37 protein-coding genes and 2 pseudogenes (2 of these 39 running past the window's edge) are annotated in these 57,671 nt (G+C 74.3%); 18 read left to right on the forward strand and 21 right to left on the reverse strand.

Translation table 11 applies throughout. From position 1 onward, the window contains the following. Both DCW30_RS03115 and DCW30_RS03120 read left to right on the forward strand, forming a co-directional pair. Positions 1–376, forward strand: the 3' portion of a protein-coding gene (locus DCW30_RS03115; protein ID WP_076682311.1) for a TetR/AcrR family transcriptional regulator. The gene continues 224 nt to the left of window position 1, outside the view; only the last 376 of its 600 coding nucleotides appear in the window; its start codon lies beyond the left edge, outside the window; the stop codon is at positions 374–376. 236 nt (positions 377–612) lie between these two features. After that, on the forward strand, positions 613–1,797 hold the full coding sequence (locus tag DCW30_RS03120; RefSeq protein WP_373569144.1) for an alanine--tRNA ligase-related protein: 1,185 nt from the start codon (positions 613–615) through the stop codon (positions 1,795–1,797). A 33-nt stretch (positions 1,798–1,830) separates the two neighbouring features. Here DCW30_RS03120 and DCW30_RS03125 read toward each other — a convergent pair whose 3' ends face one another. From DCW30_RS03125 to DCW30_RS38055, 3 genes and pseudogenes are all read right to left on the reverse strand, one after another. Next, a complete protein-coding gene (locus DCW30_RS03125) occupies positions 1,831–2,481 on the reverse strand; it encodes an FMN-dependent NADH-azoreductase (RefSeq protein WP_076682313.1) in 651 nt (216 codons plus the stop codon). A gap of 134 nt (positions 2,482–2,615) precedes the next feature. Further along, the gene (locus DCW30_RS38050) at positions 2,616–2,903 is read right to left on the reverse strand and encodes a hypothetical protein (protein ID WP_335755799.1); all 288 of its coding nucleotides are present in this window, start codon (positions 2,901–2,903) and stop codon (positions 2,616–2,618) included. Positions 2,904–3,264: 361 nt separating this feature from the next. Beyond that, a pseudogene (locus DCW30_RS38055) lies at positions 3,265–3,420 on the reverse strand (nucleotidyltransferase domain-containing protein); the annotation flags it as partial. A 427-nt stretch (positions 3,421–3,847) separates the two neighbouring features. On the opposite strand from DCW30_RS38055, the gene DCW30_RS03135 reads away from it, so the two are divergent. The 6 genes from DCW30_RS03135 to DCW30_RS03160 all read left to right on the forward strand — a co-directional run bounded on the left by DCW30_RS03135 (position 3,848) and on the right by DCW30_RS03160 (position 8,829). Then, entirely contained in the window at positions 3,848–4,030 is a 183-nt protein-coding gene (locus DCW30_RS03135) for a hypothetical protein (RefSeq protein WP_062778018.1), read from the forward strand. After that, positions 4,027–4,803 carry a hypothetical protein gene (locus tag DCW30_RS03140; protein ID WP_079249836.1) on the forward strand — a complete coding sequence of 259 codons (777 nt, stop codon included), beginning with the start codon at positions 4,027–4,029 and terminating at the stop codon, positions 4,801–4,803. The genes DCW30_RS03135 and DCW30_RS03140 overlap by 4 nt, the downstream gene beginning before the upstream one ends. Positions 4,804–4,841: 38 nt before the next feature. Further along, complete coding sequence (locus tag DCW30_RS03145; RefSeq protein WP_076682315.1) at positions 4,842–5,765, forward strand: DUF6895 family protein; 924 nt, start codon at positions 4,842–4,844, stop codon at positions 5,763–5,765. Beyond that, positions 5,762–6,937, forward strand: coding sequence for a serine hydrolase domain-containing protein (locus tag DCW30_RS03150; protein WP_079249837.1), 1,176 nt, complete (start codon positions 5,762–5,764; stop codon positions 6,935–6,937). The genes DCW30_RS03145 and DCW30_RS03150 overlap by 4 nt, the downstream gene beginning before the upstream one ends. A 275-nt stretch (positions 6,938–7,212) precedes the next feature. Continuing rightward, on the forward strand, positions 7,213–8,430 hold the full coding sequence (locus DCW30_RS03155) for a phospholipase D-like domain-containing protein (protein ID WP_076682317.1): 1,218 nt from the start codon (positions 7,213–7,215) through the stop codon (positions 8,428–8,430). 105 nt (positions 8,431–8,535) lie between these two features. Continuing rightward, entirely contained in the window at positions 8,536–8,829 is a 294-nt protein-coding gene (locus DCW30_RS03160) for a hypothetical protein (RefSeq protein WP_076682319.1), read from the forward strand. An 85-nt stretch (positions 8,830–8,914) separates the two neighbouring features. Here the strand turns inward: DCW30_RS03160 and DCW30_RS03165 are convergent, their stop codons facing one another. After that, complete coding sequence (locus DCW30_RS03165) at positions 8,915–9,340, reverse strand: pyridoxamine 5'-phosphate oxidase family protein (protein WP_076682321.1); 426 nt, start codon at positions 9,338–9,340, stop codon at positions 8,915–8,917. Between the two features lie 92 nt (positions 9,341–9,432). Continuing rightward, positions 9,433–9,918, reverse strand: a complete 486-nt coding sequence (locus DCW30_RS03170) for a zinc-ribbon domain-containing protein (protein WP_076682323.1) — start codon at positions 9,916–9,918, stop codon at positions 9,433–9,435. A 123-nt stretch (positions 9,919–10,041) separates the two neighbouring features. Between DCW30_RS03170 and DCW30_RS03175 the strand changes: the two genes are divergently transcribed. Beyond that, entirely contained in the window at positions 10,042–10,896 is an 855-nt protein-coding gene (locus DCW30_RS03175; protein WP_076682326.1) for a LysR family transcriptional regulator, read from the forward strand. Positions 10,897–10,908: 12 nt separating this feature from the next. Here the strand turns inward: DCW30_RS03175 and DCW30_RS03180 are convergent, their stop codons facing one another. Beyond that, positions 10,909–11,526 carry a DinB family protein gene (locus tag DCW30_RS03180; protein ID WP_076682328.1) on the reverse strand — a complete coding sequence of 206 codons (618 nt, stop codon included), beginning with the start codon at positions 11,524–11,526 and terminating at the stop codon, positions 10,909–10,911. A gap of 202 nt (positions 11,527–11,728) precedes the next feature. On the opposite strand from DCW30_RS03180, the gene DCW30_RS03185 reads away from it, so the two are divergent. Genes DCW30_RS03185 through DCW30_RS03195 form a run of 3 tightly spaced genes read left to right on the forward strand, consistent with a single transcriptional unit; the run spans position 11,729 to position 15,400 of the window. Further along, positions 11,729–12,259: a 2Fe-2S iron-sulfur cluster-binding protein gene (locus DCW30_RS03185; RefSeq protein WP_076682330.1), complete on the forward strand. Its 531-nt coding sequence runs from the start codon at positions 11,729–11,731 to the stop codon at positions 12,257–12,259. Then, on the forward strand, positions 12,256–13,251 hold the full coding sequence (locus DCW30_RS03190) for an FAD binding domain-containing protein (RefSeq protein ID WP_076682332.1): 996 nt from the start codon (positions 12,256–12,258) through the stop codon (positions 13,249–13,251). Before DCW30_RS03185 ends, DCW30_RS03190 begins: the two co-directional genes overlap by 4 nt. 46 nt (positions 13,252–13,297) lie before the next feature. After that, positions 13,298–15,400, forward strand: a complete 2,103-nt coding sequence (locus DCW30_RS03195) for a xanthine dehydrogenase family protein molybdopterin-binding subunit (protein ID WP_076682334.1) — start codon at positions 13,298–13,300, stop codon at positions 15,398–15,400. Between the two features lie 28 nt (positions 15,401–15,428). Here DCW30_RS03195 and DCW30_RS03200 read toward each other — a convergent pair whose 3' ends face one another. The 6 genes from DCW30_RS03200 to DCW30_RS03225 all read right to left on the reverse strand — a co-directional run bounded on the left by DCW30_RS03200 (position 15,429) and on the right by DCW30_RS03225 (position 20,360). Further along, the gene (locus DCW30_RS03200; protein WP_076682336.1) at positions 15,429–16,457 is read right to left on the reverse strand and encodes a PHP domain-containing protein; all 1,029 of its coding nucleotides are present in this window, start codon (positions 16,455–16,457) and stop codon (positions 15,429–15,431) included. Between the two features lie 101 nt (positions 16,458–16,558). Further along, the gene (locus DCW30_RS03205) at positions 16,559–16,810 is read right to left on the reverse strand and encodes a hypothetical protein (protein ID WP_076682338.1); all 252 of its coding nucleotides are present in this window, start codon (positions 16,808–16,810) and stop codon (positions 16,559–16,561) included. 120 nt (positions 16,811–16,930) lie between these two features. Beyond that, the gene (locus DCW30_RS03210; protein WP_076682340.1) at positions 16,931–17,779 is read right to left on the reverse strand and encodes a SigB/SigF/SigG family RNA polymerase sigma factor; all 849 of its coding nucleotides are present in this window, start codon (positions 17,777–17,779) and stop codon (positions 16,931–16,933) included. A 405-nt stretch (positions 17,780–18,184) separates the two neighbouring features. Then, entirely contained in the window at positions 18,185–18,850 is a 666-nt protein-coding gene (locus tag DCW30_RS03215; protein ID WP_076682342.1) for an HAD family hydrolase, read from the reverse strand. Between the two features lie 3 nt (positions 18,851–18,853). After that, positions 18,854–19,060, reverse strand: a complete 207-nt coding sequence (locus tag DCW30_RS03220; protein ID WP_062777831.1) for a hypothetical protein — start codon at positions 19,058–19,060, stop codon at positions 18,854–18,856. 58 nt (positions 19,061–19,118) lie between these two features. Continuing rightward, positions 19,119–20,360 carry a cytochrome P450 gene (locus DCW30_RS03225; RefSeq protein WP_076682344.1) on the reverse strand — a complete coding sequence of 414 codons (1,242 nt, stop codon included), beginning with the start codon at positions 20,358–20,360 and terminating at the stop codon, positions 19,119–19,121. Positions 20,361–20,646: 286 nt separating this feature from the next. Between DCW30_RS03225 and DCW30_RS03230 the strand changes: the two genes are divergently transcribed. Beyond that, positions 20,647–23,454, forward strand: coding sequence for an AfsR/SARP family transcriptional regulator (locus tag DCW30_RS03230; RefSeq protein ID WP_076682346.1), 2,808 nt, complete (start codon positions 20,647–20,649; stop codon positions 23,452–23,454). Positions 23,455–23,515: 61 nt separating this feature from the next. Here DCW30_RS03230 and DCW30_RS03235 read toward each other — a convergent pair whose 3' ends face one another. Together DCW30_RS03235 and DCW30_RS36505 are read right to left on the reverse strand one after the other, a co-directional pair. Beyond that, positions 23,516–23,779: a hypothetical protein gene (locus tag DCW30_RS03235; protein WP_076682348.1), complete on the reverse strand. Its 264-nt coding sequence runs from the start codon at positions 23,777–23,779 to the stop codon at positions 23,516–23,518. Positions 23,780–23,847: 68 nt separating this feature from the next. Beyond that, a complete protein-coding gene (locus DCW30_RS36505; protein ID WP_162933532.1) occupies positions 23,848–24,021 on the reverse strand; it encodes a hypothetical protein in 174 nt (57 codons plus the stop codon). 179 nt (positions 24,022–24,200) lie between these two features. On the opposite strand from DCW30_RS36505, the gene DCW30_RS03240 reads away from it, so the two are divergent. Continuing rightward, a complete protein-coding gene (locus DCW30_RS03240) occupies positions 24,201–24,401 on the forward strand; it encodes a DUF4236 domain-containing protein (RefSeq protein WP_062777823.1) in 201 nt (66 codons plus the stop codon). A 173-nt stretch (positions 24,402–24,574) separates the two neighbouring features. Then, a pseudogene (gene thrS / locus DCW30_RS03245) lies at positions 24,575–25,822 on the forward strand (threonine--tRNA ligase); the annotation flags it as partial. A gap of 12 nt (positions 25,823–25,834) precedes the next feature. Here thrS and DCW30_RS03250 read toward each other — a convergent pair. After that, complete coding sequence (locus DCW30_RS03250) at positions 25,835–26,449, reverse strand: LysE/ArgO family amino acid transporter (protein WP_062778016.1); 615 nt, start codon at positions 26,447–26,449, stop codon at positions 25,835–25,837. A 70-nt stretch (positions 26,450–26,519) separates the two neighbouring features. Here DCW30_RS03250 and DCW30_RS03255 point away from each other — a divergent pair, with 70 nt between their 5' ends. The 3 genes from DCW30_RS03255 (at position 26,520) to DCW30_RS03265 (ending at position 28,885) form a co-directional block, all read left to right on the forward strand. Continuing rightward, positions 26,520–27,443, forward strand: coding sequence for a LysR family transcriptional regulator ArgP (locus tag DCW30_RS03255; protein ID WP_076682352.1), 924 nt, complete (start codon positions 26,520–26,522; stop codon positions 27,441–27,443). 159 nt (positions 27,444–27,602) lie between these two features. Beyond that, positions 27,603–28,499 (forward strand): MBL fold metallo-hydrolase, encoded by an 897-nt coding sequence (locus tag DCW30_RS03260; RefSeq protein WP_237283300.1) that lies wholly within the window; start codon positions 27,603–27,605, stop codon positions 28,497–28,499. Between the two features lie 86 nt (positions 28,500–28,585). Further along, positions 28,586–28,885 (forward strand): hypothetical protein, encoded by a 300-nt coding sequence (locus tag DCW30_RS03265; RefSeq protein ID WP_062777818.1) that lies wholly within the window; start codon positions 28,586–28,588, stop codon positions 28,883–28,885. A 33-nt stretch (positions 28,886–28,918) separates the two neighbouring features. Here DCW30_RS03265 and DCW30_RS03270 read toward each other — a convergent pair whose 3' ends face one another. The 6 genes from DCW30_RS03270 to DCW30_RS03295 all read right to left on the reverse strand — a co-directional run. Further along, a complete protein-coding gene (locus tag DCW30_RS03270; RefSeq protein WP_076682354.1) occupies positions 28,919–31,441 on the reverse strand; it encodes a type I polyketide synthase in 2,523 nt (840 codons plus the stop codon). Positions 31,442–31,450: 9 nt separating this feature from the next. Beyond that, a complete protein-coding gene (locus DCW30_RS03275; protein ID WP_232627043.1) occupies positions 31,451–32,599 on the reverse strand; it encodes an adenine nucleotide alpha hydrolase family protein in 1,149 nt (382 codons plus the stop codon). A gap of 45 nt (positions 32,600–32,644) precedes the next feature. Continuing rightward, positions 32,645–36,157 (reverse strand): amino acid adenylation domain-containing protein, encoded by a 3,513-nt coding sequence (locus tag DCW30_RS03280; protein ID WP_076682356.1) that lies wholly within the window; start codon positions 36,155–36,157, stop codon positions 32,645–32,647. Next, the gene (locus DCW30_RS03285) at positions 36,154–51,051 is read right to left on the reverse strand and encodes an SDR family NAD(P)-dependent oxidoreductase (RefSeq protein ID WP_076682358.1); all 14,898 of its coding nucleotides are present in this window, start codon (positions 51,049–51,051) and stop codon (positions 36,154–36,156) included. The genes DCW30_RS03280 and DCW30_RS03285 overlap by 4 nt, the downstream gene beginning before the upstream one ends. Positions 51,052–51,131: 80 nt before the next feature. Then, positions 51,132–54,332 (reverse strand): ACP S-malonyltransferase, encoded by a 3,201-nt coding sequence (gene fabD, locus DCW30_RS03290; protein WP_076682360.1) that lies wholly within the window; start codon positions 54,330–54,332, stop codon positions 51,132–51,134. Beyond that, positions 54,329–57,671: the 3' portion of a non-ribosomal peptide synthetase gene (locus tag DCW30_RS03295; protein WP_076682362.1), read on the reverse strand. The gene runs 2,663 nt beyond the window's last position; 3,343 of the gene's 6,006 nt are visible here — the last part of the coding sequence; the start codon falls outside the window, past its right edge; the stop codon is at positions 54,329–54,331. The genes fabD and DCW30_RS03295 overlap by 4 nt, the downstream gene beginning before the upstream one ends.

Genomic DNA, 57,671 nt, shown 5'->3' on the forward strand with positions numbered 1-57,671 from the left:
CGAACCCGACGACCACGGTGCGCTGCCGGCGGACATGACCGCGTGGGCGGAGCAGTTCATCGACGAGATGTCCTCGCCCGCCGGGCGCGCGTACATCCGGGACGCGCTGCTCGGCGATCCGGACGGCAGCAACGCCGGCCAGTGCTCCACGTACGCGGCCGAGCAGATCGACGTCATCATCGCGCGGGCGGCGGAGCGCGGGGAGACCGTGCCCGAGCTGGAGACCGTCATCGACGCCGTCGTCGCCCCGATCATGTACCGCATCCTCTTCCGGCCGACGGAGCTCGACGCGCCGTACGCGCGACGGCTGGTGGCGTCGGTGCTCGGCGGCCGGCAGTCAGCGGCGAGCCAGCGGCGTCAGCGGTTAATCGGGTGACGGGGCGGGGCGGGCGCGCTATCGTCGGCTGCATGAACGTCATCGGACGAGACACCTTCGCGACCGCGCGAGCGACCAGCTCGCCGGTTGCCGCCGCCTGACGTCCTTCTTCCATCGGCGACCGGAAACGGCCCGCCGATGACTTCCTGGCTCTGGCTCTCCCGCCCCGGCTCCCGGTGATCGTGCGGTCCGTCGTCCGGCCGCCTCCCGCGCCCGTGAGCGAAGGAGCCACTCCCATGGACCACCACCCGAACCTGAGCACCGAACGGATCATCCGGACGTTCGTCGAGTACTTCGAGGAGCGCGGACACCGTCGCACGACGGGCTCGACGCTGCTGCCCCCGTCCGGCGACCCGGTGCTGTTCACCACCTCGGGCATGCATCCGCTCACCCCCTATCTGGAGGGGCGCCCGCACCCTCTCGGCAGGCGGCTGGTCAACGTACAGCGCTGTCTGCGCACCACCGACCTGGAGGAGGTGGGCGACCTCACCCATCTGACGGTCTTCGAGATGCTGGGCACCTGGTCGCTCGGCGACTACGAGGGGCCACAGAGCCTGGAGTGGGGGTACGAGCTGCTCACCGAGGGTTTCGGCGTCGACCCGAAGCTGCTGCACGCCACGGTGTTCGGCGGCGACGGACAGATCGGGGTCGACACCCCCAGCTTGGAGGTGTGGCGGAAGCACGGCGTCCCGGTGGAGCTGGCCGTCGAGGACAACTGGTGGAACAGCGGGCCCACCGGACCCTGCGGCCCCGACTCGGAGATCTTCCTCTGGACCGGTGACACCCCACCGCACTCGACACCCACCAGGGACGACCGGTGGGTGGAGGTGTGGAACCACGTGATGATGCGCCACCGCCGGCTCGACGACGGTTCGCTCGTACCGCTCCCCCAGCGCAACATCGACACGGGTATGGGCCTGGAACGGCTCGCCTCGCTGCTGCAGGGCCGCACGTCGGTGTTCGAGTGCGACGTCTTCGCCCCCTGGCGGCGCCTCGTGCCGGGGCTGTGGGCCCTGGACGAAGCCTCACTGCGGCTGGTCTGCGACCATCTGCGGTCGGCCATGGTGGTCATCGGCGACGGCGTACGCCCGTCCAACACCGGCCGCGGGTACGTGCTGCGCCGCCTGGTGCGGCGCGTGCTCACCACGCTGTGGCGCGACGACAACTCGCGCGAACTCGGTTCCCTGCCGGATGAGTTGTTCCGCCACACCGCCGACCACTTCCGCCAGGAGACGGACGTGGAAGGCGTGCGGGATGTGCTGCGCGAGGAGGAACAGCGCTTCCGCCGCCTCCTGGAGCGCGGCCGGCAGGTCCTCGCCCGCCCCCGCTTCCGGGGCCCGCTCGACGAGGAGGACCTGCACTATCTGCACGACACGCACGGCCTGCCGCGTGACCTCGTGCTGAGCCTGCGCGAGGAGTGAGGCCAACGGGCGCTCGGGACCCGCGCCCAGGGGCTACGCGGCCAGTTCGGCGGCCAGTTCCTTGGCGTGGGACTCGGCGGCGGCGAGGGAATCGGTGCGGGACGCCTCGTAGAGCGGGACGAGGTCGGCCATCGCCGGGACCGTCGGGGCCATGGTCAGCTCGGGGACGATGAAGGTGACGTCGAGGCCGAGTGCGCCGCCGAGCGCCTGCCGCAGGAAGTCCTGCACGTAGTCGCTGCCGTGGTTCGGAGTCCCCTCCCGGTAGGAGCCGCCACGGCTGGTCACGATCACGGCGCGCTTGCCCGCGAGCGTACGGGTTCCCGCGCCGGCGGTGCGGCCCATGGCGAAGACGTGGTCGAGCCAGGCCTTCAGCGTCGAGGGGATCGAGAAGTTGTACATCGGGGCGGCGAGCAGGAGGACGTCCGCCGCCTCGGCCTCCGCGATCACCTCGTCCCGCAGCGCGAAGGCCGCCCGCTCCTCCGCGGTGCGGTCGGCGGGGTCGGTGAACCCCGCGTAGAAGGCGTCGGCCCGCAGATGGGGCAGCGGATCGGCGTCGAGGTCCCGGTAGATCACCGTGCCCTCCGGGTGCTCGCGCTCCCAGGTCGCGCGGAACGCGGCGGTCACCGCGCGGGAGTGGGAGTTGTCACCGTTGATCGAGGTGTCGATGTGCAGCAGCGTGGCCATGGCGGCTCTCCGTATGTCAGAGGTGGGGAGGCGGATCGACTGGACTGGACTGGACTCGGCTTGGTTCGGTTCGGTTCGGCGAGGCGGAGCGCCGCGGCGCTCCCCCTGCACACCGACAGCGTGCTTCCTCAAGTTCACTTAAGGTCCAGCCTGACCCGACCCGTGTGATCCACTTCACTTTCCCGGGCCGCCGGGCCAGTCGAGCGCGTACCCTCCCGCAGCGGCCCGCCGACGAGATCGAGCACCTGGTGGACCGCCGCGGCCAGGGGCCCGGGGTCCGCGGTCTCGGCCACGGCCCGGTGGCCGTCCAGCAGCGCGCCGCCCCGCGCCGCGTCCGCGGCGAGCAGTCGGCGCGGCAGCCACTTGCCGATGCCCGTCCAGGCCCGGTGATGGGCGGTCAGCAGGTGGCTCGCCTCGCGCAACGCGAAGTCGGCCAGGGCCAGTTGCTCGTGGCGGGCTGAGCCCGGGGGCGTCCAGGAGGTCGTCCAGGTAGCAGGTCAGGGTGTAGCGCGCCTGCGACAACTCGGCGGGAGTGAGCGGTGGCGGGCCTACGGCGAGCACCGTCCGGGCACGGTCGCGGGCGCGGGAGAGGTCGCCGTGAGGGTCGAGCAGAGGGAGTCCCTGGGCGTAGACGAACAGGACGGTACCCCTGCGGCGGGCCCTGTCCCACGCGAAGAACTCGGGCAGATCGGCACGGGTGTTGAGGAACAGTTCGGCCAGGCGTCCCTCGTGGCGCAGCACCTCTCGGCGGCTCGCCCCCGTGTCCGGCAGGAGCACGGCGACGTCCAGATCGCTGGCCGGGGCGGCACGACCCTGAGCCGCGGAGCCGCCCAGAACGGCTCCGAGCGCCTGCGGGAAACGGGTGGAGACCAGGCGCAGCGCCTGCGCGGCCGGATCGTCGTGATCAGCCATGGGACCGCATCCTGGCAGGCGCGGCATCACAACGGCCCGCTGTTCCGCCCGTTCGCCTTCTTCCTGCCGGACCGGATCGCCGCCGCCGGCAAGGGTGAGTGCCGCCCGGACAGTGCCGCACCGGACGCCCACCGCCTACGTGAACGCCCCGCCGAAACCACGGAGTTGGGCCCTCGATCCACACGGAGGGGCAGTCGGCGCCCAGCTTGTCGGCGACCGCGCGATGAGGGTCTCCCACCGTCCGGCGGCCCGCCATCACGGCGGCGTACAGCCCCGCGATCAGGGGCGAGCCGGGTCCGGCACGCGGCCACCCTATGTGCTCGCCCGCTTCCACCCCGCTCGGGAAACAGGGCCCCACACGAACTGAACGGACATAACAGGCCAATTGCCCTAAACTAGTCCGAGGGTGGGCGTCACCTGACTGGTGGCGAAGACTTTATTTGAGGAGGCAATGATGCTTGCTCAGGAAACACCACTTCTCGTCAGCTCGACGGACACCGCGACACTCTGCACGGCCATGGTCGAACCCGAGGCCGCTCTGAGTGACGCGCCGGTGTACGCGCCGCAGGCTGCGGGAGTTCTTCTGCTGCTGGCTCTGCTCTCGCCGAAGGAGCCGAAGGAGCCGAAGGACAAGTGAGCCCCGATCAGTCGCAGACCGCTTTTGCCGCATCGGCGGCTGACCTGGCTGTTCGCGCCCTCGACGCCCTCCGTGGCGTCGAGGGCGCGGCCCTGGTCGCCCGGCACGTCGAGGAAGCGGCTGACCCCAAGGCCGCACTGGCCGCGATCCGCCTCGTGGGCGCCGATCTCTTCGCCCCGCACCTGCTCGCCGACGCGGTCCTCCTCCCCGAGGACGCGATGGCCGTCGTGCAGTCCTTCACCGTCTTCCCGCCCCCGGTGAGCGTCCCGGCGGCGCCGCCCGCGGGGCCCGCCGAACCCTGGATCGCCGCCTGGCGGGACTGGGCCACCTCGGCCCTGCTCGCCCGCTTCTCCGGCGGCGAGACACTGGTTCCCGAGCCCGTGGGGGCGCCCGTCGCCGAGGAGCCCGACGCGTCCGACGGGTCCGACGGGTCCGACGGGTCCGGCTCCGACTGGCAGCGCTGGTCCGTCCGCATGGGCCAGCTCTCCCCGCTCGCCCTGCCGGGCCTCGACGGGCCCGTGCACGCCGCCGCGCGGCGCGCCCCGCTGGCCCTGGCACGCGGCGCGAGCCGCGCCGTGCTGCGCCGGGACTTCCCCACCGCCATGCGGATCACGCGCTGGCTCGCCCTGCTCGCCGCCGAAGGCGCGCGGCTGCCCCTCGACCCCGCTCCCCTGGTCGAGCACCTGCGCCTGCTCGGCGGCGGACCACGGCTCGCGCTCGACGCGGCGATCGCCGGGCGGCTGCTCGCACCGGCCCGCCGCGACCGCGCCTGACCCCGCACGGGACATCACGGGAGACCACGGGAGATTCCATGACGGACACCGCGACGCGGACGGCACACCAGGTCAGCTCCCGGGCCATGGCCTGGCTGCACACGCACCACCGGCTCGGCGCGCTGCCCGCCGACACCACCGCCGACCTCGGCGACCCGGACAGCGTCTACAAACCGCTCGGCGAGACCGCCCTCGCCGCCTCCCTCGTGCTGCGCGAAGCCGCCGCCGGAAGCACCCAGCTGCGCATGGCCCGCGAACTCCTCGACTTCTGCTGGCAGCAGCTCGGCGCGGGCGACATGCTGTACGAGCGGCTGCTGCGGTACTCGATGATGACCGACCCGCTGGAGACGTACGCCCCCTTCGCCCGCAGCGGCCTCCGCCACGAAGCCCTGGAGCGGCTGCTCGCCCACACCGGCGGCCTGCGGTCCGTGCGGGGCGTGGAGATCATGCCCAACCGGCGACTCGCGGTCGCCAACGCCGCCCGCGTCGTCGGCCTCGACCGGCCGGACGACTGGTCCGCGCTGGCCCGCGCCACCTGGCTCGGCGGGCTGCCCGAGCCGTGGCTCGTGGACTGGATGTCCGCCTACTGCGCCACCCACACCGTCTTCCATCTCACCGACTGGGGCGCCCGCCCCGCGGGCCTGCCAGCGGACATCACCGCGTACATGACCGCGTGGCTGCCCGTGTGGATCGACATCTGGGCGGAGATCGAGCAGTGGGACCTGGTCGGCGAGCTGATGCTCGTCGGGTGCTGCCTCGACGAGCCCTACTGCGAGACCGCCGACTGGGAGCGGCTGGCCGCCGCCCAGCACGCGGACGGCCTCGTGCCGCGCGACGGCGAACCGGTCTCCGACGACCCCGTGCGGCGGTTCACCGACCACCAGCACACCGCCGTGGTCACCGCCGCCGCCGGCACCCTCGCGGTCTCCCGGGCGCTCGGCGGCGGAACGGCGGCCTCGTGAGCCGCGGTGGTCCGCCGCACGCCGGGGGCGGCGCACGGCCACCGCACGCCGAGGACGACGGACGGTCACCGGACACCCGTGACCAGGACGCGCCGCAGGGCCCTGCCTGGGCCGCCGCCCTCCTCGCCGGGCTCCGCGACGCCGCGCCCGGGGCCAGCGCGGTCGCGCTCGCCGTGCGGCGCGGCCCGGAACGGGCGCTGCTGACGACCGGCGCGACCACGAGGGGTGGCGGGACCCCGGCCGGGCCCGACACCCGGTTCGAGATCGGCTCGCTGACCAAGACGTTCACCGCGCTGCTGCTCGCCGAGATGGTGGCGCGCGGCGAAGTCGCGTACGACGATCCGATCGACCGGTTCCTGCCTCTGGGCGCCGCCCCGCGGCTGCGCGGCTCCCCCATCACGCTCGGCCATCTGGCCACGCACACGTCGGGGCTGCCACGGCTGCCGCGGGGGTTCCTGCTCGGCAGCGCGTCCGCCTATTTCAGCAACCCCTACGCCCACCGCTCCCGCGCCGACCTGTGGCGGGCCCTCGGGCGCACCCGGCCGCACGCCGCCCCCGGCACCCGCGTGCGCTACTCCAACCTCGGGGTCGGGCTGCTCGGCGAGCTGCTCGCCCGCGCCGCGCACGGCCCCGGCGGTGCCTACGCCCCGCTGCTCGACGAGCGCGTCCTGCGCCCGCTCGGCCTGACCCGTACGAGCTGCGACACCGGGCAGCCGCAGGCCACCGGGTACTGGCACGGCCGGGCGCGGCCCGCGTGGCGGATTCCCGCCCTGCCCGGCGCCGGGGCCGGGCGGTCGAGCCCGCGTGACCTGCTGGCGTTCCTGGGCTTTGTGATGGACCCCGCGTCGGCGCCCCCGGACGCTCCCGGCCCGCTCAGGGCCGCGCTGGCGGACGTCACCGGGCCGCGCATCGCCCTGCCGCGCACCGGCCGGCGCATCGCCCTGGTGTGGAACATCCGCCCGCGCCCAGGCCACGACCTCTACCACCACTCCGGGGGCACCCGGGGCTTCACCGCCTTCGCGGGCTTCGATTCCCGGCACCGCATCGCCCTGGCCGCGCTGGCCAACACGCAGCCCGCCGCGACCGGCGCGTTCATCCAGCGGGCGTATCTGGGGCTGTGGGCCCTGGCGCGGGAGGAGTCACTGCGAAAGGAGCCGCTGAGGCCCGGGTGAACACCGGCGAGCCCGGATGGACATGCGTGAGCGGCCGCGTCTCTGTCCCACGAGGACGCGGCCGCCCAGTTCACACCCGGCACCGCCCACTGACCATTCACAACGGCGCCTCACAGGTTGTCACCCCTGTGCTTCTCGACTGCCCCGCTCGCAGGCGCCTACACCCCTCGGCACGGGATCGGTTCCCGGTGGCGTACAGTCTGCTCGCCGCGCCGCCTGTGCCGGACCGGGCTGCGGCGGTTCCTCTTCCCCTCGTGTGCCGGCCAGGTGACGCCATGACCTCAGACCGGCCGAAAACGGGCCCCGACGCTTCGCAGAGACCCGATGCCGAACTCTTCACGCACCGGACCACCCGCATACGCCGCCGCCTGGAGCGGCTGATAGGCATCGCGGCGACCGAGGGGAACGCCCTGGTCCCCCTCCGCAACGGGGACGAGATCTTCACCGCGATGCTCGACGCCATCGAGGGCGCCGAGCACACGGTGGACATGATGACCTTCGTCTACTGGAAGGGCGACATCGCCCACCGGTTCGCCGAGGCGCTCGCCGGCCGTGCGCGCCAAGGGGTGCGCGTGCGGCTGCTCCTGGACGGCTTCGGCAGCCGTCTCATCGAGAAGGACCAGCTGGAGCTGATGGAACGGGCCGGGGTGCACGTGACGTGGTTCCGCAGACCGCTGTCGCTCTCGCCCTTCAAGCAGAACCACCGCTGCCACCGCAAGGTCCTCGTCGTGGACGAGTCCGTGGCGTTCACCGGCGGTGTCGGCATCGCGCAGGAGTGGTGCGGCGACGCCCGCGACGAGAACGAGTGGCGCGACACGCACGTCTCGGTGCGCGGCCCCGCGGTCGACGGGATCGCCGCCGCGTTCGCGCAGAACTGGGCCGAGTGCCACGAGGAGCTGTTCGACGAGAGGGACCGGTTCATCGACCTGCCGCCGCAGGGCGACGCGGTGGTCCAGGTCGTGCGCGGCTCGGCGAGCTTCGGCTGGCAGGACATGCAGACGCTGGTCCGGGTGATGCTGGAGTCGGCCGAGGAGCGCTTCCGGCTGGCCACGGCCTACTTCGCGCCGGACGCCTACTTCGCCGAGCTGCTCTGCGCCGCCGCGCGCCGCGGCGTCGAGGTGGAGATCCTGCTGCCCGGCCCGCACACGGACAAGCGGGTCTGCCAGCTGGCGGGCCAGAACTTCTACGAGGACCTGACCGCCTGCGGCGTACGGATATACCAGTACCAGCCGACGATGATGCACGCGAAGATCATCACGGTGGACCGGGTCGCCGCGCTGGTCGGATCGACCAACTTCAACCGGCGCTCCCTCGACCACGACGAAGAAGTCATGCTCGCCGTCCTCGACCCGGACTTCACCGCCGTGCTCGACGGGCACTTCGACGAGGACCTCACCGTCAGCGAGCGGATGGAGCCCGAGCGCTGGAAGAAGCGCTCACTCGTCCAGCGGTCCAAGGAGTACGCGGTCCTGCCGATCCGCCGCTTCCTGTGACCGCGCGCGCCGCGCGGCCCCGGTTCCGCCCCCCGGATGGCGGAACCGGGCCCCTGATCAGCGGAGCGGACGCATCCTCATCCGGTCCCGGGCGTTGAGAAGGGCATGAACAACCAGAACCGTGTGATCGCCGTCGTCACCCTCGCCGCCGCCACGCTCACCCTGGCCGGGACCGCCCACGCCGCCGCGCCCGCCCCGGACGGCAGGAGCAGCGGGAACGACCTCGGCCGGGCCGTCAGCAGGACGCTCGCCGACCCGTCGGGCACCGTCGGGAGCGTCCTCGACGCCACGGAGGTCGCCCTCTCCGCCGCCCAGAAGGGCCTGGAGACGGCGGGGAGCACCCCGAAGACCGGGCGTGTGAGTGTGCCGCCGCCCCCGAGCGCGGTGAAGGGGGTCTAACCGTCCGGGCCGCCGGCCCGCGCCGTTGTCTCTCCACCTGTGTCCGGGCCGTCCTCTCTCGGGAGGGCGGCCCGGACACAGGTGATCAGACCGTGCCGAGGTCCGCGGCGTACCAGTGCTCGGGGCGCAGGTGGTAGATGGCCTGCTCCCCGTGTTCCTTGGCGGCGGACTCGACGTATCCGTCCACCTTGTCGGCCGGGAGGTAGCGCGCGGAGATCTCCCGCAGCCGCTCGACGGTCGCGTCCTCGATGCGCACCACCGGGCCCTCCACGGAGACGTACCGGACGGTCGGCTCCAGGCGGTCGACCATCAGCGAGAAGCGGCCCGCCGCCTCGATCAGGCGCCCTTTCTTGGAGTGGCGTCCGGTCATCACCCACAGGTCGCCGCCGGGCGCGTACTGGTACCAGATCGGCAGGGTGAGCGGGGCCCGCCCGTCGCCCGCCGCCACGGCGAGCGCCCCGATGTGGGGTTCGGCCAGGAACTGTTCCCGCTCTTCGACACTGAGGGACATGGACTTCTCCTTGGACACTACGGTGCTCTCGGGACTGTGCTGATCCTCAACTCGGCCGCCCCGCGCGGATATTCCGCACGCCCGCCGGGGCCTCAGCGCTCGGCGAGCGGCGTCCCGCAGCGTGCGCAGAAGCGGGCGTCGCGTTCGGTGGCGAGGCGGCCGCACTCGGGGCAGACGCGGTCGAGCAGGCAGGCGGCCTCGCCCTCTTCGGCGGGGCGGGCCGAGCCTATGGCCATGGGCGGCCTGCGGCGGTGGGCGGTCGTGTACGTGAGCCCGTCGGGACCCGCGTGCACGGAGCGGGTCGTGCCGGCGGGCAGCCAGGCGAGGACGCCGGGTTCCAGACCGAACGTCGCGTCCGGCGTGCGCACCTCGCCCGAACCGGCCAGGACGGTGACGAGCACGCCGAGGACGGTCTCGGTGTGCTCGGAGATGTACGCGTCGGGCGCGAGACGCACGACGTTGGCGTCGAGGTCGCGTGCGGGGCCGGTGAGCGACCACGTCACGCTGATCGGGCCCCGGCCCGCCGCTGCGGTCTGCTCCCTGCCGACGTACTCGGCGGCGGACGGCGACGTACTCATGGCAACTCCAGTCGACGGGGCTCGGGTCACCCTAACCAAGCCGCGCTCCCCCTGCCCGCGCGGCCCGTGCCGAGCGGTCGCCCGACCGCCCCGCCACCGCGGGCACGATTATGCTCGGCAGGCATGACCATCGAGCTGCGGCACCTGCGGGCGTTCCTCGCCATCGCCGACGAGGGCAACGTGACCCGGGCCGCCGCACGGCTCCGGCTGAGTCAGCCCGCGCTCTCACGCACCCTGCGGCAACTGGAGGACCAGCTCGGCGCACGGCTCGTCGACCGCTCCACCCACCACCTCGAACTCACCGCACGGGGCCGTGTCTTCCGTGACAAGGCCGCCGCCGCCCTCGCCGCCGTCGAGACCGCCCTCGACCCCGCCGGCCTGGGCGGCTGGCCGCTGCGGCTCGGGCACACCTGGGCGGCGCTCGGCGACCACACCGTGCCGCTGCTGCGCCGCTGGGACGAGACCAGGCCCGACGTCCCGCTCGAACTGCTCCGCGTCGACGACCGCACGGCGGGGCTGACCCGGGGCGAGGTCGACGTGGCGCTGCTGCGCGGCACGGTGACCGCCGCAGGGCTCCGCACGGAGCCGCTGCGGCACGAGGAGCGGGTGGCGGTCATGCCCGCCGACAGCCCGCTGGCGGCCCTCTCCCGGGTCACCCTCGCCGATCTCGCCGCCCATCCCCTCGCGCTGAACAGCGTCTCGGGCACCACGACCCCCGAGCTGTGGCCGCCCTCCACCCGTCCCCGCAGGACCGTCGACGTCTCCAACACCGACGAATGGCTCATGACCATCGCCGCGGGGCGCGCCCTCGGGGTCTCGACGTCGGCCACGCCGAGCAGTCACGCGCACCCCTCGCTGGTCTACCGCCCGCTCGTCGACGCGCCGCCGGTCCCCCTCGTCATCGCCTGGCGCGAGGGGCCGGGGCACCCCGCCGTCCCGGACCTGGTGGCGCTGGCCCACGACATCCTCGCCGAGTGACCGCGGCGTCCCTCAGCCGCGGCGCGCGCGGTACAGGTCCCGGAGCAGGGCGATCTCGGCCCCGTGGTGCAGGACCTCCTGGTTGACCCACCACACGACCTCGATGAACGGCTCCTCGTCATAGCTGCCGTGCGGGTAGGCGCAGTGGCCCTTGGTGTCGAGCGCGGCCTCGTCGGCGGCCTCCAGGGCGGCCCGCCAGGCGGCCGCCGCGGTGTCGAAGGCGGCCAGCGCCTCCGCGGCGTTCCCGCTGATGGCGTAGTCGTCCCGGGTGAGCGTACGGGTGCCGATGGTGTGGTCCGCGGCGACGAACAGCAGCTCGCTGAGGTGGCTCAGCCGCCAGGCGACCGTCGTGAAGGGCGGCGGCCACGGGTGCGGGTACGGGGCGGCGTCGCGGCCCCAGTCACCGGCGCCGGCGAGGGAGGCGGCGCGCGGCCCCGGCCCTTCGGAGCGCCGCCGGACCGACCAGCAGTCGGGCACCGGCTCCCAGAGGTACTCCTCGTCGGTCAGCGGCCCGGTCCTGGTCTCCGCCCCGTCACCGCTGTCCATGACGGGGCCCGCGAGGCGGCCCGAGAGACGTTCGCAGGCGAACGAGAACTGTTCGAGCAGAGGGGCCAGGCGGGGTGGTGTCACGGGACGCTCCTGTCACGGGTTCATCGGCTCGACGGTGCTCACGGCGGGGCAGCCTGCCACGGCGCGGGCGGCGGGCGCACCCGGTTTTCCGGGTTGCGCGACCGCGGTCCCGCCCACTTCCGGCATGCCGGAACGTGTGTCCTGGCCCAGTCTGGATACGCGGTCACCGCACCGACCACGCCCGACGAGGGAGCAGAGTGTCATGGGAGCCGATGTGTTCCACTCGGAAGTGCCCCTGACGGTGAACGGCGAAGCCCGCCGCCCCACCGTCGACCACCGTTCGACGCTGCTGGACGTCCTGCGCGAGCAGCTCGGCCTGACCGGCGCCAAGAAGGGCTGCGACCACGGCCAGTGCGGCGCCTGCACCGTCCTGGTGGACGGGCGCCGTGTCAACAGCTGCCTGCTGCTCGCTGTCTCCCTCGAAGGACGCGAGGTCATCACCGTCGAGGGGCTCGCCCCCGCCGGGGGTGACCTGCACCCGCTGCAGCGGGCCTTCGTCGACCGGGACGCCTTCCAGTGCGGCTACTGCACCCCGGGGCAGATCTGCTCCGCCGTCGGCGCCATCGCGGAGGCCCGCGCGGGCCGCGCCTCCCATGTGACGGACCCGGCGGCCGACGTGGGCGCGCCCGTGGAACTGACCAGGGACGAGATCCGGGAGCGGCTCAGCGGCAACATCTGCCGCTGCGGCGCCTATCCGCACATCGTCGAGGCCGTCGAGGACGTGACGCGATGAAGTCGTTCCGGTATCTGCGCGCCCACAGCGTCGAAGAGGCGACCGCCGCGCACGCGGGCCGCCCGGGCTCCCGCTACCTCGGCGGCGGCACCAACCTCGTGGACCTGATGAAGATGGGGGTGGAGCGGCCCAGGACGCTGATCGACGTCAGCGGGCTGCCGCTGGACGCGGTCGAGGAGCTGCCCGACGGTTCCGTGCGGGCCGGAGCGGCGGTGCGCAACAGCGACCTCGCCGCCCACCCGCTGGTGCGCGACCGCTATCCCGTCCTCGCCCAGGCCCTGCTCTCGGGCGCGTCGGGGCAGCTCCGCAACGCGGCGACGACCGGCGGCAACCTGCTCCAGCGCACCCGCTGCCCCTACTTCCAGGACCTCGCCAAGCCCTGCAACAAGCGGGAGCCGGGCACCGGCTGCGGCGCGCGCGAGGGCGTCCACCGCGACCACGCGGTGCTCGGGCACTCGCCGCAGTGCATCGCCACGCACCCCTCCGACATGGCGGTCGCGCTGGCCGCGCTCGACGCCCAGGTGGAGCTGCACGGGGCGCACGGGCGGCGGACCGTGCCGGCCGCCGACTTCCACCGGCTGCCCGGTGACCGCCCCGACCTGGACACCGAGATCGCGCCGGGCGAACTCATCACCGGCGTCCGCCTCCCGGCCGCCACGGCCGGGCTGCCCTCCGCCTACCGCAAGGCGCGCGACCGTGCCTCGTACGCGTTCGCGCTCGCCTCCGTGGCCGTGGTGCTCGACGTCGACGGCTCCCTCGTACGGGATGTGCGGATCGCGTTCGGCGGCCTCGCCCACCGGCCGTGGCGCGCGCTGCGCGCCGAGCGGGCCCTGGTGGGCGGCCCGGTCACCGAGGAGGCGTTCGGGCGGGCCGTCGACGCCGAACTCGCCGCCGCCGAGCCGCTGCCCGACAACGCGTTCAAGGTGCCTCTCGCCCGCGGCATCGCCTGTGACGTGCTGCGGCGCCTGAGCACGGCGCCCACCGCCGCCTGAACCGCAGCCGCCGCCCGACCTCCGCCACTGAGGGAGACGAAAAACCATGCCGGACACCACCAGCGCTCTCGGGGCGCCCACCGAGCGCAGGGAGGGCCCCGCGAAGGTGACCGGGGCCGCCCGCTACGCCGCCGAGCACCTGCCCGGCGGCCTCGCCCACGCCTGGCCCGTGCCCGCCACGATCGCGCGCGGCGAGGTCGCCTCCGTCGACGACACGGCGGCCCTCGCGGTGCCCGGCGTCGTCGGCGTCCTCACCCATCTGAACGCGCCCCGCCTCGGCGAGGCGGACGACGCGACGCTCGCCGTGCTCCAGGACGCCCGGGTGCCGCACCGCGGCTGGTACGTCGCCCTCGTCGTCGCCGACACGCTGGAAGCGGCCCGCGAGGGTGCCGCCGCCGTCACGGTCACCTACGCCGAGGAACCGCACGACGTCACCCTGGACGCCGCCAGTCCCGCGGCCTACGTGCCCGAGGACCCCGACGGCAACCCGGACGAGCACACGCGGGGGAACCCCGACGAGGCCTTCGCCGCCGCGCCCGTCCGGGTGGACGTGACGTACGAGGTGCCCCCGCTGCACAACCACCCCATGGAGCCGCACGCGGCCACCGCGCGCTGGGAGGAGGGACGGCTGACCGTCCACGACTCCAGCCAGGGCGCCACCGCCGTCCGCCAGACCCTGGCGAGCCTGTTCAAGCTGCCCGAGGAGCAGATCACCGTCGTCTCCGAACACGTCGGCGGCGGCTTCGGCTCCAAGGGCACGCCCCGCCCGCACGTCGTGCTCGCCTCGATGGCGGCGCGCGAGACCGGACGGCCCGTGAAACTGGCCCTGCCCCGACGCCATCTGGCGGCCGTGGTGGGCCACCGCTCGCCGACCGTGCAGCGGCTGCGGCTCGGGGCGGAGGCGGACGGCACGCTGACGACGTTGATCCACGAGGTGACCTCGCACACCTCGCGCGTCAAGGAGTTCGTCGAGACCGGCGCCGCCGTGTCCCGCGTCATGTACCCCTCGCCGCACGCCCGCACCGGCAACCGGGTGCTGCCGCTCGACGTGCCGAGCCCCTCCTGGATGCGGGCCCCCGGCGAGGCGCCCGGCATGTACGCCCTGGAGTCGGCCATGGACGAACTCGCCGTGGCGCTCGGCCTCGACCCCGTCGAGCTGCGGCTGCGCAACGACACGCGCACGGAACCCGACACCGGCAAGCCGTTCAGCAGCCGCCACCTCGCCGAGTGCCTGCGCGAGGGAGCCCGCCGCTTCGGCTGGGCCGAGCGCGACCCGCGGCCCCGCTCGCGCGCCGAGGGCCCCGTCCTGATCGGCAGCGGGGTCGCCGCGGCGACCTACCCGGTGCTCGTCTCCCCCTCCCGGGCGAGCGCGCACGCCTACCCGGACGGCGGCTACGTGATCCGGGTCAACGCCACCGACATCGGCACGGGCGCCCGTACGGTGCTCGCCCAGGTGGCCGCCGACGCGCTCGGCGTTCCGGTGGACCGCGTGCGCACCGAGGTCGGCAGCACCGACCTGCCGGCGGCGCCGCTCGCGGGCGGCTCCTCCGGCACGGCGTCCTGGGGGTGGGCGGTCCACGAGGCCTGTACGCGGCTGGCCAGGCGCCTGGCGGGGCAGCTGGGGCAGCAGCTGCCGCCGGAGGGGGTGGGCGCCTCGGCCGACACGGAGGGCACCCCCGACACCAACTACGCGGAGAGCGAGTACGCACGCCACGCCTTCGGCGCGCACTTCGCCGAGGTGGGCGTCGACGCCGTGTCCGGCGAGGTCCGCGTGCGCAGGCTGCTCGGCGTCTTCGCGGCGGGGCACATCCTCAACGCCCGTACGGCGCGTTCGCAGTTCATCGGGGCCATGACCATGGGCCTGGGCATGGCGCTGACCGAGCACAGCACCATGGACAAGGCCTTCGGCGACTTCGCGGAGAGCGACCTCGCCTCCTACCACGTGCCGGTGAACGCCGACGTGCCGGCGATGGAGGCGCACTGGATCGACGAGGACGATCCGCATCTCAACCCCATGGGCAGCAAGGGCATCGGCGAGATCGGCATCGTCGGCACGGCCGCGGCGATCGGCAACGCCGTGCACCACGCCACCGGGGTGCGGCTGCGGGAGCTGCCGATCACGCCGGACAAGCTCGTGACCGCCCTCTGATCAGGCGGCCCCGGGCGGGGCGGGCAGTTCAGGTGGTGGCTCTGGCCCGGCTCTCACGGGTCCAGGCCACCACCTCGTCCGCCGTCCACGTCGTGACCACCCGCTCGGCGGGCACCCCGCACTCCTCGGCCCGCGCGCACCCGATGATCTGCCAGTCCAGCTGGCCGGGGGCGTGCGCGTCGGTGTCGACCGAGAACAGGGTTCCCGCCGCCACGGCACGCCGGATGAGTCGGCGCGGCGGGTCGAGCCGCTCGGGCCTGCTGTTGATCTCCACCGCCGTTCCGGCCTCGGCGCAGGCGGCGAAGACCTCGTCCGCGTCGAACTGCGACTCCGGCCTGCCGCGTCCGGTGACGAGCCGTCCCGTGCAATGTCCGAGCACGTCGGCGCGGGGGTCGCCGACGGCCCGGACCATGCGGCGGGTCATCGCGGCGGCGTCCATGCGCAGTTTGGAGTGCACGGAGACGACGACCACGTCGAGGCGGTCGAGCAGTTCGGGCTCCTGGTCGAGGGAGCCGTCGTCGAGGATGTCGCACTCGATGCCGGTGAGGAGCCGGAAGGGCGCCCAGGTCTCGTTGAGCGCGGCGACCACGTCCAGTTGCTCGCGCAGCCGCTCGGGGGAGAGGCCGCGGGCGATGGTCAGGCGCGGCGAGTGGTCGGTGAGAACCGCCCACTCATGGCCGATCGCGCGGGCCGCGAGGCCCATCTCCTCGATCGGGCTGCCGCCGTCGGACCAGTCGGAGTGCAGGTGGCAGTCGCCGCGCAGCAGCGACCGCAGCTCGCTCCCGCCCTCCGCGAGCGGGTCGCCCGCCTCGCCTTCGAGCCGCTCCAGATAGCCGGGCACCCCGCCGGCGAGCGCCTCGCGGACCACGCCCGCGGTCTTGGGCCCGACCCCCTTGAGCTTCTCCAGGCTGCCGTCCCCGGCCCGCCGCTCGGCCTCGCCCTCGGCCAGGCCCGCGATCACGGCGGCCGCGGTGCGGAAGGCCCGTACGCGGTAGGTCGGGGCACCGCCGCGCTCCAGCAGGAAGGCGATCCGTTCCAACGCCTCCACGGGTTCCATCGGCACCTCCGGCCACCGGTGACGCCGGCGGCGTACGCGTCCTCACAGCTTCGCCGACGGAGCGCCGCGCGGCACGGCGGGCGGGCGCCGGGGGTGAGGCGTCAGCCGGTGGGCTCCTGCGCGTCGGGGTCCTCCTCGACGCCCGTCCCGCCGGAGTCGGTGGCGCCGCGCCGGCCGGTGCCGCCCTCGTCCGTCTGGGGGACGTCCTTCCCCGAGCGCTCCTCGCCGTCCGCGTCGGCCGCCGCCACGTCCATGTCCAGGGGGTCGCTCTCACCCGTGTACTGCTGGTCCGGCAGGTCCCTGGGGATGGGCTGGCCGTTCTCGCCGGGGGATGCGGGGTTGCGCTCGACCATGGCTGTTCTTCTCCGTTCCTAGGTGGTGCTGTGTGGCGTGTGCCGTGTGAAGGCGCAGGTACCCGCCGCCGCCGTGTCGACACAACGGGGCGGCTGCCCGCTGCCCGCCGTCCGCGGGGGTCAGGCCGCCTTCGGCTGTCCGGCGTCGTCGTGGCCGGGGTCGGCCTCGGCGCGCACGCGGGCGCAGCTTCGGCTGATCAGGCGCGAGACGTGCATCTGGGAGATGCCGAGCTCCTCGGCGATCCGGCTCTGCGTCATGTCCTCGAAGTAGCGCAGGTACAGGATGGTGCGCTCGCGCTCGGGGAGCCGGCGCAGGCCCGCCTTGGCCGCCTCGCGGTCGTTGACGTGGTCGTACGCGGGGTCGGGCGCGCCCAGGGTGTCGGCGAGGCTGAAGCCGTCGGGTTCGGCGGAGGAGACCTCGGCGTCGAGCGAGAGGGCGCTGTAGCCCTCCATGGCCTCCATGCCGTCGCGGACCTCGGCCTCGGTCAGTCCCGCCTGGCGGCCGATCTCCGCGAGGGTGGGCTCGTGGCCGCTGCCGCCCGGCTGGTCGAGGAGTTCACGGCGGGCCGCGCGGACCTTGTTGCGCAGTTCCTGGACGCGCCGGGGGACCCGCACGTCCCACATGCGGTCGCGGAAGTGGCGGCGCAGTTCACCGGTGATGGTGGGCACGGCGTAGCTCTCGAACGCGCCGCGGCCCGGCTCGTACCGGTTGACGGCCTTCACCAGGCCCATGGCGGCGACCTGCTGGAGGTCTTCGAGGCTCTCGCCCTTGTTGCGGAAGCGCCCGGCGATCCGGTGCGCCATGGGCAGCCACGCCTCGACGATCTCCGCGCAGAGCGCCTCGCGTTCGGGGCCGCTCCCGAGAGAGGCCAGGCGGGCGAATTCCACCGCCGTGTCGGGAGCGTCGCTGTGAGAGTGCCGGTTCGCCGCGCGACGACGTTCGGAGTATTCGGTGAGATCAGTCAGCATGAGGAAAAACGCCTCTCGACGGTGCCGTCAAACAAGTGACCGCGAGAAACGGGGCGCCCCAGCAGCAGGCATCCACCAGGAGCTGAACACACCGCTCCCCGCGAACGCGCCTCCGGTCCGAAGCACGTCATTCGCCTGCCCTTCGATTCCGGAACCAAACAGCTGCCTTCCCGAAGAGCTCGAACGCGTGCTGACGAGCCGTCGAATGACGGTCTGGTGTTCGCCGCATACTCCGTTCGGGGGGCGCATCGCATAGGTGGGGGCATACGGGGCACACGCGGCCCGGGGTGCGAACGCGTCGGAACGGCCTTCGGACGCCTTCCTCACCGGTCGGCCGCATTGGGGTGCGGCCGGCCGGCCTCCTCGCTCCTTCTCCCCTGCCGGTCCCGCCGCACGGCGGCCGGCTCACTCCTCGCCCGCGAGGACCTCGCCGTCGAGGTGCGCCAGCATGTCGGCGGGGTCGGCGTACACCGCGGTGGCGCCCGCCGCCTCCAGGTCATCGCGCGGGATGCCGCCCGACAGCAGGGCGACGGCGCGGACGCCCGCCTTGGTGGCCGCCTTCATGTCCCACACGGAGTCGCCGACGAACAGCGCGTCATCGGCGTCGCACCCCGCGATGTCGAGGGCGTGCAGGACCGGGTCGGGGGCGGGCTTGCCCGACGCCACGTCGTCGGCGCTCGCCACGCCCGCGATGACGTCGTCGGCGTCGATGGCCCTGCGCAGCGCGTCCAGCTCGAAACCGCCCGCCGAGGTGGCGAGGACGATGCGCCGGCCGCGCTCGTGCAGGGCGTACAGCAGATCGCGTGCGCCGTTCAGCGCCGCGAGGCGGTTGAAGTACGTGCCGTACAGGGCGCTGTGTGCGGCGCTGATGTCCTCGTCGCCGCCGCTGTCGCGGTCCTCTCCGAGGCAGTGGGCGACGAGGTCGGCCGAGCCGAGGCCGATGGCGCGGTGGATGTCGCGCATCGCCACCGTGTGGCCCGCCTGCCGGAACGCCTCCCACCAGGCGACGACGTGCAGGTGGTTGGTGTCGGTGAGGGTTCCGTCGACGTCGAAGAGCGCCGCACGCGCCATGGTTCAGGCCTTTCCGCGCTTGGTGTCCCGGTGGATGTCTTCCTGCGCCGTGGGGCTGGGGGTCAGGGTGTCGCCCGCCTCGCCGTCGTCGGTGTCGCGCCGGTCGTCGGGAAGGCGAGTCTCCGCGGACTCGACTTCGTCGAATACCTCTTCGGCGGCTGTTTCGGCGTGCTGGTCATTCCTGCTCTCGTGGTTCCGCTTGTCGTTCATGAAAGTCCGTCCTCTCTTGAATTCCGCAACACAGTGACGCGGTGTCGGGCGGGGTGCTTCAGTGCGTTTCCGCGATGACGAAACCGCTGCGCGGCTTGGTGGGCATTCGGTTCAAGGGAATGCGCAGATCCTGGTCCGGAACGCGGTAGTCCAGCCGTGCGAGGCGCGGCAGCAGGGTGCTCAGGACCGCGAGCGTGACGTCCTCGCCCGGGCAGCGGTGGCCCTGCGAGGCCTCGCCGCCGCCCTGCGGCACGAGTTCGTCGCGCCCCGGCTCCCGGCCCACGAACCGCTCGGGGTCGAAGGTGTACGGGGACTCCCACAGGGCGGGGTCGTGGTTCTGCCCGTACAGGTCGAGGAGGACCAGGGCGCCCTCGGGGATGTGCTCGCCGTGCCACTCGACGTCGCGCGGGGCGAGGCCCGCGACGAACGGCGCGAACGGGTAGAAGCGCCGCACCTCGTGGGCGAACGCGCGGGCGTAGTCCTCGCCGCCCGTGGCCAGGCGCTGCCGCAGCGCGGGGTTCCGGTGCAAGGCGTGGGCGCCGAACACCGTGTACCAGGTGACGGCCACCGTGGGCCGGATGATGTTCAGGATCTCCACGGCGGCGGTACGGGGGTCGAGGAGTTCGCCGTCGGCGTCCCGGTGGACGGCCACGGCCTCCACGGCGGTGACCGGAGGGCCGCCCTGGCCGGTGGTCTTGCCACTGGCCGACCTGACGTCCTCGACGAGCCGGGCGAGGCGCTCCTCCTGGCGCTGCCGGGCGCGGCGGGCCCGCCAGTGCCGCGGGCCCGCCGTGGCGAAGCCGTCGACCATGGCGGTCAGGTCCCGCGCCGTCATGCGCGCGTCGGCGCCGGGCCCGTCGGTGAACGGGACGCCGGCCCAGCCGCAGACGGCCCGCGTGATCAGGACGCTCACCTCGTCGAAGAGCGTCACCCGCGGCCGGTCGGACCACTCCTTGCAGGAGCGTTCCCACTCGTCGGCGACGCGGTCCGCCAATGCGGTGACGCCCGCGGTGTCCTTGAGCACCTTGAGGAACAGTTCCTTGCGTTTACGGTGCTCCGCCCCGTCCAGGGTGTGCACCGCTCCCTTGCCGAAAAGGGTGCTCAGCACGGGCTCGGGCAGGGCCGTGCGGCGGCGCACATGGTCCTCGTCGTAGAAGAACCCGACGGCCGCCGGGCCGCGCAACGCGATGGCGGGCTTGCCCATCAGCCGGGTGCGGACCGCGCCGGGACCCGTGCGGCGGCTCAGGTCGGGGAGCCACGCGTAGCCCCGTGCGAGCAGCGGAAGGGTGTTGTCCAGCATGAAGGTCCTCCTGGTGAGACGTGCGCAGACCGGGACGCGGACGGGCGGTGGCGCCTCTCAGAATCCTGACGGAACCGGGACGCCCGTGCATGTCACCGGCCCCGGGCTCGGACCGGTCCGGCCGTGATCAAACGATCACGACGATCGGGTGCCCCGAGCCGTCGCGCTGAACCCGGGCGGGCGGCAGCGGGCGGCCCCGGAGGCCTGGCGGGGAAGCGTCGGCGCGGCGGGGAGGGACCTACGGCTCGGCTAATCTGGATCTTTTACCGCACAAGGAGTTACACCGGTGGAGTTTCGGCTGCTCGGAGCGGTTTCCGTCGCCACAGAAGTCGGGGTGCTGCCGTTGGGCCCCGCCAAGCGGCGGAGCCTACTCGCCGCCCTGTTGCTGCGGCCCAACCATCCGGTTCCGGTCGACCGGCTGACGGCGGCGCTGTGGGACCACGAGCCGCCCCTGCGCTCCCGCGGTGTCATCCAGGGGCATGTGTCGCGGCTTCGGGTCCTGCTGGGCGGCGCCGACGCCGAGATGTTCGGGGTCGAACTGGTCACCCAGGGCACGGCGTACGTCCTGCGGATGCCGGAGTCGCTGCTCGACGCCCACCGCTTCGAGGAACTGGTGACCCTGGCGCGCGGCCAGCGGGCGCCCGCCGACGCCGTGGCCATGTACCAGGAGGCCCTCGCGCTGTGGCAGGGACCCGCGCTGACCGGCGCCTATCCGAGCCAGCCCCTGCAGGCCGCGGCCCAGGCCCTTGAGGAGTTGCGCCTGGCGTCCGTGGAGTCGCTGGCGGGCGCCTGGTCGCGGATGGGCGAGCACTCCAGGGCCGCCGCCGTGCTGCGCGCCGAGGCCGGCGCCCACCCGCTGCGCGAATCGCTGTCCGCCGCGCTGATGCGGGCGCTCCAGCGGGCGGGGCGCCGTACCGAGGCCCTCGACTGGTTCCACCGCACCCGGCGGCTCCTCGCCGACGAGCTGGGGGTCGACCCCGGCAGGGAGCTGGCCGACGCCTACGCGCTCGCGCTGCGCGGGGCCGACGAGAGCGAGGAGGGGGAGTTCGGCGCCGACCGCGCGGCGTGGCACGCGGGGGGCCCTTCGCGGATCTCCGGGCGGGCCGCCGTCGCGGTCGCCTCTCCCCCCGTCGCGGCAGCGGCCGTTCCCGCGCCCCTCGCCGTGGCGACGCGGCTTCCGGCCGCGATCGACCTGCTGCCGCGCATGCCGCGCGGCTTCCACGGGCGGGCCGCCGAGCTCACCGCCCTGTCCCGCGCCGCCGCGGGCGAGGCTCCCGTCTGCCTGGTCACGGGGCCCGCGGGCGTGGGCAAGACGGCGCTCGTGACGCACTGGGCGCACCGCCACCGCGATCAGTTCCCCGGCGGACTGCTCTACGCCGACCTGCGCGGCTTCAGCGACACCGGGGAGCCGGCGCTCCTGGAGGTGCTGCGCGAGTTCCTGCTCGGCCTCGGGGTCGCGCCGCGCCGGATACCGGAGTCGGCGAGCGCCGCGTCCGCGCTGTTCAGGTCCCTGTGCGCCGAGCGCCAGCTCCTCGTCGTCCTCGACAACGCGCGCGCCTCGGAGCAGGTGCGGGAGCTGCTGCCGGGCGGGGCCCGCTGCGTCACCGTCGTCACGAGCCGCTACCGGCTGCGCGGCCTGATCGCCTCCGACGCGGCCCGCCCCGTGCCCGTCGACGTGCTGGAGCCCGAGGACAGCGCCGCCCTCCTGGCCGCCGTGCTCGGCACGGAACGGGTCCTCGCCGAGGAGGTCGCGGCGCGGCGCCTGGCGGAACTGTGCGGCGGTCTGCCGCTCGCGCTGCGGGTGGCCGCGGCCCGGCTCGCGGACCAGCCGGGGTCGTCGCTCGGCGCGATGGGCGAGGAACTGGCCGACGAGTCGCGCAGGCTGAGCCTGCTCGACGTGGAGGACACGGGGGTGCGCGCCGCGCTGCGGCTGACCGTGCGCCGGCTGCCCGCGAGCGCCGCGCATCAGTTCGCCCACCTCGGCCGCCATCCGGGCAGATACGTCGACCGGTACATGGCGGCGGCCCTCGCGGGCACCGACCCGGCCGGCGCCGAGGCCGCCCTCGACACCCTGGCCTCGGCGCATCTCGTCGTGCGGGCCGCACCGGACCGCTGGACGCTGCACGATCTCGTACGGCTGTACGCGCGCGGCCTCGACGCCGGGAGCGACGCGCTGGTGCGGGTGCTCGACCACACCGTGCTCACCGTCCTGGCGGCGGCGGACGCGGCCGAGCCCGGCGACGAGTCCTGCTTCCCGCTGCCCGCGGACTTCCACGCGCCCGAGGCGACGCGGACGTTCACCGGCCGCGAGCAGGCCATGGAGTGGTACGCGGCCGAGCGCGAGGACCTGACGCTCGCGGCGACGGCGGCGGCCGCCGCGGGACTGCACGGCAGGACGTGGCGGATCGTGCTCGGGATGTGGCCGCAGATCGTCTGGCGGGTCCGCGACGGCTGGACCCCGCCGCTCACCATGGCGCTCCAAGCCGCGCGGGCCGACGGCGACGCCCGTGCCGAGGCGCGGGTCCTCGCGCTGCTCGGCTGGGTGCTGACCGAGGAGGGCCGGCTGAGCGAGGCCCTGGTCCACCTGGAGGCCGCGCCCCCGCTCGCCGCGCGGGCGGGCGACCCCCACGGCGAGGCGACCGCGCTGATCAACCTGTCCCTCGCGCAGGCGGCGCTCGGCAGCCCGGACGAGGCGGCCGAGGGGTGCGCGCAGGCGGCCGAGCTGGCGCACGGCGTCGGCGACCGGAGCACCGAGCGCCTGGCCCTCACCCATCTGGCCCGGCACCACCTGGAGGCGGGGCAGTGGCGGGCCGCCCATGACACGGCCCGCGCCGCGCTCGCCATCGACGCCCCGGCGGACACCCCGGTCGCGGCCAGGGTGCTGCTGCTCACCGCGCTCGGCGAGGCGATGGTGGCCATGGCCGACGAGAGCGGCGGCATCTCGCATCTGGAGGCGGCGGCCCGCGAGGCGGAGGCCTGCGGCTATGACGACGGAGCCGTACGCGCCCTGGGCGCCCTGCTGCGGGTCTCCCCCGACGCGGGGCTCCAGGCCCGCCATGACGCGGCGACCGCACGGCTGACGGCCCGGACCTGAGCCGGCCCGGACGCCGGGGACCCCCGACCGCGCGGCCGGGTCGGTCTCCCGTCGTGCGGGTTCAGTCCCCCGTGGTGCGGGCCGTGTGCTCCGCGAGCCGACGGCGTACCTCGCGGGTCTCGTCCGCGAGCTCACGGGCCCGCTCCTCGGCGCGGTCCGCGCGGGCGTTGATGCGGGCGATGTCCTCCTCGATGACCCGCATCGCCAGCTCGGCCGCGGCGTCCGCGTCCTGCGGGGGAAGGTCGTCGGGCAGGGCCTCCAGCGCGCCGCGGACGGCGGGGATGCCGCCACGCTCGTGGATGTCTTTCCAGAACTCGTGGTCCATCCCGCCATCCTGGCCGATCCCCCGCGCGCGGCGCGAGGCGCCCGTGCCGCCGGGAGGCGCGCCCGCGGTCAGGACGCGGCCTCCGCGGGTGCGTTCAGGCGCGGCGGGGTGCTGAAGTCCAGGACGTCCTGCGCCGTCTGCCGGGTCTCCTCGGCGGCCTTGCGCGCCGTGGCGAGCACGTCGCCGTGCTCCTGTACGAGGGAGTGGTAGATCGGCGCCTGGGTGACGTCATTGGCCGGCATGAACTGCGGCTCCTTCTTCGGGGACGGTCGGATCGGGTCGCCCCGTGGGGCGGCCGACCCGCGACCTTACGCGAACCGTATGCCTCGATGGCACCCGGCCCCGATCATGTGATGCCCCCTTGTGACGTCTTTCACAGGGCCGTGGGCGGGTATCCGGCAGGGGACGTCAGGAGGAATTCATGCCACTCACGTTCCGCAAGAGCTTCCGGATACTTCCCGGGGTGCGGCTGAACATCAACAAGCGCTCCTGGTCCCTCACGACCGGTGGCCGGCACGGTCCGCGCCGCACCCACAGCAGCACCGGTCGGCGCACCACCTCGATGGACCTGCCCGGCCCCTTCGGCTGGCGCCGCACGACGCGGCGCGGCGGGCGCCGCTAGCGCGACACGGGACCCGCGGAAAACCGCTCGCGGCTCCGGTGCCGGCGCCGCTACGGTCACTCGCATGAAGCGTGCCGCGATGAGGACGACGACGCCGGAGAGTGTCCCGGCGCGCTGACCGATGTCGTGAGTCGAAGCCCCGGGGCGAGTGCCCCGGGGCTTCGGCCTGCGGTCACTCGCCCTCCGTACGCGAGGAGACCACCATGCACGACCACCGCAGACTCGGCCGCGAGCTGGAGCTGTTCGGCACCGATCCGCTGATCGGCGCGGGCCTGCCGTACTGGCTGCCCGACGGCGCCGCCGTACGGCACGCCCTGGAGGAGTACGTCCGCGACGCCGAGCGCCGGGCGGGCTACCGCCACGTGTACTCGCCGGTTCTCGGCAAACGCGAGCTGTACGAGATCTCCGGGCACTGGTCGCACTACAGCGAGGACATGTTCCCGCCCATGGAGATGGGCGGCGACGAGGTCCTGCTGCGGCCGAGCCTCTGTCCGCACCACGCGCTCATCTACCGCTCCCGCGCCCGCAGTCACCGCGAGCTGCCGCTGCGCATGGCCGAGCTCGGCGGCATGTACCGCGCGGAGCTGTCCGGCGTGCTCGGCGGGCTGAACCGCGTGCGGGCCGTCCAGCTCAACGACGCGCATGTCTTCTGCACCCTGGAGCAGGCCGCCGACGAGGCGCGGGCCGCCCTGGAGATGATCGGCCGGGCGTACGAGGCGATGGGCATCCGCGCGGCCCGCCACCGGCTCTCCCTGCCGGGCCCCGGCGGCAAGTACGTCGACGACCCCGGCAAGTGGCGCAGGTCCACCGCGCTGCTGAGGGAGGTCCTCGACTCCACCGGGATCGCGTACGAGGCGGTGGAGGGCGAGGCCGCCTTCTACGGGCCGAAGATCGACGTGCAGGTCGTCGACGGGGCGGGCCGGGAGTCCACCCTCTCCACCGTCCAGATCGACTTCCACCAGCCCGAGCGGTTCGGTCTGCGCTACGTCGGCGCGGACGGCGCCGAGCACCGCCCCGTGATGGTCCACCGCAGCGTCGTCGGCAGCGTGGAGAGAGCCGTCGGGCAGCTCATCGAGGAGCACGACGGCGCCTTCCCCGCTTGGCTCGCCCCGGTCCAGCTCGTGGCCCTGCCGGTCTCGAAGGCGCAGGGCCCGGACGCCGAGGCGTTCCTGCGGCGCTGTGCCGCGCTCGGGCTGCGGGCCGAGTCGGCCGGTCCCGGGCGCGGCAGCCTCGGCGCGCGCGTCCGGGCCGCCAGGCTCGTCCCGTACCAGGTGGTCATCGGGGCGAAGGAGGCCGCCGACGGCCTGGTCTCCGTGCGGTTGCGCGACGGGCGCCGCGTCGGTCCGCTGCCCGCCGATGAGTTCCTGGCCCGTGTCGGCGCGCTGGTCTCGGCGTACCGGACCGGGCTGTGGGAGGAGTAGTCGCGGCCCTTCTCAGAGCGCGCCGATGACCAGGGTGAGGCCCATGGCCGCCATCATGACGGCGATCAGGGCGTCGAGGAACCGCCACGCGCCCGGGCGCGCGAAGAAGCCGCTGAGCAGGCGGGCTCCGTAGCCGAGTGCGCTGAACCAGACGACGCTGCCGATCATCGCGCCGAGCCCGAAGGCCCACCGCAGCCCGCCGTGGCCCGCGGCGACCGAGCCGAGCAGCAGGACCGTGTCGAGGTAGACGTGCGGGTTCAGCCAGGTCATGGCCAGGCAGGCGAGCAGGGCGCCGCGCCTGCTGCCCGCCGTGGCGCCCGCGGCCGACATCGCCTCGGGGCGCAGGGCGCGGCGCGCGGCGAGCACGGCGTACGAGAGGAGGAAGGCGCCGCCGATCAGGCCGACGAGGGTCAGCGCCGGCGGCCAGGCCGTCACCGCCGCGCCGACCCCGGCGACGCCCGCCGCGATGAGCACGGCGTCGGACACCGCGCAGACGGCCACCACGGTGAGCACGGCCTGCCGGCGGATGCCCTGGCGCAGGACGAAGGCGTTCTGCGCGCCGATGGCGACGATGAGCGAGAGTCCGGTGCCGAATCCGGCGGCTGCGGCGGTCAGTGCTGATCCCATGCCGTCGACGTTATGGATCACCGGCCGCTTAAGTACAGGTAAAGATTCTCAGGTACCTTAAGCGATCGTGATGGCTCAGCACGGCAGCCTCTCGGAGCTGCCCCTCGAACAGGTGCGGACGCTGCTCGCCGTCGTCGACGAGGGCACCTTCGACGCGGCGGCGGCCGCCCTGCACGTCACGCCGCCGGCCGTGAGCCAGCGCGTGAAGGCGCTGGAGCGCAGGACCGGCCGGGTCCTGCTGACGCGGACCAAACCGGTGCGGCCCACGGAGTCGGGGCAGGTCGTCGTGCGGTTCGCGCGGCAGCTCGCGCGCCTGGAGCGGGACGCGCGCGCCGATCTGGGCATCGGCGAATCGGGGCAGGGCGCGCTGCTGCCGGTGGCGGTGAACGCCGACTCCCTCGCGACCTGGTTCCTGTCCGCGCTGGCGCGGGTCCCCGACGAGCTGCGGGTCTGCTTCGAGCTGCGCCGCGAGGACGAGGTGCACACGACGTCGCTGCTGCGCGAGGGCGCGGTGATGGCCGCCGTCACCTCGTCGCCGGACGCCGTGTCGGGCTGCACGGTGCGACGCCTCGGCCGGGTGCGCTATCTGCCGGTGGCCTCGCCGGGGTTCATCGAGCGATGGCTCGGCGACCGGCCCGGGGCGCCGCTGGGGCGGGTCATCGCGGACGCCCCCGTCCTGCTCTTCGACCGGCGCGACACGCTGCAGGACCAGTTCGCGCGCGAGGTGACGGGCGGCCGGGGCGCGGGCGCCCTGCGCCACTACGTCCCGTCGTCGCGGGGCTTCGCCGAGGCGATCGAGGCGGGGCTCGGGTGGGGCGTGGTGCCGCGCGCCCAGGCGGAGCCCCTGCTGCGCGCCGGCGCCCTGCGGCTGCTGGACCCCGAACGGGTCGTGGACGTGCCGCTGTTCTGGCAGCAGTGGAAGCTCGACTCGCCCGCGCTCGCGGCGCTGGCGGACGCGGTGGTGAGCACGGCGGCGGAGGCGTTGGACCAGTGAGGCGGGAGCGATTCTGACATGGACACCTCATAATCAGGTACGTGTCGCCAGAGACCACCCACCCCCCAGAAACAAGTGCCGACCCCCCTTCCTCTTCCGGCCGGCCGCGGGTTACCCCTGGAAGGAGACGAGAGAACCCCGCGGAAGGCGAGACCCGACGTGAACGACCCCACCCCCCTGCCCTTGACCACCGGCTGGTCCGTGGACGACCGCTGCACCAACTGCGACGTCGCCCGGCAGCTCGCGCCCGATCTGATCCACGAGGTCGGCCGACGCTCGGAGGTCGTGCGCCAGCCGCGCGACGCCGCGGAGGAACGCCTGCTGTACGCCGCCGCGTTCGCCTGCCACACCCGCTCCATCCGGCCCGCCTCGGGGCGCCTCGACGAGGCGCGCGACCCCTATCCCCTGCCCGTGGACGACACCGTCCTGTTCTGCGGGCACAACTCCCCGCACACCGCGGGCGCCAACGCCTATCTGCTGCGCCGCCCGGCGGGGAACCTGCTGATGGTGGACACGCCCCGCTGGAGCGAGACGCTGGCCGCGCGGTACGAGGCGATCGGGCCCGTCACCGATGTGCTCCTCACCCACCGGGACCACGCGGCGCACGGCCGCAGGTACGCCGACCGCTTCGGGGCCCGGCTGTGGATCCACGAGGGCGACCTGGACGCCTCGCCCGACGCCGACCGCGTCCTGCGCGGCACGGACGCCGCCGAGGTCGCCGACGGCGTCACCGCCCATCCCCTGCCCGGCCACACCAGGGGCAGCGTGCTGTACGTCGCCGACGAGGAGTACTGCTTCAGCGGCGACAGCTTCTACTGGTCGCGGTCGACGGGCGACATCGAGGTCGCCGAGAGCGTGACGTGGCACTCCATCGAGGAACTGGCCGCCTCGTTGGCCCGCACGGCCGAACGGCTCCGCTTCAGCTGGCTGCTGCCCGGCCACGGCGACCGCAGGCGCCTGCCCGCCGACGAGATGGCGCCGCGCATGCGGGCGTTGACCGCCAGGACCGCGACGCTGCGGCCACGCCCGGTGGACTTCACCGCCCTGCGCTGGTGACGGCCCGCGGGCGTGCGTGGCGACACACCCCGCCGCCCGGCGGCGAATACACGCGGCGGGCGCCCGTCCTGTCTAGCGTCGCCCGCATGGCGACTGAACCGCGAGAGACCGACCGCGAGCTGCCCGATCCGCAGACGTTCGAGCTGCTGATCGTGCCCGAGTTCAACGAAGACGGCACACAGACCGCCGACACCCGGGGCACCCTGCGCTCCGGCGTGGTGCGGGCCACCGGGGAGACCGGCGCCTCCGGCTACCCCCGCTACACCGGTGACGGCATGGAGGCCGACATCGACCCCGTGAGCCGGGCCGTGGAGGCCCTGCTCGTCGACGGGGCCGAGCTGGACTACGGCCTCATGGTGCGCGTCGCGGACCACCTGGGCGGCTGAGCCCGCCGGCCCGGCCGCCCAGGTGCGCCGGAGCTACGCGCCGGGGCGGCGCGCGGCGGCCCGCTGCGCCCTGCGGGAGACGCGGCCCTCGGATGCGGCGGGCGCCGGGGCAGCGGCCGCGTCCGGGGCGATGCCCAGTTCACCGCTGAGGTCGGCGACGAAGGAGCGCACGGTCGGGTACTCCACGAACGCCGACGAGCGCACCGGGTGGGCCAGCTCCTCGCTGAGCTTGGCGATGACCTCGATCAGGATCAGCGAGTCGAGGCCCATGTCGAACAGGTTGGTGTCGAGTTCGACGGTCCGCGGGTCGGGCGCGCCCAGGACCGCGGCGATCTCCTGCCGGATGAACGCGGTGAGCAGGGCGCTCTTCTCCGCGTCCGTGGTGCCCTCGAAGCGGTCCCGCAGCGTCCGCGCCCCCGGCTCGGCGGCCGGCGCCGCGCTGCCGTGCGGCTCCGTCCAGTGCCGTACGCGCTCGAAGGGATAGGTGGGCAGCGGCACCCGCCGTATCCGCTCGCCCTGGTGGAACGCCGCCCAGTCGACGTCCTCGCCCGCCGTCCACAGCCGCCCGACGAGGCCGAGCAGGAACGCCACGCCGGTGGTGTCCGACGCCTCCGGCAGCAGGGCGACGCCGGGCCGCCCGGCTCCGGCGGTGTGCTGCGCGCCGATCCCTTCCAGGAGGCGCAGTGCCGCGTCGGGCAGCGCGGTGCGGTCGGCGGCGACCACGGGAGCGGCGACGCCCCAGCCGGCCAGGGTCCGCGCGGTGGCGTACTGGACGGCGAAGTCCGCCGCCGGGCCCTTTGCGGCGAGCAGTTCGGCGGCGGGTGTCCCCAGTTCGGCGGCGCACCGGTCGTAGTGCTCGCGGAAGGCGGCGGCCTCCGCGTACAGGGCCGCGGCGTGGCCGGGCGCGCCGGTGCCGGGCGCCAGGTCGAGGACGGGCCGCTCGTCGGCGGGGTCGGCGCTCAGGACCCGGCCCGCGTCGCCCAGGGCCAGGGCGAGCGCGGCGTCCCGCACGTCGGTGGCGACCAGCGCGCGCCGGTAGGGGTGCGCGCGGCGGCCGAGCGCCAGGGTCTGGGCCACGGCGGGCAGGCCGAGGCCGCGGTCCTTGCGCAGAGCGCGGGCGAGGTCGGCGGTGGCCCTGTCGAGGGCGGCCGGGGTGTTGGCGGAGAGCACCAGGAGGCGGGGCCCGGCGTCCTCGGCGTCGGGCGTTGAGGGGGCCGCGGGCGGCTCCTCCACGATGACGTGGGCGTTGGTGCCGCCGATGCCGAAGGAGCTGACGCCGGCCCGGCGCGGTGTCGGCCCCTCGGGCCACTGCCGGGTCTCGGTGCCGACGTAGAAGGGCCCTGCCGCGAAGTCGATCTCCGGGTTGGGCGCCTCGAAGTGGAGGCTCGGGACCAGGGTGCGGTGGCGCAGCATCAGGACCGTCTTGATCAGCCCCGCCATGCCGGCGGCCGTGTCGAGGTGGCCGACGTTGGTCTTGACGGAGCCGATCGCGCAGGACTCCGGCGGCAGCGTGCCGCCGTCGCGGCCGAACGCCTGGCTGAGCGCGGCGATCTCGACGGGGTCGCCGAGCGGGGTCGCCGTGCCGTGGGCCTCCACGTACGAGATGGTCTCCGGGTCGACGTCGGCGATCTGCTGGGCCTCGGCGATGACGGCGGCCTGGCCCTGGACGCTCGGCGCGGTGTAACCGGTCTTGTCCGAGCCGTCGTTGTTGACCGCGGTGCCCTTGATGACGGCGTGGACGGTGTCACCGTCGGCCAGCGCGTCGCTCAGCCGCTTCAGGACCACGGCGCCGACGCCGTTGCCGATGACGGTGCCCTGCGCCTTGGCGTCGAAGGCCCGGCAGTGGCCGTCCGGCGAGAAGATCATCCCCTCGTGGTGGAGGTAGCCCTCGCCCTGGTCGGCCTGGATGTGGGCGGCGCCCGCGATCGCCATCGCGCAGTCCCCGGAGAGCAGGCTGAGGCAGGCCAGGTGCACGGCCACGAGGGAGGTCGAGCAGGCGGTGTTGGTGCTGACGCTCGGGCCGCGCAGGTTCAGCTTGTAGGAGGTGCGGGTGGCGACGAAGTCCTTGTCGTTGGCGATCATCATGCGGTAGCGGTCCACGGACGACGCGGTGCGGTAGCGCTCGCCGAGGTTGTGCAGCAGGTAGGTGTTCAGGCCCACCCCCGCGTAGACGCCGATCTGCTGCTCGCCGCGCCGCGGGTCGTAGCCCGCGCCTTCCAGTGCCTCGTGCGCGCACTCCAGGAACTGGCGCTGCTGCGGGTCGATCAGCTCCGCCTCGTCCCGGGTGATGCCGAAGAGCCCCGCGTCGAACATGTCGGCGTCCGGCAGGATCTGACCGGCCTTCACGTACCGGTCGTCGCTCAGCAGGTGCTCGCCGACCCCGGCCGCGCGCAGCTCCTCGTCGGAGAAGTAGGTGAGGGTCTCCCTCCCCTCGCTGAGCACCTTCCAGAACTTGTCGGGGGTGTCGGCGCCGGGGAACCGGCAGGCGAGCCCGATGACGGCGATGTCGGAGTCCCGGACCTCGTGGTCCTGCCGCTCTGTCCGCTGGTCGTTCATGTCTTCTCCTCAACCCACCTTGATACCGAGGTCCGCCGCGACGGCGCGCATGTCCAGGAACGTCTCCGCGATGAACCGCGCGCCGTCGTCGGTCGTGTCCATCTGCTTGAACAGCTCCACCAGCGCGGCCCGGTGCTGCTCGCGGTCCCCCTCACCGGCGGCTATCTCCAAAACCACCTTCTTCAGCTTCTCCTCGACCTCGGGCAGGTCCAGGGAGCGCGGGAACTTGATGCTGAAGGTGGAACGGTCGTAGTCCTTGTTGCGGCTCACCGCGCGCGTGTAGCTGGACGCGTTGAGCTTGTAGAACATGCAGTCCCAGTTCTTGAACGAGTAGTAGTTCAGGAGGGGGAACAGCGTGCAGTGCGTCTCCATCGGCGACGAGGCGTAGAGGCCCTTCTCCTTCAGCTCCGCCACCATCCGGTCGGGGTCGTAGTCGTGCCGCATGGCGATGAACGGGAACACGATCTTGGGGAGTTCGTCGTCCTCGGCGAACAGGATCTCCTCGATGTCGCCGTCGAAGAGTTCACTCGCCAGCTCGGGGCCGAAGGACTTGTAGAAGCCGCGCACCACCTCCCTGACGTTGGACTCCATGGTGAGGATCTGCTGCGGGTCGGCACACAGCGCGATGTAGGGGATGCGCTCGCGGTAGGCGTGCAGGATGGCGCGGATCACGAAGAACGTCCGGCAGGAGACACAGGGCAGTTTCTCGTCGAGGTACTGCCCCGGCTTCTTCGGGCGCGGCCGGTTGAAGACGTCCCGCATCATCTTCTTGATGTTGTCGTCGTCCGCGTCGACCATGAAGGTCGCGGGCAGCTTCTCCTGCGCCAGCTTGATGTTCTGCGCGGCGTGCGTGCTCTCAAAGGGCACGTCGAAGGTGTACGCGAGGGTCCGCTTGCCGTACTCGTTGACGAACTTGTCCAGCATGTACGTGCTGTCCTTGCCGCCGCTGTACATGAAGAGGCAGTCGAACTCACCGCGCGGATTGGGCGGGGCCGCCTGGAACTCGGCGAACACCTCGTTGGTGTACTTGTAGTTGACGATCAGGTCGCCCGCGAAGTCGAGATTGCAGAGACTGCACACCTGCTGGTCGTCGAGGACGATCCCCGGGTGCCCGTCCTTGAGCGAGCAGATCTTGCAGCGGACGATGGTGGGTTCCACGATGCCTCCTAGAGAGATGTGTCGGCCGTCCGGCCTCCGGCGGGCTCAGCGTTCGGCGCCGGACCTCCGACGGCGCGCTCCGAGCAGGGACCTGTCCCGGCCGCCCTGCTGCCGCCCGCGCGCCGCAGGCGGAGGCGGGGCGCCGTCCTCCGCGAGGTGGCGGGCCATCGTCCGGATCGTCGGGTGACGGAACATGTCGAGCCGGCTCAGCGAGGGGCGCAGCTCCGCCCGGAGCCGCGCCACCACGTGGGTCAGCCGCAGGGAGTCGCCTCCCGCGTCGAAGAAGTTGACGTCGGCCCCGACGTCCGAGAGGCCGAGCGCGCTCTGCCAGATCGCGGAGATCCGCTGTTCGAGCGCGCCGCGCGGCACGGCCTCGTCCGGCCGCCCCGGGTGGGCCGCCGCGCCGTGCGGGGCGGGCAGGGCCCTGCGGTCGAGCTTGCCGTTCGGCGTCAGCGGGAGCGCGGGCAGCGGGACGACGGCTGACGGGACCATGTACGCGGGCAGCCGCTCCCGTACGTGGGCGCGCAGCTCGGCGGCGGCCGGGAGCTGCCCCGCGCCCTCGGGCACGGCGTAGGCGACGAGTCTGCCGCCGCCGGGCTCGTCGTCGCGTACGACCACCGCTGCCTCGGCGACGGCGGGGTGGTCGCGCAGGACGGACTCGATCTCGCCCGGCTCGATGCGGTAGCCGTTCAGTTTGACCTGGCCGTCCACCCGGCGCAGATACTCGATGCGGCCGTCGGGCAGGTGCCGCACCACGTCGCCCGTGCGGTAGACGCGGCCGGGCGCGAAGGGGTCGTCGAGGAACCTGGCGGCGGTGAGTTCCGGGCGGCGGTGGTAGCCGTCGGCCACTCCGTCCCCGCCGATGTACAGCTCCCCCGGGCTGCCGGGCGGCACGGGCCGCAGCCGCTCGTCGAGCACGTACATCCGCGTGTTGGCGAGCGGACGGCCGATGGTGATGGGGCGTCCCGCCTCGACCCGGTCGAGGGAGGACCAGATGGTGGTCTCGGTCGGCCCGTACATGTTCCAGACCCGATCGGCCCGCCGCACGAGATCGGCGGCGAGGTCCTCGGGCAGCGCCTCGCCGCCGCACAGGACGGTCAGCCCGGCACCGCCCTGCCAGCCCGCGCCGATCAGCATGCGCCAGGTGACGGGCGTGGCCTGCATGACGGTCGGCCGGCAGGCCTCGACCAGCTCGCGCAGCGCGAACCCGTCGGCGGCCGTCTCCGCGGACGCCACCCGCACCTCCCCACCCGTGACCAGCGGCAGGTACAGCTCAAGGCCCGCGATGTCGAAGCAGGCCGTGGTGACCGCGAGCAGGGAGTCGTCGGGGCCGAAGCCCGGCTCCCGCGCCATGGAGCAGAGGAAGTTGGTCAGCGCGCGGTGACCGACCCTGACGCCCTTGGGCAGACCGGTGGAGCCGGAGGTGTAGATGACGTAGGCGAGGTCCTTGGCGGACGCCCGGTCGGGGAGGCCGTCCTCGTCCTCCGCCTCGTCCCCGGGGCCGGTCTCCACCACCCGCGCCGGGCAGTCCTCGGGCAGTGCGGAGGAGAGCGCGGGCTCGGTGAGCACCAGGAGCGCGCCGGAGTCGTCGAGCATGTGCCGGATGCGCTCGGGCGGGTAGACCGGGTCGAGCGGCACGTACGCGGCCCCTGTCCGCAACACCGCGAGCAGCCCTGTGAGCAGGTCGGCCGAGCGGTCGAGGAACACCCCGACGAGTGTGCCGGGACCGGCGCCGAGGCGGGCGAGGCGGTGTGCGAGGCGGTTGACCGCGCGGTCGAGTTCGCCGTAGCTGAGGACGGTGTCGCCGGCACGGACGGCGGGCGCCTGCGGGCGTCTGGCCGCCCACTCGGCGAAGAGCTGGTGCACGCACCGGTCGGCGGGGTAGTCGGCGGCCGTGTCGTTCCAGGTGTCGAGGACCAGGCGGCTCTCGTCGCCGGACAGCAGCGGAAGCAGTGCGGCGTCCTCGTCGGGCCGTTCGGCGGCCGAGCGCAGGAACGCCTCGAAGCGCGCCGCCAGTTGGTGGGCGGCGGGCGCCCTGCTCTCCTGAGCCGGAAGGAAGGCGACACCGCGTGGCGCCTCCCCCGGCCCGCCGATCCGTACGGTCAGGGCGGACCCGGCGGGGTGGTGGGCCGTGCCGTATCCCTCGCTCAGGTCCACCGTGACGGGCAGCGCGGTCCCGGCGAGCGCCGCTCGTTCGCCGGGGCCGGACACGCGCAGGTGCGCTCCCCGCAGCGGGGCGCTCCGCTCGGCCGGCTCGGCGAGCCGCCTCGCGACCGCTTCCGCGAGGCCGGCGACGGAACGGCTCCCTGCGGGAACGCGGAAGGGCGCGTCGGCCATCAGGGGCCCGGTCGCCACCCCGGTCAGGCGGAGCGCCACGTCGAACCCGCCTGCGTCCTCCCCCGCCATCCGGCCCAGGAACCGCAGGAGCGCGGCGAGCAGCCAGGCCCTGGCCTCTTCGGGGTCCCCGGCCACGATGCCGGGCGGCACTTCGGCGCGCGCGAGGGTGCGGGCGCCGGACGGCTCGGCGGGCTCGGGGACCGCGGGCCAGGGGACTTCGAGGGGCGCCCGGTCGGTGAGCAGGGGCAGCCAGTGCCGCTCGTGACGGCGCGCGGCGCGGGCCGTGGCCGTCCACCGCCGCCGGGCCGCGTCGTCCAGCTCCGTGAACCGGTCGCCGGGGCGCGGCCACGCCGCCGTGGCCGACGGGCCGCCGTCCAGGTCGGACAGCTCCGTCAGCCGCACGTCGAAGTCGGTCGTGGCGACGGTCACGGCCGGACCTTCCACGGCGACCACGGTGCCGGGCGGGCTCGTCGAGGGGCGGTCGGTGACCTCCGCCTTCCGCACGGCGAACAGGCGCTCCCCCAGGGCGAGGAGCGCGAGGCCGAACGTGTTGCGGTGCGGCCCGAGATCGGTGGCGCGCACCAGGGCGCCCAGGGAGGCGGCGGGGCCCCGCCAGGAGAACAGGCCGCCGTCGGGCGGGCCGTCGTGGAGCCCGTGGTAGGTGCGCCGGGTGAGGTCCTGCGGGGTGCGGGTCTCGGTGCCCGCGGCCAGTTCCTCGACGAGTTCGCCGAAGCTCGCGGCTGCGGCCTCGTAGCAGGCGAGATTGAGGGTGTACGCGGTGTCGTCGGGGCCGACCGGCACCGCCCGCTGCTTGAGCACGTCGCCCGTGTCGGCCTCGCGCTCCATGACGTGCCAGGTGACGCCGTGCTCGGCGGCGCCCTCCAGGACGGCCCAGCTGGTGGCGTGCAGACCGGCGTGCCGGGGCAGCAGCGCGTCGTGGAAGTTGACGGGCAGCCGCTCGGGCAGCGCGAGGACGTCGTCGGACAGCATCCGCAGGTTGGTGACGCTGAACAGGTACGCGAACCGCAGCGGACGCAGCCGCTCCGCGAGGCCCCGGCCGGGATCGACCACGGTCAGCCCGTGCCCGGCGGCCCAGCGGCGCAGCCCCGGGTCCTCGGCGACCACGGCGGCCACGTGGTGCCCCCGTGTCAGCAGGTGCTCGCCGCACTCGGCGAGGAGGGGTTCCTCACCGATCAGGACGGCGCTGAAGGACGTGGTCATCGCTGCTCCTCCTGGTCCTGGAGAACGTGGCTCAACTGGCGCAGCAGGCGGTCCACCTCCGCGTCGGAGAGGCTGTCGACGATCTGCTCGATGCCGGGGTCCGGCTCCGGCTCCGCGGGCTCGGTCACGGGCTCGGGCTCGGTCGCGATCACGGGCTCGGGTGTCGCGCCCGCCCCCGTGGTGGCCAGGTGGCGGGCGAGGCGCTCGATGGTGATGTGCTCGAAGAGGAGCGTGGACGGCAGCGGCCCGTACTCCTGCTCGAGCTCCTTGGTGAGGCTGAGCACCACGAGCGAGTCCACGCCGTAGTTCTCGAAGGTGGCGCGGGGGTCGAGAAGGTCCTCGGACATCTCAAGGACGCGTGCGAAGACCGCCTTGACCCGACGCTCCGCGGCACGGACCCGGTCGGTTTCGGCGGGCCGCGCGGCGGGTGCCGTGACCACGGGGCGAGACGCCGCCGGAGCGGGTGCGGCCGGTGCGGACACGGGGACGAAGCCGTCGCTCTCGGCCACCAGGACGCACTGGTACGTGCCGCCGTCGGGGCGCGGCCCCTCGGTGATCCGGCGGAAGCCGTGGTGGGCGAGGACGTCGCGCCAGGCGGCCACGGACAGGAGCGGGGAGTGCGGCAGCCGGTACTCCGCGTCCTCGAAGAGCCACCAGCCGGTGGCCAGGCCGAAGATCAGGGACATCTGGTCGCGCTGCTCCACGCCCTCGTTGAGCACCAGCACGCCGTTGGTGGCGAGGAGGCGCTTGGTGTGGGCGAGGGTGCGGTCGATGCCGGCGGTGGCGTGGAAGACGTTGGCGCCGAGCACCAGGTCATAGCCGCCGCTCTCGATGCCCTGCTCCCCCGGGTCGCGTTCGATGTCCAGCGCGCGGAAGCCGGCGAAGGGGTGGTCGGCGCCGAAGCGCTTGCGGCCGTGCCGCACGAAGCCCTCGGACACATCGGTGTAGAGGTACTCGACGTGGTCACCGAGCCCGGCCTCCGCGATGGCGCGCAGGACGCGGGCGCTGGTGCCGCCGGTGCCCGCGCCGACTTCGAGCACCTTGACCCGGTCGCCGGGCCGCCCGCGCAGGCGCTCCCGCACATACCGCACCACCGTGCCGGCGACCTGCTCGTTGCACCGGTCGGTGACGGGGTCGCCCGCGTAGACGGCCTCGACCAGGTCGAAGGAGCCACCGGGGAAGAGCACGTCCATGTGTCCGCGCCGTCCGGTCAGTATCCCGGGCAGCGCCTCGACGCAGCGCAGCAACAGGGCCGTCACGGGTCCCGCCTCGGGGTGGCGTGTCGTCAGTTCCTCGGCGGCATCCTGCGGTCGTGCGGCGCAGCGGAGCAGTTCCGGGTCGTCCACCAGGGGGGTGGTGACCAGTTCGACGCCCTCGGCACGGAGGTGGCCGCCGCGCAGCAGGACGTCGAGGAGCAGGCCGAGGAGCCGTTCCTGGGCCGCGACGACGCCGAGGCGGGTGCGGAGCCCGTCGCGGGTGTGCCGCTCGCCGGGGCCGCGCAGGACGCCCATGGTCCGCAGGACGCCGACGAGCAGCCGCCGGGCGAAGGCCTCGGTCTCCGTGGACGCGCCGCCGTGCGTGGGCCTGACCAGCGGCTCGCGTCCTCCGGGGGGCATGAGGGCGGGCGGGGCCGGCCGCTCCGGCTGCGCCCGCAGCACCGTGTCCGGGTCGACGCCGAGACCGGCGAGGATCTTCGGGTCGGCCTTGACGACGAGCATCTGCGGCAGCGCGCCCGAGAGCACCCGCTCCACGGCCGTCATGCCCTCCTCCGCGCCGATGGGCCGGATGCCCGCGGCGGCGAAGCGGCTCAGGACGCGTTCGCGGTGGGCGTCACCCGCGGCGTGCCAGTAGCCCCAGTTGACGGTGCGGACGGGGTAGGGCGCGGTGCGGGCCGCGGCGTGCGCCCACGCGTCGGCGACGTGGCAGCCCGCCGCGTAGCCGGCCTGGCCGTGGTTGCCCTCCAGGGTGACCGCGGAGGAGTACAGGAGCACGAAGTCCGGCCGCTCTCCGCGCAGGGCGTGGAACATGCTCCACACCGTGTCCGCCTTGGCGTCGAGAGCGGTGCGCAGCTCGGCCTCGGAGAGGTCCCTGACGGGCTTGTCGACGAGCACCATCGCGGAGTGGATGACGCCGTGGAGCGCGCCGAAGCGGTCCTTGGTCTCATCGATCACTTGCCGCAGGGCCGCCGGGTCGCCGGCGTCACACCGTACGTACGACACCTCGGCGTCCGGCTCCTGGAGCGCCGCGAGGTCGGCGCGGCGGCGCTCGTCCAGCGCCCCGCGGCCGACGAGGACCAGGCGGGCGCGGTAGGTGCGGGCCAGATGGCGGGCGGTGTCACGCCCGAGCACCCCGAGGCCGCCGATGATCAGGTACACCCCGCGCTCACGGAAGCGGGTCGGGGCGGCGGGCATCTGCACCGCTTCGAGCCGGCGGACGCGCCGAACACCGCCGCGCAGCGACACCGCACGGACCTTGGCGAGCGCCGGCTCCTTGACCAACGCGGCGACACCCGCGTCCAGTTCACCGCCCCGCACGTCGAGGCAGGCCGCGGAGAGCCGCGGGAACTCCTTGGCGGCGACCTCGCAGTAGCCGATCAGCCCGGCGGCCGTGGGGCGCACCGCGTCGTCGTCGCCGAGCGGCAGGCCGTCGGCGGTGAGCACCTTGAGGGACAGGGGCCTGTCGAGCACGCCCGCGCGGTCGAGGCCACGGATCAGCCGGTGCAGCGAGACGGTGCCCCGGTCCTGCGCCGCGTGCAGCCCGGCCCTGTCGTCCACCGGTCCGTCCGTGCCGGCGGCGTCCAGGAAGTACACCAGGTCGATCTCCGGGGCGCGGGCCAGGAGTTCTTCCGTCGCGCGCTCGTCCAGGCCGCCCTCGCCGATGGTCAGCCGTACGTGTTCGGCGTCCGGGTGGGCCTCGCGCAGGATGTCGGCCTGCGGCGCGCCTTCCTCGCCCGTGACGGTCAGGACGGTCCGGGGTGCGGCGATGCCGGCGGCGGCCGGGGGCGCCACCGCCCAGCGGGGCCGGTAGTCGATGGACGGCTCCGGCTTCAGCTCCCGCAGGGCCAGGCCGACGACGCGTAGGCAGACGCGGCCCCCGGTATCGGTCACGGTCACGTCGAAGTGCCGCGAGCCCAGGTCGCGGACGTGGGACCAGCCTTCGTCGGGCAGGGCGGCGTGGATCTCCACCCTGTCGGCGGCGAACGGCAGCAGCGGCCGGGCGCTCGCGCCGCTGTCGGCGAGCAGCAGGGCCAGCGGGTGCAGTGCGGCGTCGAGCGTGCCGGGGTCCAGCGGGCCGGGAGCCGCGCCGGAGTCCTCGCGGGGCCGGCTCAGCCGGGCGAGGGCGGTCCCTTCGCCGGTCCACGCCCGCGTCACGCGCCGGAAGTGGGGGCCGTAGGGCAGGCCTTGCCCGCGCAGGCCCGCGTACAGCTCCTCGTGGCTCACCTCGCGCGGGCAGTCCGCCTTGAGCAGGTCGATGGGGAGGGGCTCGGGGCGGTCGGGCAGGGAGGCGAGGACCTGGCCCAGCGAGAACACGGGGCCGTCGCCGGTCGGTCCCTCATCGGTCGGGGGTGCGCTCAGGCGGTAGCCGAGCGCCGAGGTGGCGTCCGGCTCGGTCGTGAGGAGGACCTCGGCACCGGTGTCCGGCACCGTGAGCGGGGAGAGCCAGCGCACGTCGCGGAAGCCCCGCGCCGCGTCCGCGCCCAGGGCGCGGGCCACCAGGTCCAGGTGGCCGACGCCGGGCAGGACCGCACGGCCGCCGACCACGTGGTCGCGTACGACCGGGTCGGTGGGCGCGAGGCTCAGGGTCGTGGCCGCCGTTCGGGGCTGTGTGGGCCGCGCCGGAGTCTGTGCCGACAGGCGTGGCGCCTCGGTCGGTTCCGTGCGGGTGACGGGCAGCCAGTGGCGCGGGCGCTCGAACGGGTAGCCCGGCAGCGGCAGCGTGCGGCACCCGGCCGCCGCGAACTCCTCAAGGGCCGCCCATGCGGCGAAGGCGCCGGAGACCCAGAGCCTGGCGAGCCGGGGGTGGTCCCCGGCGGCGGCGAGCGTCCGGAGGAAGTCCGGGCCCGCGCCGTCGGTGAACACGTCGGCCAGCGCGGTGTGCCCCTCGGCGTTGCCGGTGATCGCCGAGGGGACGCTCTCCCCGTCGGCGAAGGCGGCGAACGTGTCGGCGGCGTCGTCGATGTCGGCCGCCGGGAAGGCGAGGCGTTCGGGCAGCGCCTCGCGGCCGACGCGCAGGGTGTGGCCGACGTCGGCGAGGGCGGGGCGCTCCCTGCGCAGATGGGCGGCCATCTCGGCGGCGTAGGCGCGCAGCCGCTCCGGGTTGCGCGCGGAGAGCACGAGCAGTTCGGGGCCGCCGGACGGGGCGGCGGGCCGCTCCTCGGGGGCGCGGTACTCCTCCAGGATCACATGGGCGTTGGTGCCGCCCGCGCCGAACGAGCTGACGCTCGCCCTGCGCGGCTGCTCCACCCGTACCCCGGCCACCTCGGTGACGGGCCGCGCCCAGTCGGCGAGGGTGCGCTGCACGCGGAACGGCGACCGGGCGAAGTCGATGATCGGGTTGGTCTCCTCGGAGTGCAGCGAGGGCGCCAACTGACCGTGGGCGAGCTGGAGCACGGCCTTGGTGACGCCCGCGATGCCCGCGGCGCCCTCCAGATGGCCGATGTTCGACTTCACCGAGCCGAGGGCGATGGCGCCCGGCTTCCGCGTGGCGCCGGCGAAGGCCTGTTGCAGGGCCGTGTGCTCGATGGGGTCGCCGAGGGCGGTGCCCGTGCCGTGCGCCTCGACGTAGCCGATGGTGCGCGGGTCGATGCCCGCGCGGTGCAGGGCCTCTTCGACGAGGGCCTGCTGCGCCTGGGGGTTGGGCACGGTGTAGCCGCCGGTGCGACCGCCGTGGTTGACCGCCGTCGCCTTGATCACCGCGTGGATGTGGTCGCCGTCGGCCACGGCCTCCGAGAGCCGCTTGAGCAGCACCGCGCCCACGCCCTCGCCCGGCACGTAGCCGTCGCCGCCCGCGCCGAAGGAGCGGCAGCGGCCGTCGGTGGAGAGCATCCGCATCCGGCTCAGGTGCGCGTACTTCGACGGGTGCGCCGAGACGTTGACGCCGCCCGCGATGGCGTAGCGGCACTCTCCCCGGCGTACGCTCTCGCAGGCCTGGTGCAGGGCGACGAGCGAGGCCGAGCAGGCGGTGTCCACGACCACGCTGGGGCCGCGGAAGTCACCGAAGTAGGAGACCTGGTTGGCGATGGCGGAGCGGTTGGCGAGGACCGTGTGGTGGTTGCCCCGCGCGGACTCCTCGGCGGCGAGCTGGGCGTAGTCGCCCCACATCACGCCGGCGAAGACGCCCACGTCGCGGCCCTGGCCCCCGAAGCGGGGGCGCGGCAGGCGCGAGGGCGGGTAGCCGGCGTTCTCCAGCGCCGACCAGGCGGCCTCCAGGAACAGGCGTTCCTGCGGGTCCATCAGCTTGGCCTGTGAGGGCGGGATGCGGAAGAACAGCGAGTCGAAGGCGTCGACGTCCGCCAGGAAGCCGCCCCACTTGCCGTAGCTCGCGCCGGGAGTGGCGTGGTCGTCGGCGAAGTGCGCCTCGGCGTCCCAGCGGTCGCGGGGCACCTCGGTGACCGCGTCGTGGCCCCGGCGCAGGTTCTCCCAGAACTCCGTCAGGTCGCGGGCGTGCGGGTAGCGCCCGCCCATGCCGATGATGGCGATGTCGTCGTCGCCCTCGGGTTCCCGCCGGGGCGGGACGGGTGCGACGGGGGCGGCGGGCCGCTCCTCGACGGTCACCGGGGGCGTGCGGGGCGCGGCCTCGTCGGGGAACAGCCGCCGGGCCGCGTCGGGGTGTTCGTCCAGGAGGTGGGCGGCGAGGTCGTGCACCGTGCGGTACTCGAAGAGCAGGGTGCCGCGGGCGCCGGGGAAGTCCCGGTCCAGGTGCTCGTTGGTCTCCATGACCAGCACGGAGTCGAGCCCGTAGGCGTCCAGGGCGGTGTGGTCGTCGATGCGCTCCGCCGCGAGGCCGAGCACTTGGCCGAGCAGGGCCCGTACGTGGTCCCGCATGCGGTCGAGCAGGGCGGGGGCGGGGGCGGGCGTGGCGGGCGGTGGGACGACCATGGGGCCCGCCGCGGGCGCGGCGGGCGACGCCTTGGTGTGCGGGGGCGCCGTGGTGTGCGGAGGCGCCGTGGTGTGCGGAGGCTTCGTGGTGTGCGGGGGCGTGCCCGGCGCACGCGGGGAGAGCGCCGCGTCCACGGCCGCGGGGTCGCCGACCGCGGGCACGAGCCGGACCCGGCCCGTGCGCCAGGCCAGTTCGAGGGCGCGCAGCCCCTCCTCGCCGGTGAACTCCCGCATCCCGGTGCGGTGGCGGTACCCGGCGCGCTCCTGCTCGCCCATCAGGGCGTCCACGCCGCCGATCCGCCAGAGAGGCCAGGCAAGGGAGAGGGTGCGGCCGGAGGCCCGGCCCTCGCGGACCCGGGCGTCGCGCAGTTCCGCGTAGGAGTCGAGGAAGCGGTTCGCCGCCGCGTAGGCGCAGGCGCCGAAGTCGCCGACGACCGAGGCGATGGAGGAGAAGACGACGAACAGGTCCAGCGGTTCGTCGGCGGTGAGCGCGTCGAGCAGCCGGACCCCGTGCGCCTTCACCGAGAGCAGTTCGGTGAAGCGGGCGGCGTCCGCTTCGAGCAGCGAGCACTGGTCGGCGGCGCCCGCGAGGTGGAAGACGCCGTCGAGGTGCCCGAAGCGCTCCTTGGCCCGTGCCACCGCGGCCCGCATGCCCGCCGCGTCGGCGGTGTCGGCCGCCGCGAGCAGCACCTCGCCGCCGAGCGCGACGAGCCCGTCCGCGGCCTCGCGCGCCGCCGGCCGGTCGGCGGAGCGGCTGACCAGCACGAGTCGCGCCCGGTAGGTCGACGCCAGGTGGCGGGCCAGCTCCAGGCCGATGCCGCCGGTGCCGCCGGTGATGAGGTAGGTCCCGCCCCGCTTGAGCGGGACAGCGGCCCCGGTGCCCGACGCCTCGGCCCTGCGCAGGACCCGGACCTGGCGGCCCGCCGCCGAGTGGCGGATCTCCGCCCCCGCGAGGCGTCCGCCCCGCGCCAGTTCGGCGTCCAGCACAGCGGGCAGCTCCGGCCCGTCGGCGCGGGCCACGGTGAACAGTTCGCAGCGCGGCAGCACCCCGGCGAGGGAGAGCGCGAAACCCGCCACGGCCTCCTGCTCGGGGCGTGCACCGTGCTCCGTGCCGTCGAGCACGTAGGCGCAGCGCACCCGGCCGGGGAGGCGGACGGCGTCCAGGGCGAGGGCGAGGGAGCGCAGGGAACGCAGTCCGCGCGCGAAGGCGCCGTCGAGTGCGGCCTCCGCCTCCGCGGAGGCGCCCGCGCGCCCGTAGTCGACGGGCTCGGCCGTCAGGCCCCACAGGTGCACGACGTCGAGCGAGCGGACGCCGTCCCGTGCCAGGTCCGCGATGAGGCGTTCGAAGTCGCCGGGCCGCGTGGGGTCGACGGCGTACCGGCCGGGCCCGGTCCTGGCGAACTCCCGCGCCACGCGTACGTCGATGACGCGCCGCCCGCCGGCCGGTCCCGCGAGGCCACGGGCCACCTCGTCGTCGTCCCCGAGGACGAGCACGGCGTCGGCGCCGGGAGCGGCGCCCGCCACGAGGTCCTGGTCCTCCCAGACCTGCTCGTAGAAGAACGGGGCGTCCTCCCGCGCCAGATGACGGCCGCCGAAGCCGTCGACACGGACCAGCTCGGCCCCGGCCTCGTCGAGTATCCGCACGTCGAACCGGCGCAGCCCGGAGGCGTCCCCGGCGGGCCCGGCGGGCACCGCGTGCGCGTGGCACCTGCGCGGCAGCCCCCGTGGCGCGCGGATCTCCAGCGCGCCGAGGTTGAACGGCACCGCCAGGCTCCCGCTCTCCTCCGGCGAGGGGCGGTCCGCCCAGTGGCAGGCCCGCAGCGCGCCGTCGAGCAGCGCGGGAGGCAGCAGCGACACGCCGTCCGCCTCGGGCAGGGTGAGGGTGAGGAGCGCGCCGCCGTCGCCGGACCTGGCCTCCTCGATGACGTCGAACGCGGGCCCGTAGGCGAAGCGCGCGCTGTCGTAGGCGGCCCGGACCGCCGCGCGGTCGCGGACCTCGGGGCAGCTCGCGCGGAGGGCGGCCAGGTCGGTGGGTCCGGCTTCGGCGGGACCTACCGGGCTCGTGTACACCGTGCCGCGCACGTGCACCGTGCGCTCGGTCCCTTGTGACGTCCAGACCGTGAAGGCCAGTTCGCGGCTCGCGCGGTCCGGTCCGCCGCCCGCCGGGTCCGGTCCGCCGCCCGTGCGGGCCAGGCCCACGTACACGTCGACGGACTGCCCGTCCTCGATCACCACCGGCCGCCCCCACAGCACGTCGCGCAGGCCGAGCGCGTCGTCGAGACCGGCGAGCCCGGCCGCCGCGCGCGCCATCTCCAGGCAGACGGCCCCGGCGAGCAGGGCCCGCCCCTCGATGACGTGGTCGCGTACGAGCGGTTCGCCGGCCCGGAAGGCACGGCGGAAGCGGATCTCGTCGACGGTCGACTCGTTGGCGTCGAGCAGCGGGTGGAGGCGGGCGGGAGTGCCGCCGTCGCCGCGGTCGGCCGCGGGCGCCCAGTAGCGCTCGCGGGCGAAGGGGTAGCGGGGCGCGGGGACGCGGCGGGGCTTCGGGCCGCCGGGGGCGATCGCGCTCCAGTCGGCCGATCCGTCGCGCGTCCAGCGCGTGGCGGCGTCGAACGCCCCGCCGTGCTCCGCCGGCCGCCCGGACCCCGAGGACGCGCCGGTCACGAGCCCGGGGCACGGGGAGCCCTGCTGGAAGGCGCGGAGCGCCCTGACGAGGGCGGCGCCGTCGTCGGCGACCACGGCGAGGCGTTCGTCCATGACCTCGCGACCGTGCTGGAGCGTATGGGCGAGGTCTTCGGCGCGTACCGCCTCGCGTTCGGCGAAGTCGGCGAGGCGGCCCGCGTAGACGCCGAGCCGTTCGGTGTCGCGTGCGGAGAGCGGGAAGACCAGCGGACGTGCGAAACGCTGCCCGGCGACGGGCCGTTCGGGGCGCTCGGGGCCGTCGCGGTACTCCTCGACGACGAGGTGGGCGTTGGAGCCGCCCGCGCCGAACGAGCTGAGCCCGGCGCGGCGCGGCGCCGTCCCGTGCTCCCCTACGGGCGCGGGCCAGTCGGCGGCCTCGCGCTGCACGTGGAACGGGGAGCGCCCGAAGTCGATGTTGGGGTTCAGCTCGTCGGCGTGCAGCGAGGGCGCGAGACGCCGGTGCTTGAACTGGAGCAGCACCTTGGTGAGTCCGGCGATGCCGGCCGCCGATTCGAGGTGGCCGATGTTGGACTTCACCGAGCCGATGGGCCACCGCGGGCCGTCCGCCCTGGACGCGCCGAAGGCCTTGGCGAGCCCGGCGATCTCGATCGGATCGCCGAGGGACGTGCCGGTGCCGTGGGCCTCGACGTATCCGATGTCGGCCGGTTCGAGACCGGCCACGCCCAGCGCGCGGCGCACGGAGTCGGCCTGCGCGTGCGGGCTCGGCACGGTGTACCCGTTGGTCCTGCCGCCGTGGTTGACGGCGTGTCCCCTGATCACCCCGTAGATGTGGTCGCCGTCGCGCTCGGCCGCGGCCAGCGGCTTGAGCAGCACCGCGCCGACGCCCTCGCCCGGCACGTACCCCGTGCCCCCGGCGCCGAAGGCACGGCACCTGCCGTCGGCGGAGACGAAGCGGCCCTGGCTGAGGAAGACGTACTTGTACGGGTGCAGGGAGAGGTTCACCCCGCCCGCGACGGCCACCTCGCTCTCCCCGCCGCGCAGGCTCTCGCAGGCCAGGTGGATCGCGGTCAGCGAGGACGAGCACATGGTGTCGAGCGCGATGCTCGGCCCGTTCAGGCCCAGGGTGTACGAGACGCGGTTGGCGATGGAGGCGAACGAGGAACCGGTGACCCGGATGCCGCCGCGCTCGGCGTCCGCCGCGCCGTAGAGCTGGTACTCGCCGTACATCACGCCGACGAAGACCCCGACCGGGCGGCCGGACAGCTCGTCCCTGCGGTAGCCGGCGTCCTCGAACACGTGCCAGGCGTTCTGCAGGAACAGGCGCTCCTGCGGGTCCATCAGCTCCGCCTCGCGCGGCGAGATGCCGAAGAACAGCGGGTCGAAGCGGTCCACGTCGCGCAGGAAGCCGCCCCACTTGGAGAAGGCGCGGCCGGGGGCCGACGGGTCGGCGTCGAAGTAGCGGTCGTGGTCCCAGCGGTCGGCGGGGATCTCGGTGACGCAGTCCCGCCCTTCGGCGAGGTTGTCCCAGAACTCGTCGACGTCGTCGGCCATGGGGTAGCGGCCGGCGAGACCGATGACGGCCACGGCGTGGGAGTCGTCGGCGGCGGGGCCGGGCCGATGGGCGGCGGGTCCCGTGGCGCGGGCCGTGAGCGCGGGCCGGGTCTCCGGGGAGCCGGCGGAGGCGTCCGCGGCGGGTGCGGCGGCCCCGCCCGCCGGGCCGTCGTCCGCCGGGCCGTCGTCCGTCGCCGCCAGCTCCCGGAGCCGTTCGGCGTACTCCGCGGCGAAGTACTCCGCCAGCTCCTCCAGCGTGGCGTACTCGAAGAACAGCGTCTTCGGCAGGTCGTCGAAGTGCCGTTCGAGTTCCGCGTTGAGCTGGGTGATGACCAGCGAGTCGATGCCGTAGCGGTCGAACGGCACCCGCGGGTCGATCTCCCGCGCGTCGAGTTTCGTGCGCTCGGCGAGCAGCCGCCGCAGGAAGCCGGCGGCCCACTCGGTCGGATCGGTCCCGGAAGGCCCGGCGTCCGCCGCTCCCCCGGCGGCGACCGGCTTGCGCACGGGGGCGGGTTCGAGCGCCGCCGCGACACGGGCCAGGTCCCCGTGGCCGACGAGCAGTGCGCCGCCGTCCTGCCGCAGCGCCCGGTCGAAGGCGGCGAGCCCGGCGTCCGTGGGCATCGGGGACAGTCCCGTACGGTGCCGCAGCGCCCGCACGGCGTCCTCGTCCTGGCGCATGCCGCCCGCCGACCAGAGCGGCCAGCCGAGCGAGAGCGTACGGCCGAAGCGGCTGCCCGCGGCCACCCGGGCGCGGCGGCGCTCGGCGAAGGCGTCGAGGTAGGCGTTGGCGTAGGCGTAGTCGCTCTGGCCCGCGTTGCCGAACGCGGCGGCGATGGAGGAGAAGCAGACGAAGAAGTCCAGCGGGTCGTCGGCGGTGAGCCGGTCGAGGAGCCGCGCGCCGAGCGCCTTGGGGCCGACGACCCCGGTGAACTCCTCCCAGCTCTTGTGCAGCAGATAGGCGTCGTCCAGCGTGCCCGCCGCGTGCACGATCCCGCGTATCGCCCCGTGCTCGGCGCGGACGGACCCGATGGCCTCGCGCAGGGCCGCCTCGTCGGTGACGTCCGCGTGGCGGAGGGTGACGTCGTGCCCGGCGGCCCGCAGGGCTTCGACGCGCCGGGCGGCGGCCGGGGCGGGCGCGGACCTGCCGAGCAGGACGAGCGGGGCCCCGGTGCGCGCGGCGAGGTGTTCGGCCAGGGTCAGACCGAGGCTGCCGGCGCCTCCGGTGATCAGAAAGGCGCCGCCCTCGGCCGGCGGGATGCTCGCGTCCCCGGTCCCGGCCACGGTTCCTGCCGCGACTTCGGTCAGCCGCCGGTGGCGCCGCACGTGCCGGACGCCGCCGCTGTGCCGGGTCTCGGTCTCGCCGTCGTCCAGGCGGGCGAGTTCGTCGGCGAGCGTGGGCAGGAGCGGTGTCGCGGCGTCCAGGCCGACCAGGCGGTGGGTGAGGCGCGGGTTCTCCAGCGTGGCGCTGCGCGCGAACCCGGCGAGGGCGGCCTCGGCGGGGCGCGCTCCGTGCGCGTCGGTCCGGTGGGCGACGAGCAGCGCGGTGCGGTCGCCGCCACGGCGTGCGAGGAGCGCCTTGGTCAGGGCGAAGACCGAGCGCGCCCCGTCGTGGTCGTGGGCGTCTTCGCCCGCGCACCAGGTGTGCAGCACGGCGGAAGGGGTGCGGCCGGTCTCGGCGAGCCGGTCGAGGAGCGCGGCGAAGTCCTCCTGGCGGTAGGGGTCCACGGTGTAGTGGTCGTCGTCCACCTGCGTGAACTCCTCGCCGGGCGTGGCGACGACCACCGCGGGGCCCGCGTCGCCGGCGCCCCGGAGCGCTTCGCGCAGGGCGGGGTCGTGCGCGAGGAGGAGCCGCGGGCCCGCGGGCGGCGCCGCCGGGGCCTCGGCGGCGGTGGTCTCCCAGACCCCGGCGAAGAGGGCCGTCTCCGGCTCGTCGTGACCGTGCCTGCGTGTCCGTACGGACAGGTCGCGCAGGCGGGCCAGCAGCCGTCCCTCGGCGTCGAGGAGGTCGACGTCGGCCTTGGTCTGCTTCTCCCCGGCGCCGTGGGCGGGCAGCGTGACGTGTGCGAGGCAGTGCCGGGGCAGCGGGCGGAGCACTTCGAGGCCGCCGAGCGCCAGCGGCAGGTAGGTGGTGCCGTCGTCCTCGCGGGCGGCGAGCAGGCCCACCACCGCGTGCAGGGCGGCGTCGAGCAGCGAAGGGTGCAGGACGAAGGCGTCACTGGCGCGCTCCCCCGCCGGGAAGGCGCCGGCGGGCAGTTCGAGGACGGCCAGGGCCTCGTCGCCGCCGCGGCGCAGCTCCCGCAGGGACCGCATGGCGGGGCCGTAGTCGAGGCCGCGGGTCCGCAGCAGGTCGTAGAGGTCCGCCGCGGCGAGCAGGTCGGGGCAGCGTTCCCCGATGGCGGCCGGGTCCGCCGGGGCCGGGGCGTCGGCGGGGGCCCGGGCGGACAGTTCGCCGCGGGCGAAGACCTCGGGCTCGCCCGTCGCCGTCGCGGTGGGGTCGGTGATCGCGAACCGTGCGGCGTCCCCGTGCGGGGTCAGCTCGACGTGCACCGTACGCGGTCCGTGCCCGAAGGACAGCGGCCGTTCGAAGGAGACCCGGGCCAGTGTCCGCGTGCCCGGGGGCAGGGACAGCGCGCCCGCGGCGCGGGCCATCTCCAGGTAGGCGACGGCGGGCATGATGGCCCGGCCCTCGACGCGGTGGTCGGCGATGAAGAACTCCTCGCCGGTCAGGGTGGTGGCGTAGCGGTGCTCGGCCAGGGTCGAGACGTTGGCGCCGAGCAGCGGATGCGGGCCCTCCGCCGGGGCGGCCGCCGCGGGCTCCGGCGGCGGTTCGAGCCATACCCTGCGGCCCTCGAAGGGGTACGTCGGCAGCGGGACGCGGCGGCGCCGCTCGCCCGCGTAGAACCCCGCCCAGTCCACCTCCGCGCCGTCGAGCCACGCGGTGCGCACGGCGTCGAGGAGCGCGCGGCCCGCGAGCTGCGGGTCCGGTGTGAAAGGCCGCTGTCCGTCGGCGGCCGGGGCCTCGCCGGTCGCGCGGCCGGGTTCGGCGCGCGCCGCACGCAGGGCGCGTACGGCTTCGGCGGGGCCGGCGCAGATCACCGCGCGCCGGTGGCGGTGGGCCTGGCGGCCCATCGCGAGGGTGTACGCGGCATCCGCGATGTCGGCGCCGGGGTCCGCCTCGAAGTGGTCGGCGAGGGCGTCGGTGAGGGTGTCGAGGGCGGTGGGGGTCTTGGCGGAGAGCACCAGGAGCTGTTCCTCGCGCGGGGAGGGCTCGCTCGGGCCCTGGCCCGGGGCCTCCTGGAGGATCGCGTGCGCGTTGGTCCCGCCGATGCCGAAGGAGCTGACCCCGGCCCGCAGCGGTCCCTCGCCCTCCCACGGCCTGGTCTCGGTGTTGACGTAGAACGGGGTGGCGGCGAAGTCGATGGCCGGGTTGGGCCGTTCGTAGTGGAGGGTGGGGACGAGGGAGCGGTGGCGCAGCATGAGCGCCGTCTTGATGACTCCTGCGACGCCCGCCGCGGCGTCCAGGTGGCCGACGTTGGATTTCAGGGAGCCGATGGCGCAGAAGCCCGTGTCGGGCGTGCCGCGGCGGAACGCGTCGGTGAGCGCGGAGACCTCCACCGGGTCGCCGAGGCGTGTCGCGGTGCCGTGCGCCTCGACGTACGAGACGCTGCCCGGGTCGGTGCCCGAGACGGCGTGCGCCTCGGTGATGACGGCGGCCTGGCCCTCCTTGCCGGGGGCGGCGTAACTGACCTTCAGGGAGCCGTCGTTGTTGGTGGCGGTGCCCTTGATCACGGCGTGGACGGTGTCGCCCGCGTCGAGGGCGTCTTCGAGGAGCTTGAGGACGACGATGCCGACGCCGTTGCCGAGGACGGTGCCGCCGGCGTCCGCGTCGAAGGTGCGGACCCGCCCGTCCGGCGAGAGGATCGCGCCCTCCTCGTACAGGTAGCCGCGCACCTGCGGCAGTTTGACCGTCACACCGCCCGCGAGCGCCATGTCGCACTCGCCGTTGATGAGCCCCTGGCAGGCGAGGTGGATGGCCACGAGCGAGGTCGAGCAGGCCGTCTGGACGCTGTAGCTCGGTCCGCGCAGGTCGAGCTTGTAGCTGACGCGGGTGGCGAGGAAGTCCTTGTCGTTGCCGACCATGACCTTGAAGTGGTCGGAGGTGGCGGTCTGGTCGATGCTCGGCAGGACGTGCCGCTGGAGGTAGGTGTTGATGGCGGCGCCGCCGTAGACGCTGATCAGCCCGTCGTAGCGGCGGGGGTCGTAGCCGGCGTCCTCGAGGGCCGTGTGGCAGCTCTGCAGGAAGAGGCGCTGCTGAGGGTCGATGACCTCGGCCTCGGCGGGGGTGAACTCGAAGAAGCCGGTGTCGAACAGGTCGACGTCCGGCAGGATGCCGTGGGCCCGCACGTACGCGGGGTCGGCGCGCAGCGCTTCGGGCACTCCGGCGGCGGCCAGCTCCTCGTCGCCGAACCGGGTGATGCCCTCGCGGCCCGCGCGCAGCAGCTCCCAGAATTCCCCCACGCTGTCGGCGCCGGGGAAGCGCCCGGCCATGCCGACGATGGCGATGTCGTTCCCTGACACCTCGGTGGCGTCGTGCGAACTCACGGTCGTTCCCTCTTCCCTTGCTGCTCGGCTCGGAGTGCTGCTGCCGCTGGGCGGCCCGGCGTGCGTGCTGCCGGTGCGGGTCAGAGCGCGGCGAACGCCGCCGCGCGGTCGCGCAGCAGTGCCGCCGTCTCGGTCATCAGCTGCTCGGCGACGGCGTCGACGTGGCGCGACTGCCAGGACTCCAGGACGGTGCCGCGCGCCCAGGAGTTGAAGGCGCCCATCGCGGGCCCGCAGTAGATCAGGTAGTCGACGGTCCTGCCGGGTTCGCCGCGTCGCGCCAGGTCGAAGCCGCGGTCGAGGTAGGTCTTGAAGGCCTCGGCCATGTGCCGCTTGGGGTCGCCGCCCGGAGCGGCGGACGGGAGCGGGCCGCGCAGGAACTTCTCCTCGATCTGCCGCCGGGTCGCCGCGTCGACGGCGTCGAGGGAGTCGTGGCGGCGCCACAGGTCGTGCAGTTTTCCGGCGCGCGCCGGGAGGAACACGCCGCGCTTGACGACCTGGGCGCGTACGCCGAGTTCGAACATCTCGGGGGCCGGCGCGAGGGCCACGTCGTGGACGTCGAGCGTCTGGAGCAGGTCCTTGACGACCGTGCTGGTGTCCGCCTCGGGTGTGCACTGGTTGATGGACCCGGTGAGCAGGAAGTCCGCGCCGAGCAGGAACGCGGCGGCGGCCGCCTCCGGGGTGCCGATGCCGCCGGCGGCGCCGACGTGCACGCGCGGGCCGCGACCGGCCGCGGCGTCGCGCAGGCGGAGCACGGCGGGCAGCAGGGTGGCGAGGCTGCCGACGGCGTCGTGCCAGCCGGAGCCGGTCTCCACGCACAGGTCGTCGGCGAGCGGCACGTCCGCGTACCGCGCGGCGTCGTCCGCGGAGACCTGCCCGGACGCGACGAGTTCCCGGACGGTCGCGGGCGGGGCGGGCGCGAGGAAGGCGGCGGCCATGTCGGTGCTCGACACCTTGGCGAGCACCCGCCCGCCGCTGAGCCGGTACCTGACCAGGGCCGGGGTGATCCGCAGGAACCCGGAGGCCTCGACGGTGCGGACGCCCTTGCGCAGGAAGAGGTCGACGAGGGCCGACTCGCGGTGCGGGTCGGCGTGCTGGTGCAGCAGGTTGGCGCCGTAGGGCCCGTCGGCGCCGAGGCCGGCGCGCACCGCGTCGAGCCCCGTCCCGATCTCGTCGAGGGAGAGGCCGCCGGTGCCGAAGAAGCCCATGCCGCCCGCCTTGGCGAGCCGCACCAGGAGGTCCGCGCCGGACACGCCGCCGTACATGGACCCTGCGAGGTAGGCGTAGCGCAGGCCGTGGCGCTCGCGGAACGCGGCGGCGCCGAGGGCGGCGGGGCCACCGCCGGTCCGGGCCACGACGGGCTCCGCATCCGCCACCGGAGCCTGTGCCGCCGGCGGTTCCGGCACCGGAGCCTCCGCCGCCGCCAGGGGTTCCCCCGCCAGCGGCTCCGCCTCCGACCTGATCTTCGCGACGAGCTTGTCGAGGACGCGTCCGGGCCCCAGTTCCACGAACGCGAAGTCCCCCTGTCCCATGAGGTAGCGGATCGTGTCGGTCCACCGCACGGGCGAGGCGATCTGACGGGCGAGCTGCCGCGCCACCTCGCCGGGGCGGTAGGGCCGGGCGTCCACGTTGGCGATGACGGGCACGGCGGGGTCGCGCAGGGTGAACCCCTCCAGGAAGCGGCCGAACTCCTCGGCCGTGTCCCGCAGGTAGCGGGAGTGGAAGGGGGCGCTGACGTTGAGCTGCACGTAGTGTGCGCCGAGCCCTTCGAACACCGGCTTGGCGGCGGTGATCAGCTCGGCGGGCCCGGCGAGCACGAACTGGCCGGGCGCGTTGTGGTTCGCGATGTCCAGGCCGGTCAGGCCGTTCTCGGCGAGGGCGCGCTCGACGGTTTCGAGGTCGCACTTGAGGACGGCCGCCATGCGTCCGCCGTCGGCGCGGCTCATCAGCTCGCCGCGGCGCGCGACCAGACGCAGGCCGGTCTCGAAGTCGAAGGCCCCGGCGGCGAACAGCGCCACGTACTCGCCGAGGCTGTGTCCGACGAAGCAGGCGGGCGGTTCCGGGTCCGCGCGCCGCTCGCGCAGCCAGGCGAGGGCGCTGACGACGTAGAGGGCGGGCTGGGTGAACTGGGTGAGCCTCAGCTCGCGGCGCGGGTCCTCGACGCACAGTTCGCGGATCGAGTAGCCGAGCACCGAGTCGGCGAGCGCGGTCTCCTCGGGGAACTCGTCGAAGAGGTCCTTGCCCATGCCCTTGGCCTGGCTGCCCTGGCCGGGGAATCCGTACACCTTCATGGAGCCGTCCTTGGATACGGGAGTCTGACGACGGGGCCTGGTGGCCGGCACGGCTGCGCGCACGGCGGCGAGGGAGCGGGTGTCGTCGCCCAGCGGGCTCAGCAGCGGCAGTGACCGGGAGCGCGACGACGCGGGCAGGCCGTTGCGGGCGAAGTTGTGCAGGGTGCCCGACGGGCCGAGGTCCAGGTACTGGAAGGGGCCGCGCCGCTCCAGCGCGGCCAGCGTCGCCTCGTACTCGATGGGCAGCCGGGTCGCCCGCCACAGGTGGTCGACCGTGACGCGGTCCACCTCGCCGCCGGTGGCGCAGGAGACGACGGGGAGGCGCGGCGGCCGCAGCTCGGCCCGCGCCATGACGGACCGGAACAGCGGCTCGCCGGAGTCCATCCGGCGCGAGTGGAAGGCGTACGGGACGGGGACGCGGTGGCACACCACCTTGCGGGCCCGCAGCTCTTCCTCGGCGGCCGTCAGGTCCTCGTGGGAGCCCGAGAGGACGAAGTGTCCGGGGTAGTTGCGGGCGGCGACCTCGGTGCGCTCCCGCAGCAGCGGCACGCGTCGGTGCAGCGCCACGTCGTCCAGTACGGCGAGCATGCCGCCGCGCGGCGCGGTGCGCAGCGCGGCGGCCTGGCGGACGAGCAGCCGCAGGCACTCCTCGGCGTCGAGGACGCCCGCGAGCACGGCCGCGGTGAACTCGCCGAGGCTCGCGCCGAGCAGCAGGTCGGGTTCGACGCCGTACGCCATGAGGGTCTCGGCGGCGGCGAGTTCGACCATGACGATCGCGGGGTGGGTGAGGGCGATGTCGTCGAACGGTTCGGCGCGGCTCCGGCCCGGCGCGTACAGGGCGGCGAGCACGGACTCGCCGAGCTCGTCGGCCGCCGCCGCGTCGAGGCGGTCCATGACGCGGCGGAACACCGGTTCCGTCTCGTACAGGGCCGCTCCCATGCCGCTGTACTGCGAGCCCTGGCCGGAGAACTGGAAGACGACGGGGCGGTTCAAGCGGGGTCACCGCCCTGCTGTTCGCGTATGTCCGCGACGCGGAACTCGCCCTCGTGGAAGACGCCGAGGCCGGGCGGGGCCGCGCGCTCCTCCAGGGCGGCGTCGGCGAGTTCGCCCACGGTCCTGCCGAGGCCGTCGAGCATGGCTTCGAGCACGCCCTGGAGCGCCAGCAGGAGCCGGGTCGCGGCGGCGTCGGTGACCTGGTCGCGGTGGTAGGACAGGTGCACGGTGACGACGTTGGTGGGGAAGACGTCGAGGCGCAGCGGGAAGCCCATCTTGGAGACGAAGAACGCCGTGCCCGCGCGCTCCATGGTGTCCACGCCGACGTTCTGGAACACGATGTAGCTCTCGCAGGGCAGGGTGCCCTGCGGCAGTTCGCTCCAGCCGAGGACGGTGTCCAGGGGTGTCGTCTCGTGGCCGCCCATCTCCACGAGGGCGCCGAGGACGTCCTTGAGGAACGCGCCCGCCTCGCGGTCGCGGTCGACGCGGGTGCGCAGCGGCAGGATGTTGAAGGCGGGGCCGACCATGGTGGAGAGCGCGTCGGGGTCGGCGACCGGCGAGGAGCGCCCGGCGAGGAGCACGCCGTGCGTGACGTCGTCGGAGGCGGTGTACGCGGCGTTGACCAGCGCCCAGGCGCCCTGGAACAGGGCGTTGAGCGGGAGGTGGGCGCGCTGGGAGAGGCGGCGCAGGCCGAGGGTGGCATCCCGGTCGAGGGTGATGATCTGCCGTGCGCAGCCCTCCTCGGCGGGCTGTGCGGGCAGTGCGGCGCGCACCCCGGCCGACAGGGGGGTGGGCCGGGTAAGGCCGGCGAGGGCGCGCCGCCAGTACGTCTCGGCGGGCCCCGTGGGCAGGGCGCGTGCGCCTTCGACGAACCTCTTGAACGCCAGCCTCTCGGGTGCGGGTTCCGGGGAACGCCCGGTCGCCGCCGCGGCGAGCAGTTCCTGGAGCCGGTCGGTGACGATCTCGAAGCTCCAGCCGTCCAGGCAGAAGTAGTTGAGGCTCACCACCACGAGCGCGGTGTCGGCGTCGAGCAGGGCGACCAGGTAGCGCAGGCCGGAGGCGGCGCCGAGGTCGACGCCTCGGTCGCGGTCGGCGGCGAGGTAGGTCTCCAGGCGGGCGTCCTGCTCGGGTCCCGCGAGGCCGCGCCAGTCGGCGAAGGCCGTCTCGGGTGCGGCCTCCTCGTGCACCACCTGCACGGGTTCGGCGAGGCCTTCCCAGGCGAAGGTGGTGCGCAGCAGCGGGTGCTCGGAGATGAGCTGCCGGAGGCATGCGACGAAGACGTCCTCGCTGAAGTCGGAGACCGTCAGGAGCTGCATGCGGTGCACGAGGAAGAGGCCGGGTTCGGGGTGTTCGCGCCACTCGCCGAGGGCCCACTGCTGGAAGGGTGAGAGCGGGTAGACGTCGAGGACGCCGGGCGCTTCGGACAGTGCGCGCAGCGCCGCGTCCGCGTCCGCGTCCCGGCCGGTGGCGGCCCGCCGTTCGGGGGCGGGGGTGTCGGCGGCGGCGCGCTGCTCGTCGAGCGCCGCCGCGAGCGCGGAGATCGTGCCGTGCCGGAAGACGAGCTGCGGGGCGAACTCCAGGCCGCGCTGCCGGGCCTTGGCGACGACGTGGATGGTGTGGATGGAGTCGCCGCCGAGCTCGAAGAAGTTGGTGTGCACGCCGACGTCGTCCACGCCGAGCACCTCCGCCCACAGCTCGGCGAGGACGTGTTCGGTGGGGGTGGTGGGTTCGGCGGCGGCGCCGTCGGCGTCGCCCTGGTCGGGTACGGGCGGCAGCGCGTCGCGGTCGAGCTTGCCGTTGACGCCGACCGGCAGGGCGCGCAGCGGCAGGAACGCGGCGGGCACCATGTAGTCCGGCACGCTGTCCTTGAGGAAGCGGCGCAGGTCGCGGACGAGTTCGGCGCCCGCGCGGTCGAAGGCGGGGTCGTTCGTGAGGGGCTCGGCAGGCAGGGGGCCCGTGAGGTCGAGGCGGTGGGCGCCGGTGCGGCTGAGCAGGACCGCGTAGCTGCCGTCGGTGGTGTCCGGCATCCAGGAGACGGTGACGGTGCGGCCGGTGTCGGCGCCGAGGCGCCACCATTCCTCGGGGTCCACGTGGGCGGCGGTGCCGGTCCCGGTGTCGCGGACGAGTTCCCCGACGATCTCCTCGGCGTCCTTGTCGCGCAGCCGCTCCCGCTTGGCGTTGACGGCGGCGAGGCGGGCGTTTCGCACGCCGCGCACGGCGAGCGCCCCGGGCCGTTCCTCGTCGAGGCGCCTGCGGACCCCGGCGAGGCCGCCGGCGTCGGCCCAGTCGAGCGTGACGACGTCGGTGTCGGGCGCGGTGGCGCGCGCCGAGACGTGCAGGACGGCGTCGTAGCGGTAGCGGGTCAGTTCGTTGTCGTGGCGGCCCCTGCGGAGCTGTACGTCGACGCCGCTGATGTCGGGCCGTTCCGCGCGCAGGGCGGTGAAGAAGGCGGGGTGGACGAGGAGTTCCTGCTCCTGGCGCGTCCGGCGGGCGATGCGTCCGCGCAGCCGCCCGGCGGGGAGCTTCGCCGTCGCGCGGCTCAGCTCGACGTCGGTGTGGAAGGTGTCGAGCAGCGCGAGGTTGCGCAGATCGCCCACGAAGACGGCGCCGTCCCCGGCGAGGCTGTCCAGGGCGTGGCCGAGCACGGTGCGCAGGTAGGCGCCGTCGGGGAAGTACTGCGCGACGGAGTTGATGATCACCACGTCGTACGGCTCGTCGCCGGCGCCCGCGCTCTCGTCGGCGGCGCGGTGGGAGAGGGTGACGCCGGCGAGTTCGGGGCGCTCGGCGATCAGCCGGGTGCGGACGAAGTCGAGGGCGGCCTTGGAAATGTCGGTGCCGTGGTAGCTCTCGCAGTGCGGGGCGATGCGGGAGAGCAGCAGGCCGGTGCCGCAGCCGATCTCCAGGACCCGCCGGGGTCCGAGGGCGAGGATGCGCTCGACGGTGCCGTCGACCCACTCCCGCATCTCCTCGGCCGCCAGCGGCTCACCGGTGTAGCTGCTGTTCCAGCTGACGATGTTGAAGTCCGCCTCGCGCGCGTCCGTGCCCTGCGCGTAGGCCTGGTCGAAGACCTCCGCCCACTCGGCGACCCGCTCGGCCATCGGGTCGTCGCCCTCGGTGGCGCGCGCGGCGGGCGCGGTGTCGGGGACGACGTAGGCGACGAGCTGCTTGTGGCCCGTCTCGCGCGGGTCGTCGCGGGTGACGACGGCGGCCTCCACGACGTCGGGGTGCCGCATCAGGGCGGCCTCGACCTCGCCGGGTTCGATGCGGATGCCGCGCACCTTGACCTGGAAGTCGGCGCGGCCCCGGTACTCGATCGCGCCGTCCGGCAGCAGCCTGGCC

The organism is Streptomyces alfalfae, from assembly GCF_004127445.1.
Taxonomy (GTDB): domain Bacteria; phylum Actinomycetota; class Actinomycetes; order Streptomycetales; family Streptomycetaceae; genus Streptomyces; species Streptomyces alfalfae.

Coding starts and splice junctions, on each gene's coding strand:
- DCW30_RS03120 (WP_373569144.1), top strand. CDS start 613: ATGGACCACCACCCGAACCTGAGCACCGAACGGATCATCCGGACGTTC.
- DCW30_RS03125 (WP_076682313.1), bottom strand. CDS start 2,481: ATGGCCACGCTGCTGCACATCGACACCTCGATCAACGGTGACAACTCC.
- DCW30_RS03135 (WP_062778018.1), top strand. CDS start 3,848: ATGCTTGCTCAGGAAACACCACTTCTCGTCAGCTCGACGGACACCGCG.
- DCW30_RS03145 (WP_076682315.1), top strand. CDS start 4,842: ATGACGGACACCGCGACGCGGACGGCACACCAGGTCAGCTCCCGGGCC.
- DCW30_RS03155 (WP_076682317.1), top strand. CDS start 7,213: ATGACCTCAGACCGGCCGAAAACGGGCCCCGACGCTTCGCAGAGACCC.
- DCW30_RS03160 (WP_076682319.1), top strand. CDS start 8,536: ATGAACAACCAGAACCGTGTGATCGCCGTCGTCACCCTCGCCGCCGCC.
- DCW30_RS03165 (WP_076682321.1), bottom strand. CDS start 9,340: ATGTCCCTCAGTGTCGAAGAGCGGGAACAGTTCCTGGCCGAACCCCAC.
- DCW30_RS03170 (WP_076682323.1), bottom strand. CDS start 9,918: ATGAGTACGTCGCCGTCCGCCGCCGAGTACGTCGGCAGGGAGCAGACC.
- DCW30_RS03175 (WP_076682326.1), top strand. CDS start 10,042: ATGACCATCGAGCTGCGGCACCTGCGGGCGTTCCTCGCCATCGCCGAC.
- DCW30_RS03185 (WP_076682330.1), top strand. CDS start 11,729: ATGGGAGCCGATGTGTTCCACTCGGAAGTGCCCCTGACGGTGAACGGC.
- DCW30_RS03190 (WP_076682332.1), top strand. CDS start 12,256: ATGAAGTCGTTCCGGTATCTGCGCGCCCACAGCGTCGAAGAGGCGACC.
- DCW30_RS03195 (WP_076682334.1), top strand. CDS start 13,298: ATGCCGGACACCACCAGCGCTCTCGGGGCGCCCACCGAGCGCAGGGAG.
- DCW30_RS03200 (WP_076682336.1), bottom strand. CDS start 16,457: ATGGAACCCGTGGAGGCGTTGGAACGGATCGCCTTCCTGCTGGAGCGC.
- DCW30_RS03205 (WP_076682338.1), bottom strand. CDS start 16,810: ATGGTCGAGCGCAACCCCGCATCCCCCGGCGAGAACGGCCAGCCCATC.
- DCW30_RS03210 (WP_076682340.1), bottom strand. CDS start 17,779: ATGCTGACTGATCTCACCGAATACTCCGAACGTCGTCGCGCGGCGAAC.
- DCW30_RS03215 (WP_076682342.1), bottom strand. CDS start 18,850: ATGGCGCGTGCGGCGCTCTTCGACGTCGACGGAACCCTCACCGACACC.
- DCW30_RS03220 (WP_062777831.1), bottom strand. CDS start 19,060: ATGAACGACAAGCGGAACCACGAGAGCAGGAATGACCAGCACGCCGAA.
- DCW30_RS03225 (WP_076682344.1), bottom strand. CDS start 20,360: ATGCTGGACAACACCCTTCCGCTGCTCGCACGGGGCTACGCGTGGCTC.
- DCW30_RS03235 (WP_076682348.1), bottom strand. CDS start 23,779: ATGGACCACGAGTTCTGGAAAGACATCCACGAGCGTGGCGGCATCCCC.
- DCW30_RS36505 (WP_162933532.1), bottom strand. CDS start 24,021: ATGCCGGCCAATGACGTCACCCAGGCGCCGATCTACCACTCCCTCGTA.
- DCW30_RS03240 (WP_062777823.1), top strand. CDS start 24,201: ATGCCACTCACGTTCCGCAAGAGCTTCCGGATACTTCCCGGGGTGCGG.
- DCW30_RS03250 (WP_062778016.1), bottom strand. CDS start 26,449: ATGGGATCAGCACTGACCGCCGCAGCCGCCGGATTCGGCACCGGACTC.
- DCW30_RS03255 (WP_076682352.1), top strand. CDS start 26,520: ATGGCTCAGCACGGCAGCCTCTCGGAGCTGCCCCTCGAACAGGTGCGG.
- DCW30_RS03265 (WP_062777818.1), top strand. CDS start 28,586: ATGGCGACTGAACCGCGAGAGACCGACCGCGAGCTGCCCGATCCGCAG.
- DCW30_RS03270 (WP_076682354.1), bottom strand. CDS start 31,441: ATGAACGACCAGCGGACAGAGCGGCAGGACCACGAGGTCCGGGACTCC.
- DCW30_RS03280 (WP_076682356.1), bottom strand. CDS start 36,157: ATGACCACGTCCTTCAGCGCCGTCCTGATCGGTGAGGAACCCCTCCTC.